Annotated in this window: 56 protein-coding genes and 2 pseudogenes (1 of these 58 only partly in view); 36 read left to right on the top strand and 22 right to left on the bottom strand. The window is 67.8% G+C overall.

Annotated features, from left to right (window positions below; translation table 11 throughout):
- Positions 1 to 136: the 5' end (the start) of an efflux RND transporter periplasmic adaptor subunit gene (locus tag JMO03_RS10550; protein ID WP_202843144.1), read on the bottom strand. Its footprint begins 1097 nt before the window's first position; 136 of the gene's 1233 nt are visible here — the first part of the coding sequence; the start codon lies at positions 134 to 136; its stop codon lies beyond the left edge, outside the window.
- A gap of 179 nt (positions 137 to 315) precedes the next feature.
- On the opposite strand from JMO03_RS10550, the gene JMO03_RS10545 reads away from it, so the two are divergent.
- From JMO03_RS10545 to JMO03_RS10520, 6 genes are all read left to right on the top strand, one after another.
- Positions 316 to 1245, top strand: a complete 930-nt coding sequence (locus JMO03_RS10545) for an ABC transporter ATP-binding protein (RefSeq protein WP_238346068.1) — start codon at positions 316 to 318, stop codon at positions 1243 to 1245.
- Entirely contained in the window at positions 1242 to 2009 is a 768-nt protein-coding gene (locus tag JMO03_RS10540; RefSeq protein ID WP_238346067.1) for an ABC transporter permease, read from the top strand. Before JMO03_RS10545 ends, JMO03_RS10540 begins: the two co-directional genes overlap by 4 nt.
- A gap of 33 nt (positions 2010 to 2042) precedes the next feature.
- Positions 2043 to 3878, top strand: a complete 1836-nt coding sequence (locus JMO03_RS10535) for a CIA30 family protein (RefSeq protein ID WP_202843142.1) — start codon at positions 2043 to 2045, stop codon at positions 3876 to 3878.
- Positions 3879 to 4050: 172 nt separating this feature from the next.
- Complete coding sequence (locus JMO03_RS21515; protein ID WP_425491830.1) at positions 4051 to 5226, top strand: sensor histidine kinase; 1176 nt, start codon at positions 4051 to 4053, stop codon at positions 5224 to 5226.
- Between the two features lie 280 nt (positions 5227 to 5506).
- Positions 5507 to 6109 (top strand): response regulator transcription factor, encoded by a 603-nt coding sequence (locus JMO03_RS10525; protein ID WP_149103588.1) that lies wholly within the window; start codon positions 5507 to 5509, stop codon positions 6107 to 6109.
- Positions 6110 to 6394: 285 nt separating this feature from the next.
- Positions 6395 to 6823, top strand: a complete 429-nt coding sequence (locus JMO03_RS10520) for a hypothetical protein (RefSeq protein WP_202843138.1) — start codon at positions 6395 to 6397, stop codon at positions 6821 to 6823.
- A gap of 457 nt (positions 6824 to 7280) precedes the next feature.
- On the opposite strand, the gene JMO03_RS10515 is transcribed toward JMO03_RS10520, so the two are convergent.
- The 8 genes and pseudogenes from JMO03_RS10515 to JMO03_RS10480 form a co-directional block, all read right to left on the bottom strand.
- Positions 7281 to 8672 carry a leucyl aminopeptidase family protein gene (locus JMO03_RS10515; RefSeq protein WP_202843136.1) on the bottom strand — a complete coding sequence of 464 codons (1392 nt, stop codon included), beginning with the start codon at positions 8670 to 8672 and terminating at the stop codon, positions 7281 to 7283.
- A gap of 46 nt (positions 8673 to 8718) precedes the next feature.
- Positions 8719 to 9141 carry a DUF1294 domain-containing protein gene (locus JMO03_RS10510; RefSeq protein ID WP_202843133.1) on the bottom strand — a complete coding sequence of 141 codons (423 nt, stop codon included), beginning with the start codon at positions 9139 to 9141 and terminating at the stop codon, positions 8719 to 8721.
- A gap of 4 nt (positions 9142 to 9145) precedes the next feature.
- On the bottom strand, positions 9146 to 9856 hold the full coding sequence (locus tag JMO03_RS10505) for an HAD-IA family hydrolase (RefSeq protein WP_202843132.1): 711 nt from the start codon (positions 9854 to 9856) through the stop codon (positions 9146 to 9148).
- A gap of 346 nt (positions 9857 to 10202) precedes the next feature.
- The gene (locus JMO03_RS10500; RefSeq protein ID WP_202843130.1) at positions 10203 to 11300 is read right to left on the bottom strand and encodes an AI-2E family transporter; all 1098 of its coding nucleotides are present in this window, start codon (positions 11298 to 11300) and stop codon (positions 10203 to 10205) included.
- A 149-nt stretch (positions 11301 to 11449) separates the two neighbouring features.
- Complete coding sequence (locus tag JMO03_RS10495) at positions 11450 to 11938, bottom strand: protein sip-5 (RefSeq protein ID WP_202843128.1); 489 nt, start codon at positions 11936 to 11938, stop codon at positions 11450 to 11452.
- Between the two features lie 134 nt (positions 11939 to 12072).
- Positions 12073 to 12528: pseudogene (locus JMO03_RS21130) on the bottom strand (phage holin family protein); the annotation flags it as partial.
- Positions 12529 to 12540: 12 nt separating this feature from the next.
- Positions 12541 to 12906, bottom strand: coding sequence for a hypothetical protein (locus JMO03_RS10485; RefSeq protein ID WP_202843124.1), 366 nt, complete (start codon positions 12904 to 12906; stop codon positions 12541 to 12543).
- Positions 12907 to 12976: 70 nt separating this feature from the next.
- Entirely contained in the window at positions 12977 to 14410 is a 1434-nt protein-coding gene (locus JMO03_RS10480) for a Do family serine endopeptidase (RefSeq protein WP_202843121.1), read from the bottom strand.
- A 525-nt stretch (positions 14411 to 14935) separates the two neighbouring features.
- Between JMO03_RS10480 and JMO03_RS10475 the strand changes: the two genes are divergently transcribed.
- The 7 genes from JMO03_RS10475 (at position 14936) to JMO03_RS10445 (ending at position 21792) form a co-directional block, all read left to right on the top strand.
- On the top strand, positions 14936 to 17086 hold the full coding sequence (locus JMO03_RS10475) for an adenosylcobalamin-dependent ribonucleoside-diphosphate reductase (protein ID WP_202843119.1): 2151 nt from the start codon (positions 14936 to 14938) through the stop codon (positions 17084 to 17086).
- Between the two features lie 205 nt (positions 17087 to 17291).
- The gene (locus JMO03_RS10470) at positions 17292 to 17801 is read left to right on the top strand and encodes a hypothetical protein (RefSeq protein ID WP_202843116.1); all 510 of its coding nucleotides are present in this window, start codon (positions 17292 to 17294) and stop codon (positions 17799 to 17801) included.
- A gap of 60 nt (positions 17802 to 17861) precedes the next feature.
- Positions 17862 to 18404: a hypothetical protein gene (locus JMO03_RS10465; RefSeq protein ID WP_202843114.1), complete on the top strand. Its 543-nt coding sequence runs from the start codon at positions 17862 to 17864 to the stop codon at positions 18402 to 18404.
- Positions 18405 to 18579: 175 nt separating this feature from the next.
- Positions 18580 to 19362: a TSCPD domain-containing protein gene (locus JMO03_RS10460; protein ID WP_202843112.1), complete on the top strand. Its 783-nt coding sequence runs from the start codon at positions 18580 to 18582 to the stop codon at positions 19360 to 19362.
- A gap of 16 nt (positions 19363 to 19378) precedes the next feature.
- Positions 19379 to 19870 (top strand): hypothetical protein, encoded by a 492-nt coding sequence (locus JMO03_RS10455; RefSeq protein WP_202843110.1) that lies wholly within the window; start codon positions 19379 to 19381, stop codon positions 19868 to 19870.
- A complete protein-coding gene (locus JMO03_RS10450; protein WP_202843108.1) occupies positions 19863 to 20216 on the top strand; it encodes a hypothetical protein in 354 nt (117 codons plus the stop codon). The genes JMO03_RS10455 and JMO03_RS10450 overlap by 8 nt, the downstream gene beginning before the upstream one ends.
- A gap of 745 nt (positions 20217 to 20961) precedes the next feature.
- Positions 20962 to 21792, top strand: a complete 831-nt coding sequence (locus JMO03_RS10445) for a hypothetical protein (protein ID WP_202843107.1) — start codon at positions 20962 to 20964, stop codon at positions 21790 to 21792.
- An 81-nt stretch (positions 21793 to 21873) separates the two neighbouring features.
- Here the strand turns inward: JMO03_RS10445 and JMO03_RS10440 are convergent, their stop codons facing one another.
- Entirely contained in the window at positions 21874 to 22302 is a 429-nt protein-coding gene (locus tag JMO03_RS10440) for a Dabb family protein (protein ID WP_202843106.1), read from the bottom strand.
- Positions 22303 to 22520: 218 nt separating this feature from the next.
- Between JMO03_RS10440 and JMO03_RS10435 the strand changes: the two genes are divergently transcribed.
- Positions 22521 to 22925, top strand: a complete 405-nt coding sequence (locus JMO03_RS10435; RefSeq protein WP_202843105.1) for an ACT domain-containing protein — start codon at positions 22521 to 22523, stop codon at positions 22923 to 22925.
- 69 nt (positions 22926 to 22994) lie between these two features.
- Here the strand turns inward: JMO03_RS10435 and JMO03_RS10430 are convergent, their stop codons facing one another.
- Positions 22995 to 23969, bottom strand: coding sequence for an alpha/beta fold hydrolase (locus JMO03_RS10430; protein ID WP_202843104.1), 975 nt, complete (start codon positions 23967 to 23969; stop codon positions 22995 to 22997).
- A 525-nt stretch (positions 23970 to 24494) separates the two neighbouring features.
- On the opposite strand from JMO03_RS10430, the gene JMO03_RS10425 reads away from it, so the two are divergent.
- Positions 24495 to 25238, top strand: coding sequence for an XAC0095 family protein (locus JMO03_RS10425; protein ID WP_202843103.1), 744 nt, complete (start codon positions 24495 to 24497; stop codon positions 25236 to 25238).
- A 239-nt stretch (positions 25239 to 25477) separates the two neighbouring features.
- Here JMO03_RS10425 and JMO03_RS10420 read toward each other — a convergent pair whose 3' ends face one another.
- The 3 genes from JMO03_RS10420 to JMO03_RS10410 form a co-directional block, all read right to left on the bottom strand.
- Complete coding sequence (locus JMO03_RS10420) at positions 25478 to 26056, bottom strand: hypothetical protein (RefSeq protein WP_202843102.1); 579 nt, start codon at positions 26054 to 26056, stop codon at positions 25478 to 25480.
- A 69-nt stretch (positions 26057 to 26125) separates the two neighbouring features.
- Positions 26126 to 26683 (bottom strand): papain-like cysteine protease family protein, encoded by a 558-nt coding sequence (locus JMO03_RS10415; RefSeq protein WP_202843100.1) that lies wholly within the window; start codon positions 26681 to 26683, stop codon positions 26126 to 26128.
- 219 nt (positions 26684 to 26902) lie between these two features.
- Positions 26903 to 27673: an SDR family oxidoreductase gene (locus JMO03_RS10410; RefSeq protein ID WP_202843098.1), complete on the bottom strand. Its 771-nt coding sequence runs from the start codon at positions 27671 to 27673 to the stop codon at positions 26903 to 26905.
- Between the two features lie 352 nt (positions 27674 to 28025).
- Here JMO03_RS10410 and JMO03_RS10405 point away from each other — a divergent pair, with 352 nt between their 5' ends.
- The 4 genes from JMO03_RS10405 to JMO03_RS10390 all read left to right on the top strand — a co-directional run bounded on the left by JMO03_RS10405 (position 28026) and on the right by JMO03_RS10390 (position 30747).
- On the top strand, positions 28026 to 29231 hold the full coding sequence (locus tag JMO03_RS10405; protein ID WP_202843096.1) for a serine hydrolase domain-containing protein: 1206 nt from the start codon (positions 28026 to 28028) through the stop codon (positions 29229 to 29231).
- A gap of 212 nt (positions 29232 to 29443) precedes the next feature.
- Entirely contained in the window at positions 29444 to 29875 is a 432-nt protein-coding gene (locus JMO03_RS10400) for a hypothetical protein (protein ID WP_202843094.1), read from the top strand.
- Positions 29876 to 29945: 70 nt separating this feature from the next.
- Positions 29946 to 30350, top strand: a complete 405-nt coding sequence (locus tag JMO03_RS10395; RefSeq protein WP_202843092.1) for a hypothetical protein — start codon at positions 29946 to 29948, stop codon at positions 30348 to 30350.
- A 19-nt stretch (positions 30351 to 30369) separates the two neighbouring features.
- Entirely contained in the window at positions 30370 to 30747 is a 378-nt protein-coding gene (locus JMO03_RS10390) for a hypothetical protein (protein ID WP_202843090.1), read from the top strand.
- Between the two features lie 61 nt (positions 30748 to 30808).
- On the opposite strand, the gene JMO03_RS10385 is transcribed toward JMO03_RS10390, so the two are convergent.
- The 5 genes from JMO03_RS10385 to lpxE all read right to left on the bottom strand — a co-directional run bounded on the left by JMO03_RS10385 (position 30809) and on the right by lpxE (position 37783).
- Positions 30809 to 32266 (bottom strand): ArnT family glycosyltransferase, encoded by a 1458-nt coding sequence (locus tag JMO03_RS10385; RefSeq protein ID WP_202843089.1) that lies wholly within the window; start codon positions 32264 to 32266, stop codon positions 30809 to 30811.
- Positions 32267 to 32411: 145 nt separating this feature from the next.
- Positions 32412 to 33500, bottom strand: a complete 1089-nt coding sequence (locus JMO03_RS10380) for a glycosyltransferase (RefSeq protein ID WP_202843088.1) — start codon at positions 33498 to 33500, stop codon at positions 32412 to 32414.
- A gap of 128 nt (positions 33501 to 33628) precedes the next feature.
- A complete protein-coding gene (locus JMO03_RS10375; protein ID WP_238346066.1) occupies positions 33629 to 34447 on the bottom strand; it encodes a phosphatase PAP2 family protein in 819 nt (272 codons plus the stop codon).
- A gap of 781 nt (positions 34448 to 35228) precedes the next feature.
- Positions 35229 to 36827 carry a phosphoethanolamine--lipid A transferase EptA gene (eptA, locus tag JMO03_RS10370; RefSeq protein WP_273544246.1) on the bottom strand — a complete coding sequence of 533 codons (1599 nt, stop codon included), beginning with the start codon at positions 36825 to 36827 and terminating at the stop codon, positions 35229 to 35231.
- Between the two features lie 83 nt (positions 36828 to 36910).
- Positions 36911 to 37783 (bottom strand): lipid A 1-phosphatase LpxE, encoded by an 873-nt coding sequence (lpxE, locus tag JMO03_RS21510; RefSeq protein WP_202843083.1) that lies wholly within the window; start codon positions 37781 to 37783, stop codon positions 36911 to 36913.
- Between the two features lie 367 nt (positions 37784 to 38150).
- Between lpxE and JMO03_RS10360 the strand changes: the two genes are divergently transcribed.
- From JMO03_RS10360 to JMO03_RS21120, 9 genes are all read left to right on the top strand, one after another.
- The gene (locus tag JMO03_RS10360; RefSeq protein ID WP_202843081.1) at positions 38151 to 38843 is read left to right on the top strand and encodes a response regulator transcription factor; all 693 of its coding nucleotides are present in this window, start codon (positions 38151 to 38153) and stop codon (positions 38841 to 38843) included.
- The gene (locus JMO03_RS10355) at positions 38806 to 40191 is read left to right on the top strand and encodes an ATP-binding protein (RefSeq protein ID WP_202843079.1); all 1386 of its coding nucleotides are present in this window, start codon (positions 38806 to 38808) and stop codon (positions 40189 to 40191) included. Before JMO03_RS10360 ends, JMO03_RS10355 begins: the two co-directional genes overlap by 38 nt.
- A gap of 553 nt (positions 40192 to 40744) precedes the next feature.
- On the top strand, positions 40745 to 41800 hold the full coding sequence (locus tag JMO03_RS10350) for a type 1 glutamine amidotransferase domain-containing protein (protein WP_202843077.1): 1056 nt from the start codon (positions 40745 to 40747) through the stop codon (positions 41798 to 41800).
- Between the two features lie 33 nt (positions 41801 to 41833).
- Entirely contained in the window at positions 41834 to 42544 is a 711-nt protein-coding gene (locus JMO03_RS10345) for a response regulator transcription factor (RefSeq protein WP_202843075.1), read from the top strand.
- Positions 42531 to 43772, top strand: a complete 1242-nt coding sequence (locus JMO03_RS10340; RefSeq protein ID WP_202843073.1) for a sensor histidine kinase — start codon at positions 42531 to 42533, stop codon at positions 43770 to 43772. The genes JMO03_RS10345 and JMO03_RS10340 overlap by 14 nt, the downstream gene beginning before the upstream one ends.
- 272 nt (positions 43773 to 44044) lie before the next feature.
- Positions 44045 to 44272 (top strand): hypothetical protein, encoded by a 228-nt coding sequence (locus JMO03_RS10335; protein WP_202843071.1) that lies wholly within the window; start codon positions 44045 to 44047, stop codon positions 44270 to 44272.
- Positions 44269 to 44694: a VOC family protein gene (locus JMO03_RS10330; protein ID WP_202843069.1), complete on the top strand. Its 426-nt coding sequence runs from the start codon at positions 44269 to 44271 to the stop codon at positions 44692 to 44694. Before JMO03_RS10335 ends, JMO03_RS10330 begins: the two co-directional genes overlap by 4 nt.
- A 72-nt stretch (positions 44695 to 44766) precedes the next feature.
- Positions 44767 to 45162, top strand: a complete 396-nt coding sequence (locus JMO03_RS10325) for a hypothetical protein (protein ID WP_202843067.1) — start codon at positions 44767 to 44769, stop codon at positions 45160 to 45162.
- 76 nt (positions 45163 to 45238) lie between these two features.
- A complete protein-coding gene (locus JMO03_RS21120) occupies positions 45239 to 45682 on the top strand; it encodes an HIT family protein (RefSeq protein ID WP_238346065.1) in 444 nt (147 codons plus the stop codon).
- A gap of 160 nt (positions 45683 to 45842) precedes the next feature.
- Here the strand turns inward: JMO03_RS21120 and JMO03_RS21640 are convergent.
- Positions 45843 to 46100, bottom strand: a pseudogene (locus tag JMO03_RS21640) (hypothetical protein); the annotation flags it as partial.
- Between JMO03_RS21640 and JMO03_RS10315 the strand changes: the two are divergent.
- The 6 genes from JMO03_RS10315 (at position 46093) to JMO03_RS10290 (ending at position 51722) form a co-directional block, all read left to right on the top strand.
- Positions 46093 to 47337, top strand: coding sequence for an alpha/beta hydrolase (locus JMO03_RS10315; protein ID WP_202843063.1), 1245 nt, complete (start codon positions 46093 to 46095; stop codon positions 47335 to 47337). The pseudogene JMO03_RS21640 and the gene JMO03_RS10315 sit on opposite strands and share 8 nt — an antisense overlap.
- A gap of 94 nt (positions 47338 to 47431) precedes the next feature.
- On the top strand, positions 47432 to 48760 hold the full coding sequence (locus tag JMO03_RS10310) for a serine hydrolase (protein WP_202843062.1): 1329 nt from the start codon (positions 47432 to 47434) through the stop codon (positions 48758 to 48760).
- Positions 48761 to 49575: 815 nt separating this feature from the next.
- Positions 49576 to 49959 carry a VOC family protein gene (locus tag JMO03_RS10305; protein WP_202843061.1) on the top strand — a complete coding sequence of 128 codons (384 nt, stop codon included), beginning with the start codon at positions 49576 to 49578 and terminating at the stop codon, positions 49957 to 49959.
- Positions 49960 to 50025: 66 nt separating this feature from the next.
- Positions 50026 to 50547 (top strand): nucleoside 2-deoxyribosyltransferase, encoded by a 522-nt coding sequence (locus tag JMO03_RS10300; RefSeq protein ID WP_202843060.1) that lies wholly within the window; start codon positions 50026 to 50028, stop codon positions 50545 to 50547.
- 289 nt (positions 50548 to 50836) lie between these two features.
- Positions 50837 to 51058, top strand: a complete 222-nt coding sequence (locus JMO03_RS10295; protein ID WP_202843059.1) for a hypothetical protein — start codon at positions 50837 to 50839, stop codon at positions 51056 to 51058.
- A 217-nt stretch (positions 51059 to 51275) separates the two neighbouring features.
- Positions 51276 to 51722 carry a BON domain-containing protein gene (locus tag JMO03_RS10290; protein ID WP_238346061.1) on the top strand — a complete coding sequence of 149 codons (447 nt, stop codon included), beginning with the start codon at positions 51276 to 51278 and terminating at the stop codon, positions 51720 to 51722.
- 473 nt (positions 51723 to 52195) lie between these two features.
- On the opposite strand, the gene JMO03_RS10285 is transcribed toward JMO03_RS10290, so the two are convergent.
- Complete coding sequence (locus JMO03_RS10285; RefSeq protein WP_202843057.1) at positions 52196 to 52798, bottom strand: CGNR zinc finger domain-containing protein; 603 nt, start codon at positions 52796 to 52798, stop codon at positions 52196 to 52198.
- Positions 52799 to 52924: 126 nt separating this feature from the next.
- Between JMO03_RS10285 and JMO03_RS10280 the strand changes: the two genes are divergently transcribed.
- Positions 52925 to 53845, top strand: a complete 921-nt coding sequence (locus JMO03_RS10280; RefSeq protein ID WP_202843056.1) for an alpha/beta fold hydrolase — start codon at positions 52925 to 52927, stop codon at positions 53843 to 53845.
- Positions 53846 to 53878: 33 nt separating this feature from the next.
- Here the strand turns inward: JMO03_RS10280 and JMO03_RS10275 are convergent, their stop codons facing one another.
- On the bottom strand, positions 53879 to 54448 hold the full coding sequence (locus JMO03_RS10275; protein ID WP_202843054.1) for a TetR family transcriptional regulator: 570 nt from the start codon (positions 54446 to 54448) through the stop codon (positions 53879 to 53881).
- A gap of 107 nt (positions 54449 to 54555) precedes the next feature.
- Here JMO03_RS10275 and JMO03_RS10270 point away from each other — a divergent pair, with 107 nt between their 5' ends.
- Positions 54556 to 55185, top strand: coding sequence for a hypothetical protein (locus tag JMO03_RS10270; RefSeq protein WP_202843052.1), 630 nt, complete (start codon positions 54556 to 54558; stop codon positions 55183 to 55185).
- The last annotated feature ends 384 nt before the right edge of the window (positions 55186 to 55569 follow it).

Raw genomic sequence — 55569 nt, 5'->3', positions numbered from 1 at the left:
GCCACCAGCCGGCCAGCGCCAGCAGCACGAGCAGGACGATCGCCGCGAGCGCGATCCACAGACCCTTGCGCGAGGGCGGCGGGCCGGCGGAGCGGTCGATCCGGAGTTGATTGAGCAGGTCGGCGTTGGTGTTCATCGAAGGACAGGACGTGGATTCGCAGCCATTGTGACACCGGTCGCGCGATGCGATGCCCGGCGCGCCGATGTGGGGCACAGGTTAGCCCTCGGCATCGCGGCCGGCCGCTGACAAGTGTCAGGTGCTTCGACTGACGGCGGCGAATGTCACGCCGGCCACGGCGGCGGCACGATGGCGCCATGTCCTCCCCGGAAGCACCGATGGCCACCACCATGCCGCCACTGGCGCGGCTCGAAAGCGTGCGCAAGCGCTACGGCGACACGCCCGCGCTGGACGGGATCGACCTGGCGCTGCACGCCGGCCAGGTGACCGCGCTGCTCGGCGCCAACGGCGCCGGCAAGAGCACCGCGGTCGGCCTGCTGCTGGGCCTGCTGTCGGCCGATGCCGGCGAAGTGTCGGTGTTCGGGCAGGTGCCGGGTTCGGCGGCCGTGCGCCGCCAGTGCGGGGCGATGCTGCAGTCGGCCGGCATTCCCGAACGGCTGCGCGTGCGCGAGCTGCTCGAACTGGTGGCCGCGGGCTACCCGCGACCGCGCAGCATCGCCGACTGCGTCGCGCTGGCCGGGCTCGACGGACTGCTCGAACGCCGCTACGGGCGACTGTCCGGTGGACAGCAGCGGCGCGTGCAGTTCGCGCTCGCGATCTGCGGGCGGCCACGGTTGCTGTTCCTCGATGAACCCACCACGGGTCTCGACATCGAGGCGCGCCAGGGGCTGTGGGCCGCGGTGCGCGAGCTGGTCGCCGAGGGCAGCGCGGTGCTCCTGACCACACATTACCTGGAGGAGGCCGAGGCGCTGTCGGATCGGGTCGCGGTGCTCGACGCCGGGCGGCTGATCGCCGAGGGCAGCGTGGGCGAGATCCGCGCGCGGGTGTCGCTGCGCCGCATCCGCTGCATCTCGAACCTGCCCGCCGGCGCCGTGGCGCAATGGCCTGGCGTGCGCGAGGCGTTGCGCGAGGGCGACGCACTGAGCATCGCCGCCGAGCCCGCCGAACCGGTGGTGCGCCGCCTGCTCGAGGCCGATCCCGCGCTGCGCGATCTCGAGATCCGCCGCGCCGGACTCGCCGACGCCTTCCTCGCCCTCACCCGGCCGGCGCTGCAGGAGGCCGCATGATGGACGCGATCGCGCCACCCGTCGCCCGCACGCCCTGGCGTGCCTATGGGCTAGAAGCGAAGTACGAACTGCTGCGCATGTTGCGCGAACCGGCGTTCTGCGCGCCGGTGGTCGCGTTCCCCGCGATGTTCTACCTGCTGTTCGGCGTGCTGCTCAATCGCGGCAATGCGGCGGCGGCCGAATACCTGCTGGCCAGCTACGGCGTGTTCGGCGTGGTCGGCGCGGCGCTGTTCGGCTTCGGCGTGACCATCGCCATGGACCGCGAGCGCGGCTACCTGCGGCTGCGACGTGCGCTGCCGACGCCGCCCGGTGCGCAGCTGCTGGCGAAGATGGCGATGGCGATGCTGTTCGCGGCGATCATCTCGGGGGTGCTCGCGCTGCTCGCGGCGACGCTTGGCGGCGTGTCGCTGGCGCCGTCGCAATGGTGCGGGCTGCTCGCGGTCAACGTCCTCGGGGTCCTACCGTTCGCCGCGATCGGGCTGTGGGTCGGCACCCTGGTCGGCGGCAACGCCGCGCCGGTGCTGCTCAACCTGATCTATCTGCCGATGGCCTTCCTGTCCGGGCTCTGGCTGCCGCTGTCGATGCTGCCCGACTGGCTCGCGCGGATCGCATCGGCCTGGCCGGCCTACCACCTGGGCCAGTTGGCGCTGAAGGTGGTCGGACACGACCGCGGCGGGGCGACCTGGCTGCACCTGCTGGTGCTGGTGGTGGTCACCATTGCATGCTTCGCGCTCGCGCAGCGGCGGCTCGCCGCCGCCGAGTGAATCCGCCCCGTCCGCGTCCACCGGAGACCTGTCATGAAATCCTGGCCTGAACTCGCCTGCGCCGGCGCGCTGGCCGCCGTGATCGGCCTCGCGGTCGCGATCCAGCCGACCGCGCAGTCCGCGACGTCCGCACCCACCGACGGCCGGGCAGGCAACAGTTTCGTCGTGCAGGGCGCACGCGTGTTCGATGGCGAGCGCGACCTGGGCGTGGCGACGGTGGTAGTGCGCGACGGCATGGTCGAGGCCGTCGTCGCCGATGCCGCAGTGCCGGAAGGCCTGACCGTGGTCGACGGCAGCGGCAAGACCCTGCTGCCCGGCCTGATCGATGCCCACGTGCATGCCTGGGGCGATGCGCAGCGCGACATGGCGCGCTTCGGCGTGACCTCCGCGCTCGACATGCACGGCGATGCCGCCCGCCTGCCCGGCCTGCGCGCACAGCGCGACGCGGCCACGCACGGCGACCGCGCCGACCTGTGGGCCGCCGGCTTCGCCATCACCGCACCCGGCGGCCACGGCACCCAGTACGGCTTCCCGGTGCCCACGGTGGACGCCGATACCGACATCGACGCCTTCATCGGCGAACGCGTCGACGAGGGCGCCGACTTCATCAAGCTGATCGTCGAGGACCTGAGCGCCTACGGCCTGCCGCAGCGGCTGCCGACGCTGTCGCCGGCGCAGGTCGCGCAGGTGGTGGCCGCAGCGCATGCGCGCGACCGGCGCGCGGTCGCGCACGTGGCCAAACTGGAGGATGCGCGCATGGCGATCGAGGCCGGCGCCGACGGCCTGGTGCACGTGTTCACCGACGCGGTCGCCGACGAGGCGTTCGTCGCCGCGATGCGCGAGCGCGGCGCCTTCGTGGTGCCGACGCTGTCCGTGGTCGCCTCGATGGCCGGCAGCGGCGAGGGCAAGGCGCTGGCCGAAGACGTGCGCCTGCGGACGCTGCTCGGCGCGCAGCAGACCGGCACCCTGGCGGCCGATTTCGGCCCGCCGAATCCGCAGCGGCTGCAGCGCGCGCTCGATAGCGTGCGCCTGCTGCACGCCGCCGGCGTCGACATCCTCACCGGCAGCGACGCACCCAATCCCGGCACCGCGCACGGCGCCAGCCTGCACCACGAGCTGTCGCTGCTGGTGCGCGCCGGGCTCACGCCGGCGCAGGCCCTGGCCGCTGCGACCTCGCTGCCGGCGAAACGCTTCGGGCTCGCGCAACGCGGACGCATCGCGCAGGGCATGCGCGCCGACCTGGTGCTGGTCGACGGCGATCCGCTGGACGACATCACGGCCACGCGCGCGATCGACGCGGTGTGGAAGAACGGCCATCGCGTCGCGCGCGAGCTCGACACCGTGGCCGCGCCGGCCGCCACCGCGCCACCCGACGACACCCTGGTCAGCGACTTCGACGGCGACGCGATCGAGGCGGCATTCGGCAGCTGGATGCCGACCACCGACCAGATGGCCGGCGGCGCATCGCAGGTCGGCCACGCCCTGGTCGAAGGCGGCGCCGAGGGTTCGCGCGGCGCGCTGCGCATCGGCGGCGAGATCAGGCCCGGTTTCGCCTATCCCTGGGCCGGGGTGATGTACTTCCCCGCCGCGCAGCCGATGCAACCGGTCGACCTGTCCGCGCGCAAGGAACTGGTGTTCCAGGTGCGCGGCGACGAGCGCACCTACAGCGCCATGCTGTTCTCCGGGGCGTCGATGCAGGGGATGCCGGCCGTGCAGACGTTCACCGCGGGACCGGAGTGGCGTGAAATCCGCCTGCCACTGTCCGCGTTCGCCGGCGGCGACCTGTCGCAGGTACGCGGCATCGCCTTCACCGCGGGCCAGCCGCAAGGCGCGTTCGAGTTCCGGATCGACCGGGTCGAACTGCGCTGACCCGGCGTGCCGGAAACCGGAGAAACCGGGATGAAAACCCGGGCTCAGAGTCGACTTTCCCCAATGATCATCGCTAGCCACGCGCACACGGGGAAAGTCGACTCTGACCTCGGTTTCCCCACCGTGCCATGATCCCGCATCGCATGCGCATCCTGCCGGAGGCCTCCCGGTGATCCGAAACGCACTGCAACGCTGGCTGGCGCCGCGACCGGGCTCGATCGCCGCGTTCGACCAGCGCATGGGGCGCTCGCCGTGGCTGTCCATGGTCCACGTGGTGTGGTCGGTCTGGGTGTTCCTGACGCCCGCGTTCTCCGGCGGCGCCTACGGCTACACCGCACTGTGGGCGTGGCTGACGGTGGTCTCGTTCCCGCTGTTCCTGTGGCTGTACGCGATGAGCGTGGTGCAGTCGCCACGCAAGGCCTACGCCTGCGCGCTGGCGATGGCGGCGCTGTGTTTCGCGCTGCTGCCCTGGTATCCCTCGGGGCTGAGCTACTTCGTGTTCGGCTGCGTGATGCTGCAGCCGCGGCGCGGGCACAACGTGCTCGGCTACCTGGCGCTGCTGGTGGTGCTCAACGCGCTGCTGCTGGGTTACGCACTGTCCATCGGCTATCCGTGGCAGGCGCTGGTGTGGATGCCGACGGTGACGGCGATCATCGGCGTGCTGGTGGTGTTCGAGCGGATCGGGCACGAGCGCGATGCCGCGCTGCGCCTGTCGCACGACGAGGTACGGCGCCTGGCCGCGCTCGCCGAACGCGAGCGCATCGGCCGCGACCTGCACGACCTGCTCGGGCACACGTTGTCGATGGTCGCACTCAAGTCCGACCTCGCCGGACGCCTGCTCGAGCGCGATCCCGACGCCGCGCGCGGCGAGATCGCCGAAGTCAGCCGGGTCGCGCGCGAGGCGCTTTCGCAGGTGCGGCGCGCGGTGAGCGGCATCCGCGCCGCGGGCATCGCCGCCGAACTCGCTTCGGCCAAGCTGCTGCTGGAAACCGACGGCATCGCCTTCGGCTACCGCTTCGAAGACGGCTTCGCCGACAGCGCGCTGCCGGCCGGGGTGGAGAGCGCGCTCGCGCTGACCGTGCGCGAGGCGGCGACCAACATCCAGCGCCACGCCCGCGCGCAGCGCGCGGAGGTCAGCTTCGGCACGGACGGGCCGGACGCGGTGCTGCGCATCGTCGACGATGGCCGCGGCGGCGCGATCGTGCCGGGCAACGGCCTGTCGGGCATGCGCGAACGCCTCGAAAGCGTGCGCGGGCGCCTGCGCGTCGGCGCCGGCGAGCGCGGCGGCACCCTGGTCGAGGCGCGCGTACCGCTGGCAGCCAACGACGAAACCCGACCACCCCCGTAGGAGCGCCTTCAGGCGCGATTGCCCTGCGTCGGAAACGAACCGGCGCCAGAAGACCGGGGTCAGAGTCGACTTTCCGCGTGCATGTGTCGGTAATGAAGATCTTCGAGGAAAGTCGACTCTGACCCCGGTTTTTGCCCAGCTTCATCGATCCCTGTTCGACCCGGCGCGACCCCGTGCCTGAGCACGACCTGCAAGTCGCGCCTGAAGGCGCTCCTACGGGGGGCCATCGGGGCGGGCGACCTGCTAACGTTCCGCGCATGCCGCCGGCCGCCACATCGCCATGATCCGCATCCTGCTCGCCGAGGACCAGGCGATGCTGCGCGGCGCGCTGTCGGCGCTGCTGGGGATGGAGGCCGACATCGAGGTGGTCGGCGCCGCCGCCGACGGCGAAAGCGCGTGGCGCGAACTGCAGCGGCTCGCGCCCGACATCCTGGTCACCGACATCGAGATGCCGGGGCTCACCGGGCTGGAGCTGGCGCAGCGCATCCAGCGCCATGAACTGCCGATCCGGGTGGTGATCGTCACCACGTTCGCGCGCGCCGGCTTCCTGCGCCGCGCGCTCGAGGCGGGCGTGTCCGGCTACCTGCTCAAGGACGCGCCGGCGGAACAACTGGCCGACGCGCTGCGCCAGGTGCACCGCGGCGGCCGCGCGATCGATCCGCAGCTGGCGCTGGAAGCCTGGGGCGAACCCGATCCGCTCAGCGACCGCGAGCGCCAGGCCCTGCGCCTGGCCGGCGAGGGCCTGTCCGCCGGCCAGATCGCGGCGCGGCTCAACCTCTCGCACGGCACCGTGCGCAACTACCTGTCCGAGGCGATCGGCAAGCTCGGTGTCGGCAACCGGATCGAGGCCTATCGTCTGGCCCGCGAGAAGGGGTGGCTGTAGCGCCAGGTTGCACTCTCGGCACCGGCCGATGCGAAGACTTGCAACGGACGGACCCGGGTGCGCTTCGCTTACCCGGGCTACGGATGCCTCGTGCGTAGCCCGGATAAGGCCGCAGGCCGCATCCGGGGATGCCGCGGACCCGGATTGCCGGTCCATGCGAAGGCGTCGATCGGAGGCGGACCCGGGTGCGCTTCGCTTACCCGGGCTACGGCCCGGCGACCGGCGGTTGGCACGATCGCGGCGGCCGCGCCTAGACTGCGGTCGTCCTTCCAAGCGGAAGCCGCCATGTCCACCCGCACCCGCCCGCCGCTGTTCTGGCTCGTCGCCATCCTCGCCGTGCTCTGGAACCTAGCCGGTGTCTACTCGTTCTACTACCACCTCGCCGCCACGCCCGCGACCGTGGCCACCTGGCCGGAGCAGCAGCAGACCATCTTCGCGGCGACGCCGCGCTGGCTGTTCGTGCCGTTCGCGATCGCGACCATCGGCGGCCTGGTCGGCTCGCTCGGCCTGCTGTGGCGCAGCCGATGGGCCGTGCCGGTGCTGGCGCTGTCGCTGCTGGCGATCGTCGTCCAGTTCGCCGGCAACTACCTGGCCACTCCGCTGTGGGAACTGACCGGCGTCCGCGGCGCGCTGTTTCCGATGTCGATTGCGCTGGTCGGGCTGTTCCTGTGGGGATACGCGCGGCACTGCGCGAAGCGCGGCTGGTTACGCTGACTGCGGCCGGCGCGATCGCGACCGCACCCTCCTGTCCAAGTGCGTAGCCCGGATAAGGCCAAAGGCCGCATCCGGTGAGACGACGCGAGCTCATGTCCACAGGAAAGCTTCGCCTGGCGTGGATTCCCGGGTGCGCTTCGCTTACCCGGGCTACGTGGTTGAGTCGGATTCGCATCAGGTGCGTAGCCCGGATAAGGCCAAAGGCCGCATCCGGGGAGCCGCGGATTCGAACGCCCGCTCACAAGAGGGCTTTGGCCCGGCGTGGATCCCGGGTGCGCTTCGCTTACCCGGGCTACGTGGTTGAATCGGGTTCGCGTCAGGGGCGTAGCCCGGATAAGGCCGCAGGCCGCATCCGGGGAGACGACGCGAGCCCATGTCCACAGGAAGGCTTCGCCTGGCGTGGATCCCGGGTGCGCTTCGCTTACCCGGGCTACGCGGCCGGTTGCGCTGAATCGCCTCAGGCGCTGCAGCGCGCCTTGAGCATCGCCCAGGCGGCGCGCAGCCCCAGGGCCTCGCCGCCTTTCGGGCGGCCGGCGCGGGCGCTGTCGTTCCAGGCGTACACGTCCAGGTGCGCCCAGGGCGTGCCCTCGGGCACGAAGCGCTCCAAGTACAGCGCGGCGGTCACCGCGCCGGCCATGCGCGAGCCGGCGTTGGCGATGTCGGCGATGTCGCTGGTCAGGTAGCGCAGGTAAGGCCGCCACAGCGGCATCCGCCACAGCGGGTCGCGCGCGCGTTCGCCGGCGGCGAGCCAGTCCCCGGCCAGCGCATCGTCGTTGGCGAACAGCGCCGGCAGGTCGGGGCCGAGCGCGATGCGCGCGGCGCCGGTCAGCGTGGCGAAATCCAGGATCAGGTCGGGCGCGAGTTCGCCGGCATGCGCCAGCGCGTCGCACAGCACCACGCGGCCTTCGGCATCGGTGTTGTCGATCTCCACGCTCACGCCCTTGCGCGTGGCCACCACCTCGCCCGGGCGGTAGGCATCGGGCCCGATCGCGTTCTCAACCGCCGGCACCAGCAGGGTCAGGCGCAGCGGCAGCGCGCGCGCCATCACCAGTTCGGCCAGGGCGATCGCGTGCGCGGCGCCGCCCATGTCCTTCTTCATGTGGCGCATGCCGTCGGCGGGCTTGATGTCGAGCCCGCCGGTGTCGAAGCACACGCCCTTGCCCACCAGCACCAGGTGCGGATGCGCGCCGCTGTCGCCGTCGAAGCCCCATTGCAGCTTCAACAGCCGCGGCGCGCGATGCGAGGCGCGGCCGACGGCATGGATCGCGGGGAAGTTCCGTTCCAGCAGCGCGTCGCCGACGATGCTTTCGAACGTGGCGCCGTGCCTGGTCGCGACCTCGCGCGCCACCGCTTCGAGCTGCTCCGGCCCCATGTCCTGGGTCGGGGTGTTCACCAGGTCGCGCACGCGGATGCAGGCGGCGAGCAGGTCGAGCGCTTCGGTATCCGGCCCCTCGAGCGCAAGCCGCGCGGGCGCGCGACCGCGCTCCTTGTAACGGGTGAACCGGTACGCGCCCAGCCCCCAGCCCAGTTGCAACGCCGCGGCTTCTGCCGCCGCGGGTGCCTGCGCCGGCGTCCAGTCGCCTTCCGGCAGCGCGCCCGGGGCATGCGCATACGAATACGGATCCAGCGGATCGCCGATGCCCAGGACCGCCGCGGCGATGCCGTCTTCGCCCGGCAGCAGCGCATGCGAGCCCGGCGCGGCGTCGAACTGCTGTGCCGCCAGCCAGGCGCGCGTCGCGCCGGGCTGCGACTCGAGCCACGCGCCGTATCCCGCCCTGTCGAGCACGTGCAGCGCACGCGCGCCGGTGGTGTCGGTCGAGAAGCCGGCGGGGAGCGGGGAAACGGTCATGGACAGGACTCCGGGATCGACGGGGCAGAAAAGGAGGTCGGACGCATCACGCCCATGGCGAGGCCTGCGCCAGGTGCGCGAGCACGCCTTCGCGCAGCAGCCAGGCGAACGCCGCGCAGTTCATCAGCACGGTGGTCCAGAACACGACCTGGAAGCTGCGCTTGCTCGACTTGTGGCGGAAGACCTGCTGCGCCAGCAGGCCGCCCGGCCAGCCGCCGGCCAGGTCGAGTGCGTGCAGCGTGCGTTCGGGCGTGCGCCTGCGCCCGCGTTCGGCGGCGAGCTTGTCGTGGCGGTAGGCCAGGAACGACACCAGCGCCAGCGCCGCATAGAACAGCGGTACCACGCCCGGCCAGGCGCCCAGCAACCAGCCGCCGGCGAGCACCGCCACGGCGGCCGCGGTGGCCAGCCGGCGCACGAAGCCGTAGCCGCGCGCATCGTTCCACTGTTCCAGGCGGCCGAGCTGCGGCATCCGATCAGTCCTGCGAGTCGAGCCAGTCGGCGAGGCCGGCCAGGCTGTCGAACACAAGGTCGGGACGCACGTCGTGGTGCGGCCACTCCGCCGGGGCGCCGGGATGGTCGTCGCGACGCAGCCAGCAGCTGCGCAGGCCCGCCAGCGCCGCGCCGCGCACGTCGGCATCGACGTGGTCGCCCACGTGCAGCACCAGACCGGGTTCGAGCCGCAGGCGTTCGCAGGCGGCGAGGAAGATGCTGGCTTCGGGCTTGGCCGCGCCGTGCTCGCGCGCATGCAGCTGGAACGCGAAGTGCCGATCGATGCCGCAGCGCGCGAGATCGGCATTGCCGTTGCTCAGCGCCACCACCGGCACCCGCGCGGCGATGCGTTCCAGCGCATCGAGCGCGTCGGGATAGAACTCCACGCGGTTGCGTTCGGCGTAGAAGGCTTCGTACGCGGCATCGAGCAGGGCAAGGTCGCCGCGGCTGTCGCGCAGCGCGATCTCGAGCGTGAGCCGCCGCAGCGCGCTCAGGTCGTGCGCCAGGTGCGGATGCTCGCGCCACACCCGCTCGCGCAACGCGCGCATCGCCTCGACCGGGAACATCGTCGCCGTCGCCGGGCTGTGTTCGCGCATCCAGTCATCGAGCACGCGCTCGATCCGCGCGCCGATCGGCGCGAACGGCCACAGGGTGTCGTCGAGGTCGAGGGTGATCGCGCGGACGGGGAAACTCACACCGCGTATTGTAGCCGCCGGCCCGCGGGGACGGGCCCACGAACGAAGCTGGAACCCATCGCCCCGGTGCTGGAAACCGGAACCTGCCATGCCGAGCGCATCGCGCCGGAAGCCGTCGTCCGGGCGCAGCAAACCGCGACCCTGTCATCCCGAGCACAGCGAGGGATCTGCCTTCCCGCGATCTTCGAGCAGATCCCTCGCTGCGCTCGGGATGACACTTTCGAACGAAGGGCAAATCCTCGCTGCGCTCGGGACGACACCTTCGAACGAAGGGCAACTCCTCGCTGTGCTCGGGACGACACCTTTTTTTGTAGACCGGGCGCCGCGCTCCGGGCCGCGGGCCGCCCTACTCCAGCAACCGCGCCCAGCCCTCCATGCCCTCGATCCGCGCCAGCACCAGCTTCACGCACACCAGCAGCGGCACCGCCAGCAGCAGGCCGACGATCCCCCACAGCCAGCCGAACAGCATCAGCGCCAGGATCAGCACCAGCGGCGACAGCGCCATCCGGCGGCCGAGCACGATCGGGGTGACGATCTGGCCCTCGATCGTGTGCAGCACCAGGTACGCCGCCGCCGGCATCAGCGACAGCCAGGACTCGTCGAAGGTGATGAACCCCACCAGCAGCATCGCCAGGATGCCGATCAGCGGGCCCACGTAGGGCGCGAAGTTGAGCAGCGCCACCATCGTGCCCCACAGCAGCGCCTCCGGCATCGGGATCTCCATCAGGTACAGCCCGGCCGCGAACAGCAGCCCGACCACGGTGTTGATCAGGCTGATGGTGAGCACGTAGCGCGAGACCTCGCGCTCGATCGACTGCAGGATCTCCACCGTGAACTTCTTCTGCTGCCGCCCCGGCAGCAGCGCGATCGCGTTGCGCTGCAGGTTTTCGCCGTAGACCATGAAGAAGAACGTGAGCAGCACCACCGCCAGCAGCGAAGCCAGCAGGCGCGGGGTCTCGGTGAGCTTGCGGTAGGGATCGTCGATCGCGGTGCGCACCAGCTGCGGTTGCCGGCCGGTCTCGCCGCCGGCGGCGCGCGCGAAGTTCTCGGCGGCCTTGTTGGCCTCGTGCACCGGCCGGGTCAGCTCGCGCAGCTTGGGCGCGAGCTGGCGCATCTCGCGCGGCGCCTGGCTGGCCCAGGCCATCGCCGAAGGCAGCATGTGGTAGGCCAGCGCCCCGGTCGCGGCGAGCCCGCCGCACAGCACCAGCAGCGCGGCGAGGATCCGCGGCAGCCACAGTCGCCGCAGCACCCGGATGATCGGGTTGCCCACCAGCGCGAAGAACATCGCCAGCAGCACCGGCAGCAGCAGTTGCTGCGCCGCCCACAGGGTGTAACCGACCGCGAGCGTGGCCAGCACCACCAGCGCGCTCGAGCCGCGCGGGCGCGCAGGCGTCGGCGCGGGCGCGTCGGGCGCGGGAAGCTCGGGCGTGGCGTCGTGGGCCATGGCGGACGGCGGCGGAACGGGACGCGATCATGCCATCGCGTCGGCGCACGACCCCGTGACGATGCCGGTGCGCCGGCGCACCGGCAGCGGCGCGGCGCCGCATCCGCCGCGACCCAGCGCCGGAGTGGCGCCGCCGAGCGCTGGGCGCGCTAGCGTTCGGACAGTTCGGTCGCAGCCTCGGCCGGCCGCGGCTCGCTCGACCACTGGGTGTCGGCGCGGCGGCGGCCGTCGGACACGGTTCGCGGCGACGCGTCGCCCGGCGTCGGCGCCGCGGCGCCCGCCACCGCCTCGACGTTGTCCGCGGCCTCGTCGGCCGCATCCGCGGCGTGTCCGGCATCCGCGGCCGCGACTTCCGCCGTCTCCGCCGCTTCCTTCGCCTTGAGCGTGGCCAGCAGGCCGGACACGGCGCTGGCCAGCTGGATCCAGCGCGTGGGCGAGACCGCGCCCATCTTCTTCAATGGCCGCGCCCGCCCGAACAGGAAGCCGCCGGCCAGGCCGATCGCGACGATCCGGCCCGGTGTCCAGCTTTCGCGCCAGATGGTCTTGAGCACGCGCCAGTTGGTCTGCGCGCGCAGATGCCGCGTCTCCAGGCGCCGCTCGGCCATCATTACTTCGTCGCGCAGGCGTTCGAACCGCATCAGGAAGCTCCCGGGGGGATGCCTGCGGGGCGGGCGCCACGGGCCGCAGCGGCTTCGGCCGCGGACTTCGCGGCACGCGCGGCGGCGGCTTCGGCCGAGGCCATGGCGTCGACGTCGGGCGGCGGATCGTCGTCATCGTCGTCCGCGCTGCCGTCCTCGTCGAACAGCCCCAGCCGGGTCAGCTGCCGGCGGGTGGCGTGCATGCCGGTGTAGTCGAAGTAGCGCGATACCCGCCATGCCGAGAACACCGCGGCCACGACGCTCACCAGCGCCGCCACCGACAGCGAGAGCAACCACGACATCCCGTTGCGCTGCATCAGCGCGATCAGGGTCGCGGTGAGCAGCAGCCAGGCCGAGGCGCCGAACACGGTGGCCGCGCCGGCCCAGGCCAGGCCGCGGCCGAAGGCGCTGCGCGCCAGCGCGAAGTCGGCCGCGATCAGCCGGCGCAGTGCGCGGCCGGTGCCGCGGGTGGCGTCGAAGGCCTCACGGCGCGCGCTGTTGAGCGCGCGCAGACTCTCGTCGATGCCCGGCGCCTGCGCGTGGTCCGCGTCGGGCCGTGCGCTGTCGCTGCTGGCTGGGTCCCCGGTCACGTCGTGGGGCGCTTACTTCTCTCCGCCGCTGCGGGCGAGCTTGGCGATGATCCAGCCGGCGGCGAAGGCGACGCCGAACGAGGCGATCGGGCGCTCGCGGATCAGGTCGGCGGCGCTGTCGATCAGGTCGCGGCCCTTGTCCATCAGCTGGTCGACCTGCTCGCGCGCCGCGCCGCCGCCCTCTTCCAGCGCGGCGATGCCGGCCAGCGCGGAGTCGGCCAGGTCGGCCTTGACCGCGGCGCGGCCCATGCGCAGTTCGTCGCCGGCGACGCCCGCGGCATTCTTGATCGCGCTGCCGGCGTCGGCGGCCGCGTTCTTGAGGTGGGCTCCGGCTTCGCCGAGGTTGGTCTTCATCGCATCAGTCGAGTTGGGGCTCATCGTCGTCTCCTGGGAAGGGCGCGGGGTGGCGGGTCTGGGGTGTGTGGCGCGGAACGTCCGGAGGTCCCGGTCACTCCATCATCAGGTTTCCGACGCGTCCACCGCGTGAAATCCGCAGCACCAGCTGGCGCGTGCCGTCGGACAAGGTATCGCGGAACCCCGCCAGGTCGCGGAATTCGCCGCTGTTGGCGGCGAAGATGTAGTCGCCCTCGCGCAGGCCGTTGCGGAACGCGCGGCTGCCTGGCTCGATCTTCTCCACCAACACGCCGCGCGCGTTCGGGTTCTGCCGGCGCACCGCCTCGGGCAGGTCGGCCAGGGTCGCGCCGGCCAGGCGTTCGTCGTAGCTGGCGCCGTCGCGCGGCTGCGCGCGCAGGCGCGCGGTCACCTTCACCGGCGCGCCGTCGCGCAGCACCTCCAGCACCACCGGCGTGTCCAGCGGCTGCAGGCCCTGGAAATTGCGCAGCGACACCGGATCGTCCATGCGCTGGCCGCCCGCCGACACGATCACGTCGCCGGTGCGCAGCCCCGCCGCGGCCGCCGCGGAGTCGCCGTGCACGCGCGTGACCACCACCCCGCGCGGCTCGTCCAGTCCCAGCGCAGCGGCCAGGCGCGCGTCCACCGCCTGGGTATCGATGCCCAGCGTGCCGCGGCGCACCGTGCCGGTGCTGGCCAGCTGCTGCATCACCCCGCGCGCCAGTTCCACCGGGATCGCGAAGCCCAGGCCGATGTTGCCGGCCATGCTGCCGCGCGGGTTGAAGCTGGCGGTGTTGATGCCCACCAGCTCGCCGCGCAGGTTGACCAGCGCGCCGCCGGAATTGCCCGGGTTGATCGAGGCATCGGTCTGGATGAAGTTCTGGAAGCCCACGCCCGGCACGTTGCTGCGGCCGACCGCCGAGACGATGCCCGAGGTGACCGTCTGGCCGACGCCGAAGGGATTGCCCACCGCCACCACGAAGTCGCCGACCTCCAGCCGCGCATCGGCCGCCAGCGGGATCGCGACCAGGTCGCGGGTCTCGATCCGCATCAGCGCCACGTCGGTATCCGGGTCGGAGCCGATGAACTCGGCCTCCAGCGTGCGCCCGTCGGCCAGGGTCACCGAGACCTCGTCGGCGTTCTCGATCACGTGGTGGTTGGTGAGCACGTAGCCGTTGCCGGCATCGACGATCACCCCCGAACCGAGCGAACGCGCGATCCGCTCCTGCGACAGCTCCGGGAACATGCGGCGGAAGAACGGATCGTTGCCGAACGGGCTCACCTGGCGGCGCTGCGCCGCCTGCACGCTCACCACCGAGGGCGTCACCCGCCTGAGCATCGGCGCCAGCGAAGGCAGCGCCTGGCCGTCGACCGTGGTCGGCAGCGCGGCGACCGTCGGCACCGGCAACGCCGGCGCGGCCGGTTCCGCGGCCTGGGCGGGCGACTGCATGGCATCGCGGATGGCGGTGGCGGCGAAACCGCCGAACGCGGCGGCGGCGGCAAGGACGAGCAGGGTCGGGGCTGGGCGCATGGTCGCGGGTCGCGGCGGTGGCAATGGCGGACAGAGGGGCAAGATGGGCGCGGCACGCGGTCGCGGCAACCCCCGGCCGCGCATTCGCCACGCCGCACTGCGTCAAGAACGGACCCGGAAGTGTCGGCCGCAGCGCCTCCATCCAGCCTGAACGGGCACTTTCGCGCGGCCGCGGCCACGGGTCGCGATTTTTGCCCCGGCAACGCCCGATAGCGGTTGACTTCGCAAAACGGCGGGCGTAGCGTTGCCCCGCCCGCCACAAGATGTTGGGGTCATGCCTTCAGACCAAGCCCAAGAGATAGGGTTTTGGCCTAAAATGGCAGGCCCGGCAGCCGAGGCGACAGGGGGACGCGCAGACCACACCACGGCGCTGGAGACCGGCACCTCGCACAGTTCCCAGCGGAAGCGCGCACGCGCGACCGCGATTTTCCCGTCGCCCGCTCCGGCACGCCCGGTGCGGACGACATCGACAAGAACAACAGGCCGGGGCACGCACCCTGGCCGGCACAAGGAGAAGACAGACGCATGAGCACGGTTCGTCTGGAAGCAGTCAAGACGCCCGCCCAACGGGAGATCCCGATGCAGCCCGCATCGCAGGACATCTGGGACAAGAAGTACCGGCTCAAGACCAAGCACGGTGCGCCGGTGGATGCCGACATCGACGGCACCTACCAGCGCGTGGCGAAGGCGCTGGCCGAGGCCGAGGCCACCCCGGAGAAGCAGAAGTACTGGAACGAGCGTTTCCTGTGGGCGCTGCGCCGCGGGGCGATCCCCGCCGGCCGCATCACCTCCAACGCCGGCGCGCTCGAGCACAAGCCCGCCACCAGCACCATCAACTGCACCGTCAGCGGCACCATCACCGACTCGATGGACGGCATCCTGGACAAGGTCCACGAGGCCGGCCTGACGCTCAAGGCCGGCTGCGGCATCGGCTACGAATTCAGCACGCTGCGCCCGCGCGGCGCGTTCGTCGCGGGCGCCGGCGCGTACACGTCGGGCCCGATGTCCTTCATGGATATCTACGACAAGATGTGTTTCACCGTCTCCTCCGCCGGCGGCCGCCGCGGCGCGCAGATGGGCACCTTCGACGTCTCCCACCCCGACGTGCGCGACTTCATCCGCGCCAAGCGCGAGGACGGGCGCCTGCGCCAGTTCAACCTGTCGCTGCTGATCACCGACGGCTTCATGGACGCGGTGGACACCGACGCCGACTGGCCGCTGGTGTTCCCGATCAGCGACAAGGAAGCCGGCGACATCGACCTGGCCGACGCCGACAAGGTGGTCTGGCGCGACTGGCCCCACAGCGACGGCTACATCGCCCGCGACGACGGCATGGTCGCCTGCAAGGTCTACGGCCACATCAAGGCCCGGCACCTGTGGGACATGATCATGGTGTCCACCTACGACTACGCCGAGCCGGGCTTCATCCTGATCGACAAAGTCAACGAGATGAACAACAACTGGTGGTGCGAGAACATCCGCGCCACCAACCCCTGCGGCGAACAGCCGCTGCCGGCCTACGGCGCCTGCCTGCTGGGCTCGGTCAACCTCACCAAGTTCGTGCGCGACCCGTTCACCGACCAGGCCAGCTTCGACTGGGAGGAATACAAGGAAGTCGTGCGCGTGTTCACCCGCATGCTCGACAACGTGGTCGAGGTCAACGGCCTGCCGCTGCCGCAGCAGCAGGCCGAGATCGTGCGCAAGCGCCGCCACGGCATGGGCTTCCTGGGCCTGGGCAGCACCGTGACCATGCTCAAGATGAAGTACGGCTCGGCGCCCAGCTGCGAGTTCACCGCCCGGATCGCCCGCGAGATGGCGGTCGCCGGCTGGGAAACCGGCCTCACCCTGGCCCAGGAAAAGGGCCCGGCGCCGATCATGGACGAGCAGTTCGAGGTCACCGCCGCGATGCTGCGCAAGCGCCCGGAGATGGCCGCCGACGGCTGGCGCGTGGGCCAGAAGATCGAGGGCAAGGTGCTGCACGCGCGCTACAGCCGCTACATGCAGAAGATCGCCACGGTCGCCCCGGAACTGGTCGAACAGCTGGCCGAGACCGGCGCGCGCTTCACCCACCACAGCTCGATCGCGCCCACCGGCACCATCTCGCTGAGTCTGGCCAACAACGCCTCCAACGGCATCGAGCCCTCGTTCGCGCACCACTACAGCCGCAACGTGATCCGCGAAGGCCGCAAGACCAAGGAGAAGGTGGACGTCTGGTCGTACGAGTTGCTGGCCTACAGAGAACTGGTGAACCCCAAGGCGATGCCGTTCTCGGAAGCGCCCGACGCGCAGCTGCCCGACTACTTCATCTCCGCCGACGACATCAGCCCGAAGGAACACGTCGACGTCCAGGCCGCGGCCCAGGCGTGGGTGGACTCGTCCATCTCCAAGACCGCCAACGTCCCGACCGACTACCCCTACGAAGACTTCAAGGACATCTACCGCTACGCCTACCAGCAGGGCCTGAAGGGGTGCACCACGTTCCGCTTCAACCCGGCCGCCTTCCAGGGCGTGCTGGTCAAGGAGACGGACCTGGCCAACACCACCTATCGCTTCGAGCTGGAGGACGGCAGCGTCATCGAGGTCCAGGGCAACGAACAGATCGAATACGACGGCGAGACCCACTCCGCCGCCAACCTGTTCGACGCGCTGAAAGAAGGCTATTACGGAAAATTCTAGGCGCGTGCCGTCCCGGCATCCGTCCCCCGGAACCGATGCGACGCGCCCCTTCCGTTCCCCCTCTCCCGCTTGCGGGTGAGGGTCGGGGCGAGGGCAGCCCTCGCGGTATTGCTTGCGTGGCGCGCACTTCGCGCTACATTTCGCCCACGGGCCCTTTGCCCGTAACCCGATCACCGTAAAAAAAGCAAACTGACGAGGACACACCATGAGCAACGGCAACGGGGTCGCGGAGACCCTGACCCACGCCGCCGAAACCGTCGCCGAGACGGCCAAGGACATCGGCAAGAAGGTCGCGAAGAAAGCCAGCAGTGCAGTGAAGACGGCGAAGAAGACCGCGGCCAAGGCCGAGAAGGCCGTCGCCAAGACCGCCGGCAAGGCGAGGAAGGCGGTCTCCAGCCGCGTCGCCGCGGCGAAGAAGTCGCTGGCCAGCGCCAGCAGTTCCGGCAAGGCGGAAGTCGCCGCGCTGAAGGCCAAGGGCAAGAAGACCGCCAAGAAGGCCGCGCCGAAGAAGAAGGCCGCCGCGAAGAAGGCCCCGGCCAGGAAGGCTGCGGCGAAGAAGGCCCCGGCCCGCAAGTCCCCGGCAAAGAAGGCGCCGGCGAAGAAGGCCGCGAAGAAGGCTCCGGCCAAGGCCGCGGTGAAGAAGGCGGCGAAGAAGACCGCACGCAAGGCGCCCGCCAAGAAGGCGCCCGCCCGGAAAGCCGCGAAGAAGAAGTAAGGCAGTACCCGTCGCCGCGCCCCCGGGCGCGGCGGCGTCACCCGCAGGGAGGAGGTTCCCATGGCATCGTTGAAGAAGGCAGTCGCCCGCGTGAAGAAGGCCGTCGCCAAGGCGGTCCGCAAGGCCACCCCGAAGAAGGCCGCGCGCAAATCCACCGCCAAGAAGGCCGCAACGAAGAAGAGGGCCACCACGAAGAAGACCGCACGCAAGACGCCCGCCCGCAAGGCCGCGAAGAAGTCCACGGCGAAGAAGGCCACCCGCAAGGCGCCGGCCCGGAAGACCGCGAAGAAGGGCGCCAAGAAGGTCGCCCGCAAGGCCTCGGTGAAAAAGGCCGCGAAGAAGCTCGCCCGCAAGGCACCGGCGAAGAAGGCGGCGAAGAAGGCCACCCGCAAGGCGCCCGCGAAGAAGGCGACCCGCAAGGCCCCCGCCAGGAAGACCGCGAAGAAGGCCGCCAAGAAGTCCCGCCGCACCGTGATGCGCTCCTCGACCGGCAAGAAGCTCTACGCCGTGCGTGCCGCCGACGGCAGCTTCAAGGACATCCAGACCTACCAGCGCGCCCACGCCGCCGACCTGCGCAAGACCGGCACCAAGTCGGACAAGTAACCCACCCGCCCTACCCCCTCGCCGCTCCGCGAGAGGGCCGTCTTCCCCCCTCTCCGCTCCGCGCGAGAGGGCCATCCTTTCCCCCTCACCCGCTCGCGGGAGAGGGCCGGGGTGAGGGCCAGCCCCTCCCCGCACCTCCCCGACACCAGCACCACGCACCACCAGGACCCACGCAATGGCCGTCAAGATCGACAAGAAAATCACCGGATACGCCGTCGTCACCCCCGAGGACAAGGAGAAGGCCGTCGCCGGCGCCTCCGTCCCGCGCGAGCAGGTGGAGGCCGAGCTGCCCAAGACCGCCGACGTGATCCACATGCACGAGCGCATCGAGCGCCCCGAGGTGCTGATCGGCAGCACCTACAAGATCAAGTCGCCGCTGGTGGAACACGCCATGTACGTGACCATCAACGACATCGTGCTCAACGCCGGCAACGAGCACGAGCACCGCCGCCCGTTCGAGATCTTCATCAACTCCAAGTCGATGGAGCACTTCCAGTGGATCGTCGCGCTCACGCGCATCATGAGCGCCGTGTTCCGCAAGGGCGGCGACGTGACCTTCCTGGTGGAAGAGATGAAGGCCGTGTTCGACCCCAAGGGCGGCTACTTCAAGGCCGGCGGCGTGTACATGCCCAGCCTGGTGGCCGAACTGGGCAGCATCGTCGAGGACCACCTCAAGTCGATCGGCATGCTGCACGACCCCGAGATGAGCGCCGCGCAGAAGGCCCTGATCGCCGAGAAGCGCCGCGCGTACGAACAGCAGTCAAAAAAAAACTCTGACGTAGACGCCACCCCCGAAGACCCCGGCTACCCCGAGCCCGTCGGCGACATCGAAGTCACCGGCGATGGCGCCTCGTTCCCGCCCTCCGCCAGCATGTGCCACAAATGCAGCACCAAGGCGCTGGTGCTGATGGACGGGTGTGCGACTTGTTTGAATTGTGGGTATAGCAAGTGCGGGTGATTCTACGAGGCCGCTGATGTCGCTGATGGATGCAATAAGTATTGCAAGTGCAGTTCTCACTCTAATTGGCGTAGTGATTGCCATTGTCGAGGCAAGGCGCGCGCGAATTGCATCCGTTGGAGCGAAACAAGCTGCAGAGGCGGCGAGAGAAGCAAGCCTACGATCAGCGGCAGTACTGGACCTCAACAGCACAATAAAGGCACTTAGTGAAATCAAGAGCCTACACCGCGCAGGGGTTCTCGACGTTCTGCCCGCACGCTACGAGGCTCTACGGCACAGTGTCACGTCTCTTCGGCAAATGAAACTCTTGGCAGAACCCCATATTCAAAAGTCAATGCAATCATTGGTCAGTCGGCTTGCGGGCATCGAGCGGTTAATTGATCAAGGTGTCTCCGTAGACATTTTTCTCGCGCAGGTGCCCAAACTAAACTCGCAAATCACTAGATCAATGGATGATATGCATGCTGTTCTAGTGAACATTGCACATAGCGAGGTGAAAAATGACTGACAAGAGGCTAGAAAAGCTGGTTCTGCTACTTGCTGAGAAGACAGACGCCGGTGAACTTCCCTGGGAAGAATCGGAAGTCAGCAACGCATTCCACGTCTCATTCACACACGGCACCGCACGCATAGAAGTGCGTGATAGTAGACAGTTTGCCGGCGATCAAGAGTTTATTCTAAAAATAATCAACTCGAGCGGGGCAGAAGTCGAAAGAATTAGTGATGAGTCATCTGATGTTGAGGGTGCCTATGCACTGATGAAGAAAACTTACGAGGGGGCGCGACGCAAGGCTATGCAAGTCGACATAGCAATCGATTCAATGATTGATGATCTCGAATCTGGAATTTTTTGATCGAACCTCATTGAAAACGTCACACCCGCTACTCGAAGAACGGGTTAGATTCACTTTTTTGACGCATGAGCATTAGCTAGAGCGCACAGATGGCACCTCGATTCGGAAAGTGCCACATCTGCGGACAGTATGGCCCCTTGTCTTTCGAGCACATCCCGCCCGAGTCCGCGTTCAATTCGAACCGCCTCTTCGTAGCTAGACTCGACCACCACATTCAATCTGGTCTAGCGGTTGATGAGTTTGGGAAGGGTAGGAAGAAGCAGAGAAATGGAGCAGAGAAATGGTGTCAGAGAAATGGTGTCAGGGACATTTCCGAAACCGAGACGAGCACTCGCGGTCGCATCGCCACCTCTCCGAGCTGTGGTCCGTCTGCGCCGCCTAAGATCTTTGTTCACTAGACGACGGGGAGCGCCCGCGATATCCGGGAGAAAGGGGCCAGGTGTACTTATCGAGGAGCGGGGGAGAACGGGCGAGGCAAGAACGGCGCCACTCCAACCTGTCCCACGTCGTTTCCGAAAATGGCGAAAATGGTGTCAGGGACATTTTCTCCGGCACGTCGCTTGATCTTTTAGCACCCCCGGCCAGACATTGTCCCTGGTACTTTTCTCACGGAGCATGGTTTCAGACGTTTCCCTTGACGGAAGAAGGGTGACACTCCCGCCAGAGCGCTGGAGTAGATGATGTCGACGTACGAAAAGAGCGTGCCGATCGTTAAGCCATCGGCCTAGACGAAGGAATACTGGGCATGCGCACGGAGTCTGACCTCGTAAAACTTGTGAATGCCTCCGGTTTTCCTCTCCAACTCGCCGTAGAGCGAGAGGTCGGGCGTGCGCCAGGCTGGAGAATCCAGCATAGGGAGCATGCTTGGACCAAGGGAACGACTTCCGGATTTGCAGACCTGATCGCTGAGAACGACCACAACACAGTCGCCATTTTCGAATGCAAAAGAGTCCGCGAAAGCGACTGGGTGTTCATCGTTCCAGAGAACAGCTCACAAGTCCTCGATAGCCGCATCTACGTCATCTACACCGAGAGCCCGATGCGATCTTTCACGGGCTTCTTTGACGCCAGGACTGGCCCGGAAGGTTACGAGGCAGATTACTGCGTGATGGTCGGCGACGACGCGAAATCGCGACCACTTCTCGAACGCACTGCCGCCGAGGTGACCATCGCATCGGAAGCCATCGCATTGGAGGAATTCAAGCACCGCCTGCAGCCGACCGGATACGGGTATAGGTCTTACATCCCCGTGATCGTCACCACCGCCCGCCTGAGCGTGTGCGCCGTCGACGAGGAGGCGATAGATCTCTCGGCCGGCGAAATAGGCCCAAGCCACGCATCTATCAAGGAAGTTCCATGGGTGCGTTTCCGAAAGCAGTTCACCGACGATATTGCCGTAACGACTAAGGACATCGCTTGGGATGCTCGCGCCATTTCAAAGGCAAAAGAGAAGGTGGTCTACGTGGTCAACTCGATCCACTTGAAAACCTTCCTATGCGACTGGAAGGTGTATGGCGCAGACGTGCGAAGGGTCACTTCCATGCTTCCCCGGAACAAAGGGGACGGAGTTAATTGACCTGCTCTAGCTTCACGAACCAGAAATGGTGTCAGGGACAATTTGTTGCGGTAGAACTCCCCTACGGCGCGCGCGAATGGGTTACGGCGCGACGGCCTTGGCGTCATACACCACCACGCGCTCCCACAGGTGCTCGCAGTCGGCGACGAACTGCTTGTGGATGGGATGCACCTGGTACGCGTTCTGCCCTGCCACATCGTCGAAGAACAGGATTTCCGAGGCGCTGTAGCTGCCGTCGACGACGCCGCGCTGCTCGGTATCCGCCGGCACGCCGATGTGGATGCCTCGCACGGTGTCGATGCCCGCCAACGTGCGCAATCCGGCGAGCAGTCTGGCGAGATCCTCGCTGGACTCCGGATTCTTCAGCCAGAAGAACACGTGGTGCACGACCGGCGGGAACGATGCCTTACTGGCGGGTGCGGACGCGGCCGCGAGGGAGCCGGTGGCGGTCGCGCCGACCGCGAGGGCGGTGGCGGCGAGGAGGATGTCTCGGCGGCTGCGATCGGTCATGATCCGGGTCCTTCGGTGGATGGCCTGCGGGCCCTCGAGTATAGGGCGGTATCGTCGATGCCCCGGCGCTTGTGCGCCGAGGAAAGCAGGGTCGACATGCTCCGGACACAGGCGAACAGAGGGAACGGAGGGAATCATTCCAACCCTGATCGCCTCGGCGTCCCTCCGCTGTTCCAGGCCCACTTTCCCGCCACCCCATCATCAGCTGAGGCAAAGCCATGCAGCCGATCGCCGACCTCAAGCAGTTGATGCTCCACATACAGCCAGAACTGCATCCAGGCCGCTACACGTTCGTCACCCTGCCCGCCGGATTCGTGCCCGACCCGGCCCATGTCGTCGCGTCCATCCGCGAACCCGAAGGCCTCTCGGTCGTCATCCCGGAGCAGGTTGCCGTGGTGCTGGGCCTGCCGGTCGCGTTCACCGCCGCATGGATCACCCTGACCGTCCACTCGGACCTGTCGGCCGTCGGCCTGACCGCTGCGTTCTCGCAGGCGCTCGCGCAGGCGGGCATCAGCTGCAACGTCGTGGCAGGCGTCTGTCACGACCATCTGTTCGTGCCGGCCGGGCAGGCGCAGGAAGCCATGGATGTCCTGCGCGCATTGGCGCGATCCGAAAGCGCATAGCCGTGATGGGGCCAGATTGGAAGCAGGGTTAGAGTTGTCTGCTTGAGATGGCTCGGCCTGAGGGCCACCCTACTCCACATGCCTCGCCATGAAATCGAGGATCAGGGGCGCGATCTCGTCGGTCTTCTCGTCGAGCGCGAAGTGGCCCGCGTCGAGCAGGTGGATTTCCGCGTCGGGGACGTCCTGCTTGAACGCCGCGCCCCCGGCGGCGATGAAAGACGGGTCATTGGCTCCCCACACGACGAGGGTCGGCGGCTGATGTTCGCGAAGCCAGGCCTGCCACTGCGGGTAGGCCGCGACGTTGGTCCGGTAGTCGTAGAGCAACGCCGACTGGATGGCGCGCTGGCCGGGCTTTGAAAGGTGGTCGAACTCGCTGATCCAGGCCTCCGGGTTGTAGCGCTCCGGATGCGATGTGCCAGCGGTATGACGCTGCATCGTGGTGTCGAACGACAGGAAGGCGTCGAGGACCTCCGGATGGCCTTCCGGGTCCGCCCAGTATTCGGAAATGCCGGGCCACTTCTTGCCCAGTCCTTCCCGGTACGCATTGCCGTTCTGCGTGATGAGCGCGTCCAGCCGCGCCGGATGCGCCAGCATCATCCGGAAACCGACCGGCGCGCCGTAATCGTGGATGTACAGGCTGTAGCGCTCGATCCGGAGGCGCACAAGCAGGTCATTCATGACCTTGGCGAGATGGTCGAAGGTATAGGGGAAGGCGGATGGGGCGGGGGCGTCGCTCTGTCCGAAACCCGGGTAGTCCGGCGCGATGATGTGGTATCGGGCGGCCAGCAGCGGGATGAGCGCTTCGTACTGGCGGGACGACGTTGGAAAGCCATGCAGCAGGACGATGGTCGGCGCATCTTTCGGTCCGGCTTCGCGGTAGAAGATCCCGACGCCGTCGATCTCTACCCTGTGATAGGTCGTCGTCGAGTTGGAAGACACCAGCGGAGCAGCCCACGCCGTCGGCGCGCAGGCGGCCAACAAGGCAGCAGCTGCCGCCACTGTGAATAACCGGTTCTTCAGGTGAATGTGCAGGCGGCCAGCCATGAATGAATCCTCGTTCTAGCCAATGTCGATCTTGTGGGGAACGCAGTACCTGTAAGGGTCAGCAGCGTGGTCATGGCTCTGTATTCGCGCGGGGAGGCTTCCCGGTTACATCAATGCGCAGGCAATGGTGTCCGCCTGACCGACACAGCAGTCTGTCTGGAAGCCTTAATTCCCTCCGTCCTTTTTTTTGACCACGGAGTCCGATGTTGTTGTTCGAAAGCAGTATTCGATTCGCAGGAAATGGTGCCTCCCCGGGTGCTTGACACCACCCTGATCGAGTAGCAGACTCGATTCCAAGGAGCGTAGAAACTCCTCGAACAGCGGTCCCCACCTCCGACAAACCGGTGGGTTTTTTGTGCCCGTATCTCTTGCGGGGACAGACCGACGCGATGCCTGCGTCGGGAGGGCGGCTAATACAACACCCGCAAGGGGAATACGCCCGCCGTCTGTTCGCGGTTTCTAACCTCCCGACTTCCCGTCGCCGCATCGCGGTGGGCGGGTACTTCATGGAACGAGGAGGCGACGATGTCCGAGCATGCATTGGATCAGGGAAAGACGAGGGGCTATCTGCTGTCGGAGGACGGGCAGTTCCGGCTCAGGAAGCTGCATGGGCACATGGTGTTCCTGTCGCAGCTGGCGCAGCCGCGCACCCGCGACGAGGAAGACGACGATGCGCCCGAGGTGAGCATGGGCGAGCTGGCGGTGTGCCTGGAGTTGCTGGCCGAACAGGCGGCGCAGGTGCTGGAGCAGGCAACGTGGCCGGCCCGGCACGAACGCGTGCACGACAAGACGACCACGGCCCCGGAGGCCGGCGGGATCGCGGATGAGGCGCCGTCTGCGGCGGCGGCGGAACACGACGAGGCGGACGAGGACGCAGTGGACGCCGAGGCCGGCACGGGCGCACGCTACGTCTTCGGCCTGACCATGGACCAGGCGGACGCGCTCGACCGCCTGCTCGCGCGGATCACGGCCCTGGGCGACGTGGTGTTCAACACCGACGAGGAGGGCCTGGCCGACGGCAGCCTGCAGACGCTGGCGCATGCGATCTTCGACGATGCGCAGGCGATGGAGGCGATCCTGGACCAGGTGGGCGCGCAGCCGCTGCGCACGGCGCGCAAGCCGTCTGGCGGCGTGCGCGAAACGCCGGCGGCGTATCACGCAGGGCCGGCGGCGCAGGCCGCGCGCGATGTGCGGGAGACGGCGCAGCCGCTGGCGATCGCCGGGCAGCGGCGGGGCCATGCGCCGGTTCCGGCACTGCGGCTGCACTGATCCTGCCATCGACGGAGTCAGGCTCGCTGCTGGGCGGAATGGAACCTGATCCCGTTCGACGGAGTCGAGCCGCGAACAGAATCGCGGGAACACTGAAACAGGGGGCAGAGTCGCATGAGGACTTCGGTCGATTCGACCTGCGACCTCTGCTTGCTCGGCGCGATCAAACGCGGTCGATCCCGCCAGGCGAAAGCCGCGCATCCATGCGTGGCTCGCGCCTGGCGGGCGGAACGCTACGCTCAGAGCGGCAGGCCGTTGTACCGAACCGCGGCCGGGCGTAGCGCGAGCAACGCCTGGGTGGCGGGAACGGCGGCGCCGGCGCGGAACTCGAACTCCGGTTCGTCCCGGATCGGCGTGAACATCAGGTTGCCGTCGCCATCCCGGAAGCCGATGAAGTAGGTGCGCAGCGCGGCGACGTGCACCGCGATCGGGTCGGCTGCGCCCGAGGCACGTATGCCATCGGCCAGCGCGCGAGTCAGTGCGGGGCTGCCGAATCCGGTCGCCTGCCATCCCTTGCCGGTGTTTTCGACCGTGACGCCCGAGCGCGTCGCGCCGCCGACGTTCACCGGGAAGACGAACTGCTGCAGCGGCCGGAGCAGCGCGGCGGGATCTCCGCCCGCGTAAGCGCGCAGTTCGTCGAGCTGCACCAGGTACACCGGGATCGGCGCACCCAGGGTGGCGTCGGCGGCTTCCCTGGCGGATTCGAAGCCCATTGCGCGGTAGTTCTGTTCCGTGACCAGCTGGGACAGCGTGGACAGCGACTTGCCGGCGGCCTCCGTGGCGGGCCGGGCGTCTGCAACGGGTGGCTGCTGACTCATGGTTTGCGCTCCGGCGTGGCCGATCACGGCGCACGCCAAAAGCAGGATAAGCAGTTTCATGGCGCGCTCCTAGAGTCTGGTGACGTTGTAGTAATCGTTCCAGTGCGTGTATCCCGATCCGCTGACGTAGGCGTCGTAGGTGATCACGCGCTGGTCTCCGACACCGGGGGCCCATGGGTCGTTGATGGTCACGTAGTTCACTCCATCGATCGTGACATAGCCGATCACGACCATCATGTGGCCGCCGCCCCCGCTCCAGTGCCAGCTGTAGGCGAACGGCTTCTTCCGGCAGTGGATCTCCTTGCGCACGTCGGCCCAGCTCAGTGGCGCGTCGGACGTGGTCTCGAAGCTGAAGCCGTACTTGTCGAACTCGGGCCAGCCGCCATTGACGCAAGCGTTGGGTACCGGGCTGTCGCAGCAGTCGCTGCGGCCGAACCGGTTGTTGGCCTGCGTGCACTGGCTGACGTTGGTGCCCAGGTGTTGCATCACCATCTGTGCGCTGGCGGCCCAGCACCACATTCCCGTTTCCTGCGCCCGCAGCGTGACCGGTTGTGAGCCGATGACCGGTGGCCGGCAACACCCGGCGAGCAGCAGCGGCAGGAACAACAGCAGCAGGATCCTTTTCATATCGCCTCCGGCATCAGCGCGGGCGCGGCGTGAGCGACGCGTCCCGCATGCATCCCCTGCACTGGAGCGAACGCGTGCATGGCCGGGTGGCGGACACCGTCCATCGGCGACGCTCCAGGGGCGGACGCGAACCGCAGCAGCGCGCCGCGGGTAGACCCGCAGGCACGCCGCGCAGGCCGATTTCATGCGGGGAGCAAGCCGGTGTCAGGGGCATTTTCCTCATGTCCGGTTGATCGACACCCCGCCATCCACCCGCATCGCGCTGCCGGTGACGAAGCTGGAGGCATCCGAGGCGAGGAAAAGCGCGGCCGCGGCGATCTCGTCCGGGTCGGCGATGCGTTTGAGTGCGTGCATCTGTTCGACGAATACGCGTGACGCCGGGTCCTGGATGAAATCGCGTGCGCCGGGCGTGTCCGTGCCGCCGGGCAGCAGCGCGTTGACGCGTACTCCGTGCTGCCCTCCCTCGACGGCAAGCACCTGGACCAGGCCGATGACGCCGGCCTTGGCGGCCGCGTAGGCGGCGGTTCCGGGCATGCCGGCGGTGTGCCCGACGAAACTCGAGGTGAGGATGATCGAGCCGCGGCCAGCCTCCAGCATGGTCCTCATCTGCCGCCGCGCGCCGAGGAACGCCGAGGTCAGGTTGGTGTCGATGGTGTCGCGCCAATCGGCCAGCGACATCGCGCTGGCCGGCCCCATGGCGCCGGTGCCTCCGGCATTGTTGAAACCGATGTCGACACGCCCGAAGCGCGCGAGCGCGGTGTCGACCAGGGTGTCGTTGTGCGACTCGTCGCGAACGTCGCCCGCGCAGGCGATCGCCTCGCCGCCGGCGCGTTCGATTTCGTCGACCAGTTGGGCCAGGGCATCCGCGCGGCGGCCGCTCACCACCAGCCGCGCACCTTCGCGCGCGAACCGCAATGCCGCTGCGCGCCCGATGCCCGAACTCGCGCCAGTGACGATCGCCGTCCTGCCGGCCAGTGCCTGTGCTGCCATGTCTGCGTCTCCTGTGTGGGAGCCCGCAGTCTGTGCGACGGCCACGCGCGGTACTCGCCGCATTCGGCCGTTGCATGGGCGTCCGGCGATCGGGCGCGCAGCCGCTGCGCACGACGCGCAAGCCGTCCGGCGGCGTGCGCGAAACCCGGCGGCCTATCACGCAGGGCGGGTGCCGCAGGCCGCGGCCGAGGCTTGCCGCCCGGGGTTCCCGGCAGCCCGGACGTTGTACCAATCGAAATCGGCAGCGCCCGCTTCCCGGACGGCCCTCCTGCCAGCGGCGAACGTCGACATCGGCAGGCCAGCCGGCGCATGATCCCGCCGGGCCGTCGTGGCTCCCCGTCCGGAATTCCCGATGCCGAACCGCTGTGCTTCCCGGTCACTGATTCTTGCGTGCCTCCTGGCGTTCGCGCCGCCTGGCGTCTTCGCGCAGGCGGCGCCGCCCGACGCCCCCGCGCCTGCCGACGCCTCGATCGACGCGCGTCTCCGCCAGCAGATGGCGCAGGGCGGGATCGTCGGCATGGCGGCGGCCATCATCGTGGACGGCAAGGTGGCCTGGCGCGCCGGCTACGGCCACGCCAATCGCGAAGCGGGCACGCCGTTCACGCCGGAGACGGTGATGAACATCGCCTCGATCAGCAAGACCATCACCGGCGCCGCGATGATGCGCGCGGTCGAGCAGGGTCGGCTGTCGCTGGATGCCGACATCGGGCAGGCGGTGCCGTTCCCGGTGCGCAACCCGCACCGGCCCGGCCAGCCCATCACCCTGCGCCACCTGGCCACGCACACGTCCGGCATCGCCGACCGCTGGGACGTGTATTCGCGCGGCTACCACTTCGGCCGCGATGCGCCGCAGCCGCTGGGCGAATTCCTGGCCGGCTACTTCACGCCGGGCGGCGAGGACTACGCGGACGGCAACTTCCTCGACGTGGCGCCCGGCACGCATCGCGAGTACTCCAATATCGGCGCGGCGCTGGCCGGGCATGCGGTGGAGCGCGCGACCGGGCAGTCGCTCGATGCCTACACGCGCGAGCACTTCTTCGCGCCACTGGGCATGATCCGCACCCGCTGGTTCATGGCCGATGCGCCGATGGACGACCACGCCACGCTCTACGTCTCGCAGGACGGGATGCAGCTGCCGATCCAGCCCTATGGCCTGGTGACATGGCCCGATGGCGGGGTGCGCACCTCGGTCGACGACCTGTCGAAGTTCTTCATCGCCCTGCTGCAGGGCGGCGAGTACGCCGGCACGCGCGTGCTGTCGCCCGAATCCGTGCGCGAGATGACGCGGCTGCAGTTCACCGACGCCCGCAAGCCCGGCAACGTGGACGTGGCCGAGAAGAACTCCGGCCTGTTCTGGCAGACCAAGTTCAATACCCGCTTCGTCGGCCACGGCGGCAGCGATCCCGGCCTGCGCACCGAAATGCTGGCCACGCCGGCGCTGGACACCGGCGTGATCCTGTTCACCAACACCTCCGGCGAGGACACCACCGAGGCCTACGTGGCGATCTTCAAGGCGCTGTGGGAGCACGCGGAGTCGCTGCGCTCGGGCGCGCGTTGAGGGGGAGCGAAATCCGGGGGCGGCGTCGAGGTTCTTTGGGCGGGGTAGAAACGCTACCCTTCGGGATCGGAGGGTGTGCAGGGAATCGGATCCGACACCGCGCGCCCTTCGCGGATGGGGACCGGGCTGGCCGGGAGGCCGGGACAGCCGGGGGACGAGGCCGGGGAGAGAAACACCATGACGATTGCCGCCGGGCAGCGGAGGTTGCGTGCATGCGGATCCTGATGATCCTGGTGCTGGCCGGCGGGCTGTATGGCGCCTGGCAGTGGTGGCAGGACCGCGAGGCTGCGAGCGAGGTCATCCCGAGCCCCAATGGTTTCGTGCCGGTCGAGATGCCCGCTGGTGTCGCGCCCGGCGCGGTGCTGGTGCTGGCCCCGCGCAACTGCCCGTCCGAGCAGGCGCGGCGCACCGAGGCGCTGGTGCAGCAACTCGACCGCGCGGGCATCCCGGTGGTCAGGGGAGACGGATTCTCCTTCGACGTGGCGGACCCGACCCGGGAACAGATGGCCGGGATCGACCGCGCCGTGGAGGTCTTCAAGCGCGGCGCCCCGGCCGTCTTCGTGCACGGCATGGCGATGTCCAACCCGACGGCCGCGCAGACCATCGCGGAGTACAGGGCGGGAAGAAGCAGGAGTGCTCGCTAGCCGGGGTGGCGAAGAACAGGGTCAAGTTACTTCTGCGCCGCATAAGCACTCGTTGGGTGGGGAGGATGGAATGTCGCTGAGCATCGTTGTAGCTGCACTGCTGTTCGCCACCGCCGGCAGCCCGGCTTGTGACGTCACCTTGGTCAATTCCTCCGCTGTGGACCTGTCGCTATCAACGGACGGCCGCGAGATTCTGCTCGGCCCGGGCGAGAGGGCGCGGGTCGCGGTGACTTCACTTTCTGCGATCGACTTTGGTGCTGTTGGCCACCAGTTCGCCGTCACGTCAGTGTTGCCTGTGCTCTGTCCGACTGGACGCCTGGTAGAGATAGAGGCTCGCTCGGACGGACAGCTCTGGCTTCGGGGCGTGGACCAGCAGCCTGGGGGCATGCCGCTCAGGTCGTTTCACTCGCAAGACCTCACCGGTTCCCCACCTGACAGTTCGTTCAAGCCGAACCCGCTTCGCGGGTGGGCCTGATTCAGGCGTTGGGCCTCACATGAAGATGCGCAACGCGCTGCTCGGACTGGGGCTTTCGGCGATCGCCGCGTGCTCGAATCCGTTGTCCTTCGGGCCTGGACGTGTAGAGCTCAAGCTCGATCAGGCGGAAGTTCGTGCAGTCCCGCACGAAGTCCTGTTCCCGGGCTCCGCAAGGCGCGCAGGAGTTCCACCACGGCGCGATGCGCTTGTGCTGTTCGTTTCGAGTGAGATCGAGCTGCTGAGCTACTTCGAAGAGCGGCACCGGGATCTTCAGGTTCGCTGCCGCGTCGAAGGCAACCAGGGCCACCCGCATCGCGCTGCCGGTGACGAAGCCGGAGGCGTCCGAGGCGAGGAACAGCGCGGCAGCGGCGATCGTCCGGGTCGGCGATGCGCTTGAGTGCGTGCGTCTGTTCGACGAAAGGGCGCGGCAACAAAGGCAACAAAGGGGGCGGAGGGAATCAGATCCGCGAATCTACGTGGCCTGGGCACAGATCCGGCGACCTGATCCCGGATACCGGCGTTAGGAGATATCGCATCAGTGTGACTCCGTCCTGCGTTCGAACGGCTGCATGGGCGGCTTCGACCGTTTCAAAGAGGCTTGAGGCTGTCCCGGAGGTCGTTTGCGACGGGCTTGCCCGCTCGATCAGGAGGCCGGGGGCCGTGCACAGTTCGGCAGGGAAGGCGCCACGGAAGCCGTAGCGCTGCAGTTGCGTCACGGACCAGACGCGCACTTGCGGAAAACGAAGCGCGAGCGATCCGGTTCGCGCGTAGTCGGTCGTGGCGATCCAGGTTGCGCCCGTTTCCTCGAGTAGTTCGGCGATGGCCTCCTGGGTCGCTGGCCATCCGCGCGTCTGGTTTGGTGGATTGTCGGCCGTGCCGATCGGGGTGACCGGGTTGAAGGCGGTCGCGACCAAGCCGACGCTCATCGCCAATGCGATGGCGGGGGTGGCCTTGGTCCAGAGCCGCGGCGCCTGCGCTCGAGCGAGGCCAAAGGCCGCGAGCAGGGCGAAGGGCGCCTGCAGCGGCACGATCCAGTTGGCTTGAACTGGCGCATGGGTCGCGTGATAGGCGAAGTAGAGCAGGAGCGGAACGGAGCTCCACACCAGCAGCGCTGCGTCCTTCGGCGGGGCCCTGAGAGCCCGGAAGGCGAACCAGGAGACCAATGGCGTCGGCGCCAGGAGCACGAGCGCGGCATATTCCCCCAGATATCGGGTCGAGAAGCCGGAGGCGGCGAGGCGCGCGCCCTGGCGTTCCAGGCCGAGCCAATCGCTCTGAAGGTTCCAGAAAAGATAGGGCAGAAGCGGCAGAATCGCTGCCGCCACGGCCGTATAGGGCAGATGCGTGAGCAGGGACGCGCGGCCCTTTGGCGTGGCAATCAGGTAGGTCAGCAATCCGAAGGCCAGGAAAGCATTGGTGAACTTCGACAGGCCGCCGAACCCGAGAAGCAGACCCGCGCAGACCCACCACCGCATCGCGGAGCGTGTGTCCGGGGGCGCGTCGATCGCGCGCATCGCGGCCCAGAGTGCGGCGACCCAGAACAAGGTCGAGGGCGCGTCGGGGGTGGCGAAACTGCCCAGAGCGAAGACAAGCAGACCAAGGTTGTAGAGCGTTGTCGCCAGCGCTGGCAGACCCGCTGCGCCACCGGACATGCGCCGCGCCATATCGCCCACGAGGTATCCCGAGGCGGCAAAACCGATCACCGGGAACAGGCGGATGCCGAGCGCGGTTTCACCGAAGAGGCTGGTTCCCATCCGGATCATGTAGGCGATCATGGGCGGGTGGTCGTAGTAACCGAGCGCCAGGTCGCGGGCCCACAGTGCGTAATAGGCCTCATCATCGAAGAGGGGGACCAACGCGGCGATGGCGAGGTGTACGACAAGAAACGAAAGCGATATGGCGAAGACGGAAGGCCGCATCAGAGAGTCGCCTTTACGCAAGAACGTTGTGCCGCCAGACCCCCGAAGCCACGGTGCGCCGAAACCTCCACCTTTCCGTCGTGGCTGCGTTCGCACTGTTTCCGTTCACAGCGACCAGTCGCCAACCCAGATGCCCTCGCGTGCGTCAACGGGTGCGCCAGGTGAACAGCGAAGAGGCGATGAAGTTCCAGAGCGCGCCGGCAATCGCACCGACGACGCTTGCCAGGGCCCAGAACGGCAGGGCCGCAAAGAAGACATTGGCCACGCCCACGTTCATGACCGCACCAAGCGCACAGACTGCATAGAAGCTCAGCAATCCTCGCCAGATCGCGCGCCCGCGCAGAGTGCGGTCCCGATACGTGATCAGGTTGTTCCATAGGAAGTTCGAGTTGATGGCTGCGAACACCCCGAGGACCTGCGCCACGGCGAACTGGTCCGTCAGAAAGACCAGCGCGGCCTTGACGGCAAGAAGCTGCACGAAGATGCCCGTGAAGCCGACGGCACAGAAGAGTACGAACCGCGTCGACACCAGCCCGCCAGTCTTCCGGACCACCAGCAGCGACACGAACTCGAGGGCGACAGCGGAATCCATCTTGGATTCTCCGGCGTGGCGCGACCGGAACGTGTACGGGATCTCATGCGTCTTCCATCGCCCTGCGGACGCGGCCAGCATGTCGGCGAGGATCTTGAATCCTTCGCCCTGCAGGGATGTGACCACCTCGTTGAAGGACAGGCGGCGCACCATGAAGAACCCGCTGACCGGATCGGAGGCGGTGATGTTCAGCAGGCGCCGTGCCAGCGCAGTCGCACGATCGCTGCCCCATCGCCGGAGACGGGACAGACCATGCCCGCTCGACCCGCCTTCCATGTTGCGACTGCAGATCACGATGTCCAGTTCGTCATCGCCCTGCAATGCATCGAGCATTGGTGCGAGCCGGGTTTCGTCGTGCTGCAGATCCGCATCGATCACGGCGCAGAACGGGGACGTGGACGACAGAATGCCCTCGATACACGCTCCGGCGAGGCCTCGCCGCCCGATCCGTTGGATGACACGGACATTGTCGAACTCCAGCGCCAGCGAACGCACTTGCTCGGCCGTGCCATCGGGGCTGTCGTCGTCCACATAGATCGCCTCCCAGGACCGCCCCGCGAGTGCGGCGCGCAACAGATCGAACAGCGGCCGAACATTGTCCTTCTCGTTGAACGTGGGGATCACGACGCTCAGGTCATACATGCGTCGGCCTCGCTTTCGGCCGTTGGCCCGGGATTGTCTTCACGTATCGAAAGGCCTATGCCTGACAGCACCTCGCCTTCGGGAGGATGCCAGGGCCATTGAAAAGGACGGTAAGGCTGGCCGAGAAACTATCGGGGCCGCGACAGGTTGAACCGCTGTGAAAGTTTGTAGATAAGGAAGCCCACCAAAGCCCCGATGACCGCGCCGGTCAGAGAGTCCAACGGATAGTGCACCCCCACGTAAATACGGCTGAAGCTCACGATCGACGCCCAGAAAAGCAGAAGAAGCAGCAGGTGTTTGTAGGTGTTTCTGAGCACTAAACCCACGAAAACCGCCAGCGCCATCGAGTTCGCCGCATGCGCCGAGAAGTAGCCGTAACGCCCGCAGCGCGGCGCGATATAACGGATGATCTCCTTCAGATGCTCTTCCCGGCAGGGCCTGGGGCGCTCGAAGCCGTGTTTGAAGAGATTGGCCAACTGATCCGTTACGGTGATCATCAACGCGACCAGCGCCAGAATGACCAGCAGATTCTTCAATCCGTAATGTCGATAGAGCAGATAAAGCAACGCCACGGATACTGGGATCGACGAGAATCTGCTGGTGACGAACAGCCAGAATCCGTCCCAGCGCTCCGACCCCAGCGAGTTCAGAAACACGAACAGTCGCTCATCCAGCAGTTGCACGGCACCGAAGAAGCCGATGGCCGAAACCTGCGACGGATACTCCTGCACCGCTTCGCCCAGGAGCAGCACGTCGGTCGCGAACCACAGTCCGAGCAGTCCGCCGCCGGCAGCCGCCGCGACGCCGACAACGGCGGCCCAGCGCAGACGCTTGATCGAGAGGGAGGCGAGGCCTTCGATCGCCTGTCGCAACGGGCCCGAGGTGCTCCACTTCGAGCGACCGCCCGTACGCAGGTCGCGGCCGTACCCGATCACCCGGGTCTCCATGCCGACCCAGGCAACAGCCACTTCATGTGGCTGATGCGTTTGGCCAAGGATCCGCCGGCGCGGGTGCGGTCCGGCATCAGCTCCACGTCGGCGCCCTCGCGCCACGCAGACACCACCCGCGGCATGAACTCGAGCGAGTCTTTGAGGTCGGCATCCAGGATGACGACAACGCTGATCGCGACTTCAATGCGTTCGCGAAGGGGGCGCGTGCCCGTGCCGTCCCGAGCGGAATGATGCGGGCGTGCGGACGCATGCGATGCCTCGTGCTTTGAGGAGGCGCAACTGTCAGGCGATGCGTCTTACCGGATACTTACCGGACAGTAAGTTCCCGCCTGTCAGGGAAAGCTCGGACAGGTAAGCGACGCGGCATGGGCCACGATCCGGGGCACGCCTTGCCAGGCGCTGGCGATCGATCGCGGCTGCCAGAGGCGATGGGAGATTCGCCTACGCAGGTCGCCGACGGCCGATACCCGGCGTCGGCGAAGGCGGCGAGCGTTGCGGCATGCCACCTGCATGCCGATCCGGCCCTGTCGTCGCCAACGCGGACCCGTCGCCCGCACGCCCCGGGTGTCATGGAGCGCTGCCGAGATCCGGGCCTACCGTCGTCGCCGTGCCGAGCGCACGCTGCCCTATCGGACGGCGCAAGGATGGCCTGCCGAAACCGGGCTGGAGCTCGAGTTCCCGCCCGCCACGTTCGATTGCGCCATGGCGGGCAGGATGCGGGCTGAAGTGCGGGGTCGGGTTGTACTCGCGCAGGCCATCCCTGCCAGCGCGTTCGATGTCATTGGTGATTCTCTGGTGAGAAGAGATTCAGTTCGGGCTCGAAGATGTCGCTACGCATGCCGAACGCGCCCATTACGCTGTGAAATACATTCGCGTGGGAAAATTCGCCTTCGACAATCGATGTCGCATTTGCGTTTGAGTGAGCTGCGCTGGAATCCCATAGGATCAACGGGATATCCTTCTGAACGTCGGGTGCAATCGACAAGGGCGTCCCGTGCAGATATAGGTTGAATTCCCCCAATGATTCGCCATGATCAGAAACGTAGATCAGCGAGGTCGAGTAGCCTTGTAGACGTTTCAGCATGTCGATGGCCTGTCCCACGACAAAGTCCGTGTAGACGATGGTGTTGTCGTAAGCATTGATCAGTTCGTCGATCGAGCATTGGTGCAACTGGACCGATGCACACACAGGCGTGAATACGTTGAAACGCGACGGATAGCGCACGTTGTATGCCGGCCCGTGACTCCCCTCGAGATGGAATACCACCAGGATACGTTGCTGGTTCGATGCAGCAATGCGCGCTTCGATGCCACGCAACAGACCTTCGTCATGATCACACGCCTCTTCCGTGCAATCGGCCTTCACATCGCCGAGGCGCTCGAAGTGCCGTACGTCCATTGCAGGCTCGCCGGCGTTGTTCGTACGCCATGTGACTTCGACGCCATGACGCTGCAGATAACTGGTCAATGGCTCCCACATCGCGCGCGCCCCGGGCTCCTGGTGGGCCAGGATGCATTCGAGCGAGGCAGTGGTGTACGTGGCGCACGACCGGGCCTTTTTGAAGACCGTGGCGCCAGCTTTGGAGAGTGCCGGATTGGTCTGCCTTCCATACCCATACAGGGAGAAGTTCCGCGCGCGGGCAGACTCCCCGATCACCAGGAAGACGACCTTCTTCTCATTCGACACGAAATGGGCGGCAGGCAACAGCCTGCGTTCGTACGGGGCGGCGTTGCCTGCCAGATAGCGCCCACCATTGACCACATACGACCAAGGCAGGACCATGCCGCCAAGATGCTTGGCATGCTTGTCGATCCACAACCAGCTTTGGGATGCGCCATACGCCCAGCAAAGCGTGAAGACACTTACCGCGATGGGCATTGCCAGACGTTTGAGAAAAGGCGTGTGCGTCACCTTGATCTGCAAGAGAACCCAGCACGGCACGATGCCCAGGCAGAAGACGTACACAAGCATCCATGGATGGAACAGACCGGCGACTTCCGCCGGATCGGTATTGAAGGTGTTGCCCATCATGGTCTCGTCCAGCACAACGCCGTACGTGACCACGAAATAGAGTGCGATGGCATTGGCTACCGCCATCGCCATGCACAAAGGCTTGACCAGTCGCGGCACAATCGAGGCGATGACGCCGGTGAACAATGCGGTCAGTGCCACCACCAGGATGAACAGCGTGAGCAATGTCACGCCCGCTCCCAATGACGCGACATCCAGATGATCGATGCCGAACAGATAGAGCGGCACGTGGTATGCCACAGCATTGAATAGCGCCCAGGCGAGAACGAACATTGGCGTCCGGAGACGCCAGCGCACCCTGGGAATGAAGGCACCGGACAACAGCCTGAGCGCTAGGGCGTGCATGCGAATCGTCCCATGCGACCCTCCTTGATTATTCGTTGTGAATGATGGCTGGCATCCACCAGCGGGCGCCGATGCCAGCCGGCTTACGACCTGTACTTTCCGGTGAACAGCGCAGCGGAGAAAATGCCGATCAGTGCGCCTGCAATCACGGCAGATCCGGTATGTGCATCAAGCTCGACACGCGCGAACATTGTCAGCAACAGCACCGGCACCAGGTAAAGCAGGTGCCACCATCCGTAACGACGCCCCAGGAAGTACACTGCTGAAGACGCCAGTGAGGCATGTCCTGAGGGCATGTTGTGCCGCCCGCCATAGGGGCGCTCACCCAGGCGCACACCCAGAACAGTGACTGGATCCAACGCCCGCTTCAAGCCATGCGTCATGAAGGTGCCGGCGACACCGATATAGAGATTCTGCACCATCCCTATCGGGTCGCGCTTGACAATGGGCAGTGCCACCTGTGCGATCGTGTTGATGAACCGCCCGTACCGCTCCGTACCCGTGACCAGTGCGTGCTCGCTGCGCGGCGTATCGCGGTAACTCGGCAGATCGGATGGATAGAAGGCGGACAAGGCAGTACCGATCAGGCACATCGCCATCAGCTGCCGAGGCCGTTGTACTTGCGCGTATGCCGTCTTTGCCAGCGCTATCAACCTCATTGGTGCCGCCCTGGCGGGAAGCGATTCCAAGTGGAAGTCGCCGATCCGGGTCAGCGCCTGGTGGAACGAGTGGGCGCTGACGCGTTCGCGCAGGAATTCGCTGGCGCGGGCGCCGCGCCGCGTCACCTCCACGTCGGTGCGCTCGCGCCGCACCGACACCACCCGCGGTATCGGCTCGTGCGGGACTTGGAGGTCCGCATCCAGGATGGCGACAGCGTCCCCGGCGCCAGCCCCGTCGTCATGGCGGCTTCCTTGTCGGAATTGGGGGTCAGGTACACCCGCCGGATCGGCGGTCACGGCTTGCCTCGCCATGCGTTCGGCGCCACCGTCGCGGCCTCCGTCCCGGACGAACAGGAACGCGCGAACCTCGGTTCGTTCACGACGCGGATGTGTGCTTGGGGCTGCCCGATCAGAATGATTCCGCGGTGCGGACGCATGCGATGCCTCGTGCTATAACGAGGCGCTACTGTCGGGGGATGCGTCTTTCCGGATACTTACATTCGGGAAGTTTCCCCGGACCAGGCATAGGTTCGGCCTGGTAAGTGTCCAGTAAGGAAGACGCTCGACAATGCCGCTCATTCGCGGCTCGTCGAACGCATGCAGGAGTAGAGCTTTCTGTGCGAGCGCGTTGCCTCCATCATTCACCAGAGAACAAAACGACGCGATGAGCCGCATTCTCCTGATCGAGGATCACGAGCGGCTTGCGCGACTGGTATGCAAGGGACTCGCGGCAGCCGGAATCGCCGCGGATGTCGTCGACAGCGTCGACGCCGCGTGGGCGGCGATCCGGCACATGCCTTACCAGGCGCTGGTGATCGATCGCGGGTTGCCGGATGGCGATGGGCTCGTCCTGCTGCGGCGCATGCGCCGCGCTGGAATCGACGTGCCCTGCCTGGTGCTGACGGCGCGTGATGCGTTGCGCGACCGTGTGGAGGGTCTGGATGCCGGCGCCGATGACTACCTTCCTAAACCGTTCGCCATGGATGAGATGGTGGCGCGCGTGCGGGCGCTGCTGCGCCGCCCGGCGGAGGTTCGCCCGCTCGATCCCAGCCATGGCGGTCTGACGCTGCGGCTTGCCTCCGGCACCATATGTCACGGCGAGGAGAGCGCGAGGCTCCCCCCGGCCGAAATGCAGATCATGCTGTTGCTGCTGCGCAAGCACGGCGAAGTCGTGCGCCGCGGCGCACTAGAGTCGGTCGGGTGGGGATTGGGCGAGGCCGTCACCCCGGGCGCGCTGGATGTCGCCCTGCATCGCCTCCGCCGCAAGCTGCGCGTCATCGGTTCGCGCCAACGGATCATCAATGTCAGAGGTCTCGGCTATGCCCTTCGTGAAGCCGACAGTGCCGAACAGCCTTAGCCTGCGGGTCCTGCTCGCGTACGTGGTCGGGGTGATCCTGAGCGTTCTGCTCATGATCCTGGCGACCCTCGTGCTGACGACTTACCGCAGCGACCTGTTGCTGAAGGCAGACATGGCCGAGTACACGCGGGAGCTGGTCGGGGCGGTCCGGTTCGACGGCAAGGGCGTCCCGGTCGGCTTCGCGGCCAGCGAGGATGACGACGAGTGGATCTACGAGAGCCTCAAGGGGGAAGTTGCCTACCGCATGCTGGACGACTCCGGGCGGACGGTGCTCGTTTCCGCTGCCGGAGAAGACTTCTGGTCTCCCGCGGAATCGCGGCGACTTGTGCCTGGAAGCTTCAACTTCGAACGCGGGGGCGTCCGGATGCACAGCGCCATCGAGCGCTTCGAGCATGGCGGAAGGACCTGGTACCTGCAGTTCGCCGTCAGCACGCGGATGCTGGGCTTCATCTACGAGGAATTCACCATGCCCTTCATGGGTGCGGGCGTGGTCGTCTTCAGCGCGGTGCTGCTCGTCGTCTTCGGCATCTGCGCCTATGTCACGCTCGGATACACGCTCCGGCCCTTGCGCAAGCTGTCGGAGTCCGCAACCTCGATCTCGCCGCGCGCACTCCACGCGCGCTTGCGGACCGAGGCGGTGCCGTCCGAGATCGCGCCCCTGGTGCACAGCTTCAACCGCGCACTCGACAGACTGGAACACGGATACCGCGTGCAGCGGGAGTTCCTTGCGACGGCTGCGCACGAGTTGAAGACGCCGCTGGCATTGATCCACGCGCAGGTCGAGTTGAGAGAGGGGGGCGAAGACCGCGACGCGCTGCTCGGCGATGTCGAGCACATGACGCGTCAGGTGCAGCAGCTTTTGCTGCTGGCGGAAGCCAGCGAGGTGCAGAACTACGACTTCGCCATCACCGATGTGCAGGAGGTTGCGCAGGACGTGGTTGCCTACCTGCAGCGCGTGGCCGAGGCGGCCCAGGTGCATGTGACCCTGTCCGGCGCGTCCGTTGCGCGATGGCAAGCCGATCGCGGCGCGCTGTTCACGCTGCTGAAGAACCTGCTGGAGAACGCCATCCAGCATGCGCCGGGCGGCACCGAGGTGCGGGTGGAGGTGGACGCCGAAACGGTGACGGTGCGCGATTCCGGCCCCGGCGTGGATCCGCGAGATCTGTCGCAGATGTTCTCCCGCTTCTGGCGCGGCGCCCATCGGCGCGACCAGGGCGCCGGCCTCGGCCTGGCCATCTGCCGGGAGATCGCGCTGGCGCATGGATGGGAGCTGTCCGCGCACAGGGCGGACCCGGGATTGCTGCTTCGGTTGTCCGTGGGGATGGGGTCTTCGGGCCTGGCCAGGTAGCGTCCGAAGAACCATCGCACCCGACCTGTCCCACGCGCTGCTGACGCACCTGCCGCTGCCGGTCTGGCTCAACGAGGGCATCGCGCTCTCATCGATCAGGCCCTGCTGCCCAGCATGCCGACGCGCGGCTTCGGCTGTACGGCCCCGCCGAGATGCACGCCCGCCACCTCGCCTGGTGGAATGCCGGGCGCATCCGGGCATCGTGGTCCGCGGAGGCGTTCCACGTCGGCGATGGCGAGCAACTCGCCGAAGCTCTCGCCGTCACCTTCAACCTGGTGAGGCGACGCAGGATGCCGTCGCCGACGGTACTTCCAAACCTGAGAGCAGCGCGCAGGAACGGAACCTGTTTTCAGTTCCACACCGCGCAATCACTGAGCAAATGCGGTTCGACCTCGCAAGGAGCAGCGCCATGCGGCGATCGCGGTACGCCGAGCTTCGGTGTCCTACGCCTGGGGCCTTCGCCGCCATCCGGGGGCCTGGACTGATCTTCGTTCTACATTGCCGGCGCAACGTGGCCGCATCTTGAACGTGGGCACGAGCCCGGGGGCGGAGCATGAGGCGTTGGATCAAGCGGCTGGTGCTGGGCGCGCTGGCTGCAGTCGTGACGCTGGCTGCGGGCGCTGGTCTGTACGTGCTCAGCCTGGACCTGGGCAGCCAGCCACCGGCCGACCCACGCAGCAGCGTGGCCGACCTGGCGTTCATGCGCGATGCGCCACCGCCGACGCGCGGCCGCATCCTCGCGGTGGTCAGCAGCGCCGAGTACTTCCCCGGCACCGACAAGCGCGCCGGCTTCGAACTGACCGAACTGTCGCGCGCCTACTACACCTTCATCGCCAACGGCTATGCGGTGGATATCGCCAGCCCGCAGGGCGGTTCGCCGCCGATGCGCGTGGACGACGAGGACATGGGCGAGGCCGACCATGCCTTCCTCAACGACGCGTCGGCGCGGGCGAAGCTCGCCGCCAGCCTGCCGCTGGAGGCGGTGGACGCATCCCGGTACGCGGCGGTGTACTTCGTCGGCGGCAAGGGCGCGATGTTCGACTTCCCCGGCAATGCCGCCATCGCGCGGATCGTGCGCCACGTCCATGGCGCCGGTGGCGTGGTCGGTGCCGTCTGCCACGGCCCGGCGGCGCTGCTCGACGCGACCCTCGACGACGGCACGCGCCTGCTGCAGGGGCGTCGCGTCACCGGCTTCACCAATGCCGAGGAACTGTTCCTGATGAAGGACGCGCGGCAGCGCTTCGATGAACTGCTGCAGGATGCGCTCGTGCAGCGCGGCGCGCGATTCGTCGAAGGGAGCCTGTACCTGGACAACACCGTGGTCGATGGCCGGCTGGTGACCGGGCAGAACCCGTGGTCGACCTGGTCGGTGGCCGAAGCGATGGTGAAGGCGCTGGGCCATCCGCCCGTCGCGCGCGAAGCGACGCGCGAGGAGCAGGCGGTGCGGGTGATGGAGGCCTATCGTCGCGGCGGCATCGACGCCGCCTTGGAAACCAGGCAGTCGGCGCCCGGGGCAGGCAAGCACCTGCTGCTGATGCATGCACTGGTGGCCGCGATGCAGGGGCGCTGGGGCGACGCCTGGCACTTGCAACGGCTCGCGCATGGATGAGTACACTCGCACGGACCCCAACGGGAACGGCCGATGAAGCTGTGCGCACCGCCCTTGCGGCTGCTGCTGGTGGAGGACGATGTCGATGTCGCCGCCGGCATCGGCGATTACCTGGGCAGCCATGGCGTGGCGGTCGACTTCGCCTACAACGCGGCACAGGCGCGCGCGCGGCTGCAGGCGCAGCCGTTCGACCTGGCGGTCCTGGACGTGAACCTGCCCGACCAGAACGGCATGGCCTTGTGCCGGTCGCTCAAGCGCGAGGGCGGGATGCGCGCGCCGGTGCTGTTCCTCACCGCGCGGGGCTCGCTGGACGACAAGCTCGCTGCGTTCGCCGCCGGCGCGGTGGACTACATGGTCAAGCCGTTCGCCCCGGCGGAGCTGCTGGCACGCGCACGCGCCATCACCGCGCACGTGGCGCATGCCGGCGGCCTGCAGCTGCGCGTGGGCGCCTACGTACTGGACATCCAGCGCCACCTGTTGCAGCGCGACGACGAATCCCTGCCATTGCATGGCACCGGACTCGTGCTGATGCGCGAGTTGATGGAGGCGAGCCCGGGCGCGGTCTCACGGCAGCTCCTGTGCGAGCGACTGTGGCAGGGTGAGCCGCCGGACAGCGATCCGCTGCGCATGCACGTCTACCAGCTGCGGCGGCACTGCCTGCGCGCCTTCGGCGTGCCGTTGATCGCCAACGTGCGTGGCGTGGGCTACCGCTTCAGCGCGGAGGCCACGGATGCGCCGGCATAGCCTGCGGGAGGCGCTGGTCCGGCGCTGGATGCTCTTCGCTGCGCTGTTGTCGCTGCTGTTCGCAGGGATCGCCCTGCTGCTGTTGTTCGTGCTGGAAGACAGCTTCATCGACCGGCGCCTGCAGACGGTCGCGGCGACCTTGCCGGCCGATACGCGCATGGCGTCCCTGCCCGAGCATTTCGCGCTGGTTCCGTTCACGCAGCTCTCGCCACGGGAGCAGAAGCGTTTCGGTGACCGACGCGCCGGCGCGATGGCGGAGTTCCGACGCGACGATGGTCGCTACGTGCACGCGCGGCTGGTGCCGGCCGCCGACGGTAGCCGCGCCGTGCTGCTGTACGACGTGACCGGCGAGCTGACCGTCACACCGCGGCTTCCGGCCGGACTGGGCTATGCCGTGGCGGTCTTCGTATCGACCATGCTGTGCGCGTGGCTGCTGGCCAGCGCCTTCGTCGGTCGTGCCGAACGGCGGGCGCGCACACTCGTGGCGCAGGTGCGGGCGACGCCGGATCCTGCGAGCCTGGAGGCGCTGGCGCGGGCCGAGCCGGTCGGCGAGTTCGCCGAGATCCTGCAGCTGCACGCCGAGGTCTGGCGCAGCCGGCACGAGGCCGTCGAACGCGAACGCGAAACCCTGACCTTCCTGGCACACGAACTGCGCACGCCGCTGCAGTCGGCCCGCACCAGCCTGGCCCTGCTGCAGGAGGCGGAAGCCGCATCTCCGGCCTTGCAGCGGCTGCAACGTGCGTTGTCGCGGCTGGAGCGCGCGGGCAACGCGATCCTCTGGTTATCCAGCGAAGCGACGTTGGCGGGCGCGCAGCATACGCATGCGGCCTCGGCGCTGGGGGAGCTGATCGATGAACTGCAGCCGCTGGCCGCCACGCGCCAGCAGTCGTTCCGCGTCCATATCGCGCCGGGGCTGCAGTGGGATGCGCCGTGGGAAGCCGTCGAGACGCTGCTGGCCAACCTGCTGCTCAACGCCATCCAGCACGGCGGCGCGGGCGCGATCGAGGTGGAAGCCGATGCCACGCAGCTGGCGATACGCAACCCGCCGACGGCGGCCGATGCGCCGGGTTTCGGGATCGGCCTGGACATCGCGCGACGGCTGGCCGCGCGTATTGGCTGGGAGCTGGAGCTGCGGGCCTGTGCCGAATGGGTCTGCTGCGAATTGCGTTGGCCGGGCCCGCGCCCGTTCGAGCTGGGCCCCTCTCCCCGGAGTCCTGAGCCAGCCTGAGGAACCGGGGCCCGCGGATGCCGTGGGAGCAGGTCGTTGCCTGGACGGTCATGCGTCGCCTCCCCTGCGGCCCCTTCGACAGGGCGCCGATCCCGCCCCTCGGCGAGGCTTGTCGCAATCCCGGGGTGCCTATAGCGTCCTGACGGGAAGCCGGGCAGGCCTCCCTTTTCTGTGCAGCCCCGCGGTAGAGCGGGAGCCTTTGTTCCGGGCGTGGGCCCGATCCGATGAGGCGTCGTGGCGCGGCGCGTCCGAACTTCGGAGAGATACGCCGGATGCACCATGTGCTCTTCGTCTGCGGCTGGAACCTCTTGCGCAGTCCCGCCGCCGAACACCTGTTCGCGCAATGGCCCGGCATCGAGACGGCCGCTGCCGGGACATCCCACGACGCGGACTGCGTTGTCCCGGCCGAGCTGGTCGACCGGGCCGATACGATACTGGTGATGGAGCCGCGCAGCTCGCGTCCCGGCCGCCCCGACCAACCCCAGGTGCAGGCACGATGAAACGGCAATCGCTCGGTCTGGTCTCCCTCGTCGTTCGCGACTACGACGAGGCGCTGGCGTTCTTCGTCGGAACGCTCGGTTTCCGACTGGTCGAGGACACCCCGGTTCCGGAGCAGTCGAAGCGGTGGGTGGTGGTCTGCCCACCCGGCGCGACCGAATCCCGGCTGCTGCTCGCGCGCGCCTCGACGCCGGAGCAGGCCTCGCGCATCGGCGCCCAGACCGGCGGGCGCGTGTTCCTGTTCCTCTACACCGATGACGTCTGGCGCGACTACGCGTCCTACCAGGGCAAGGGCGTGGTGTTCGTCCGCGCGCCGAAGGAGGAGCCGTATGGCACGGTGGCGGTGTTCCGGGACCTCTACGGCAACCTGTGGGATCTGCTGCAGCCCGCGGAGCCGCACCTCCGGCTGCGTGGCGGTGGCTGAGCGTGTGCCCCGGCGCAGGCTGGTACGTGGCGCGGTCCGATCCGGGGGCGGGCGCCGATGGGAGCGATGCCGATGCTTGCACTGAAAACGGTCGCGGTCTGGTCCGCCATCCTCGTGTGCGCGGTGGCGAACGGCGCCCTGCGCGAGGCGGTCCTCATTCCGCACCTGGGCAAGGCGGCCGGGCTGGTGCTGAGCGGCCTGCTCCTGTCCGGGTTGATCCTGGTCGTGGCGTACGCCGCCCTCCCCTGGCTGCGCGCCCGTCGGCGCCAGCTGCCTGGCATCGGGCTGGCCTGGCTGGCGCTCACGCTCGGGTTCGAGCTGTCCTTCGATCTCCTGCGAGGCACGCCGTGGCCGGCCATCCTCGAGAGTTACACCTTCAAGGATGGAAACATCTGGCCTGTGGTGTTGCTCGTCACGGCAACAGCGCCTTACATTGCCGGTCGACTCAGGGGCACACCGCAGGGCTGAGGCATGGGACGTCGGTGAGGCGGTCGCTTCGCATCCAGTCGCCATTGTTCATGCAACGACCGACACAGAACCTTCGATGAGCCTGCACACGCCGTACGATCCCCAGAACATCTTCGCCAGGATCATTCGCGGCGAAGCCCCCTGCTACAAGGTCTACGAGGACGAGGACGTACTCGCCTTCCTCGACCTGTATCCGCAATCGCCTGGCCATACGCTGGTGATTCCCAGGCGCTCGGCGGCCGTCAACCTGCTCGACCTCGAGACCGGGGCCCTGTGCCGGCTCATGACGGTGGCGCAGCGGCTGACCCGCGCGCTCGTCGAGGAACTGCAGCCCGAGGGTGTGCAGCTGGCCCAGTTCAACGGCGCTGCAGCGGGGCAGACCGTCTTCCACATCCACGTGCACCTCGTCCCACGCTATGCCGGCCAGGGCCTGGGCATCCATGCCGCGCAGGAAGCCGACCCGGACGCGTTGCAGGCGCTGCAGGCCAGGCTGGTGCGGCGGATCGCCGCTTCGTCGTAGCCGTTGCGGGCCGGGCGGCGACGCGCGTCCTGCCGGCGCGACGGCGCACGGCGGAAATCGATCCGGGGCCGTTCGCGCTTGTCCCGTTGTGCTCGCTGCGCCACCGGCGGAAGCGGCGGTTGAGTTCGGACAGGTCGTCGGACCCGCACGCCAGCGAGATGCGATGGATCGGCGCACCGTCCTGCAGCAGGGCGCGAGCGGCCGCATCGAGGCGCCGGCGCTGCACATGCTGGCAGGGCCTGATTGCGGTCGCCCGGTTGAAGGCGCGCGGCAGGCGAAACCCGTCCGGTGCGTGGATCGCCCGCAAGTGGTCATGTGACGTGCCGACTGGGACGCGACGATCGGAACATCCCGCGGTCACATGCCGCTTCGCGCGACGTCCTTTGTTGACGCACGCAGCAGGAGTCGAGATGAGCATCGCACGCAACCGCCACACCATTGCGCCCGTTGCCGCGCAACGCCCGCCGCCCTTCCCGCCCTCAGTGCGGGACGCCGGGGATGCCGCGCGTCCATCGGAAACGGGGCGTCATGCTCGCTGGTCGCGTGGCGCAGCCTTCGCTCTGGCGGTCCTGATGTTGTCCGCCCCGCTGCGCGCATGGGCCAGCGCGCCGGTCCCGCCGGCGAGCCGGGCGGAGGCGGTCGAGGTCATCCGCGAGCTCAGGAAGATCGTGACGCCGCTCGGCGTCGAACGCTACGAGATGGTGCCGGTCGGCGGCATCCCGCAGTTCGTGAGCATCCGCGGCGCCGACCGCCGCAATCCGGTCCTGCTGATCGTCCACGGCGGGCCCGGGTTCCCCACGTCCCCCATCGCCTGGTGGGGCACCCACGGGCTCGAGGAGTACTTCACCGTGGTCCACTGGGACCAGCGCGGGGCCGGGAAGACCTACCTGGCCAGCGATCCGGAGAAGGTTGCGCCAACGATGACGCCGGATCGCTTCGTCGACGACACCGAGGAACTGGTGGCGTGGCTGCGCGGGGAATTCGACAAGGACAAGGTCTTCCTGCTGGGGACTTCGTGGGGCAGCTATGTCGGTCTCCAGTTCGCGCTTCGCCGCCCGGAATGGCTGCACGCCTACATCGGCATGGGCCAGGCCATCGACAGCCCGGAAAGCGAGCGGCGGGGCTATGCGCATGCGCTCGCGGCCGCGCGGGCGGCCGGGAACCTGCAGGCCATCGCCGACCTGGAGTCCATCGCACCGTACGCCCGCTCGGGCGGCGCGATTCCCTTGCAGGACATCGCCCTGGAGCGGCGCTGGTCCGATCACTTCGGCGGGGTGATGGCGTACCGGACGCGTCAGATCGACGGCATCGCGGTGCGCCTCTCGCCCGAATACTCGGACGAGGAAGCGAGGCGCGCGTACGAGGGCAACGGCTACTCGCAGGAGTTTCTGTTCAGCGAAGTCGTCGGCGTCGACATGAGCCACGTCACCGCGCTGCGGTGTCCCCTGATCGTGCTGGCCGGCCGTCACGACCGCAGCGTCAACTCGTCCGTGGCGCGGGAATGGTTCGAGTCCGTCGACGCGCCCTCCAAGCACTTCGAATGGTTCGAGCACTCCGCCCATGAAATCATCGCCGAAGAGCCGGGGAAGCTGCTGATGACCCTGGTGCAGTACGCCAGGCCGATCGCGGTACGCAGCGGCGACGTGGGGCAATAAGGCGGCGGCAATCGGCCCGTCTCGACCCTGCCCCATTTCGCCCGCTACTGCAGAGCCTGTTGCGACCGGCCCTGCGCCGGTCTAGCCTGCCGGCGTGCGCGCCTGTCTCGCCTTGCTGACCGCCGTCCTGTGGGCCGCGCCTGGGGCGGCCGCCTGCGCGGATGGCGAACGCGGGGCCGGAGAGCCCGCGGAGCTGCACGACGCGCTGACGCGGCTGGAGGCGGCGGGCGAATTCAGCGGCGCGGTTGTGATCCAGGATGCGTCGGGGACGCGTTTTGCGCGCGGCTACGGGTGGGCGGACCCTTTCGAAGGCCGACCGTTCGCCCCGGACACGCCCGTCGACAGCGCGTCGCTGGCGAAACCGGTGACCGCGGCGATCGTGCTCTCGCTCGCTGCGGAGGGGCGGCTGGACCTGGACGCGCCGGTGGTGCGTTACCTGCCGCGCTATCCGCACGCCGACACGCGCGTGCGCGAGTTGCTGGCGCATTCGGCAGGGCTGCCGGGCGACGGTGCGTTCGACACCCTGGCCGGCAAGGACAACCGGGCCCTGCTGGACGAGGTGGTCCTGCGCGGCGTGCCTCCAGCGTTTACGCCGGGGAGCGGGTTCGCCTACTGCAACCTGTGCTACTCCACGCTGGCGCTGCTGGCGGAGCAGGTCACCTCGGCACCGTACCTGCAGCTGGCACGGCAGCGCGCGGCCCTGCCGCCCGGCGTGACCCTGCGGCCGGCGCGACTGGCGGACTGGCAACCACGCGCGATCGGCTATCGGCGCACGGCGGACGGCGCCTACGCACGTGCCGACAGCGATGAGGACGAACGCTTCTACGGCTCGGCCAACCTCAGCGTGTCCGCGTCGCAGCTCGCCGCGTGGGGTGCGTCATGGTGGACTCCGGCCCTGGCATACGTCCGCGATCGCGCCAGCACCGCCGCCACGATTTCCGGCAGCGCGTCCGGCTTGAGCTGGGGCAACTGGTACTGCACGGCCGACGGCGTGCGCTGCCATTACGGCGGGCACCATGCAGGCTTCCGGCACCTGCTGTCGTGGGATGGCCGACGCAAGCTCTCGGTGGCGATGGTGAGCAACAACACGCTCTCGCCCCGGCTGCAGGCGCGCCTGCAGCGCGCGTTGCTCGCATTCGCCGCCGACGACGCGTCCACCGGGCATCGCGAGCTGGCGCTGCCGCTGGGCGAGACGGCACCGCTGCCGGGAAGCTACCGCTTCCCCGACGGCGAGGCCATCACCCTCGACGCCGGCGCGCCGCTGCAGGCAGTGGTCCGCGGCGGCTTGCGCTACACGGCCTACCCGGTGGGGGCCGGGTTGCGCTACGTGCCGGGCCTGGACGTCTATCTCTCCGGCGCCGACGACGGCAGCCTGCATTGGCTGGGGCTGCACGAGGACCTGCACGGCATGCGCATGGAGTGACGAAAACCCTGGGTGTTCGGCCTTCGACGAAGGCCTGGCGTCCGGTTTGAAGTCCGGAAAGTCGTCGGGGTAGTAGAACCACAGCGGCTGGCCATCGAAGGTGTGGCTCACGCCCACTGCCGACAGCCCCAGTTCGTTCTCCACCGCCCAGAGGATGCCGGTGGTCAGCATGTGCAGCCGATCCTGCAGGGCGGCGGAGAAATGGGTGAGACCTGCCGACAGGTAGGCCCGGGACAACTCCACCACGACCTGGCCGGATGCCTTGTCGATGCGCACGCCACGCAGCAGCGACGTAGCCGGCGGTTCGCCCGGACGCGCCTTCTCCCGCCGCAGGATGGTCTCGACTTCGCTTCGTAGCAGCGATTCGAGATTCGCCGTATCCCTCGCATCGAGGGTATCGAACCGGACCGGCTCCCTGGCCGTGCCGACCTGGGTCATCAGCAGTACGACAACGGCAATGAACCCGGCAAAGCTCAGCGATGCGCGTGGCTTGGACATGGCCGACCTCCTTTCGTCCCGGAATGGAGTGCGCAGCGAACGGATCGCCCGGCGGCGTTGCGGCCACGCGGGGATGGAATACGTGCCAGAATCTTCCCATCGCGCGGACGCTGCAAGCGTATTCATGCGGTTTGCGTGACCCGGATCCCATGGCGCGGCAAGACCGGTCGGGGTGACTGCTCCAGCAACGGCGCCTGTGCGGACGGGCTCGCGTCCAGTTTCCTGGAGACCCGAAACCCGGGATCGAGTTCACTGCTTTGCAGCGCGAGTTCACTCCTTTGCAGCGTAAGCCCTGGTTGGATGGTCTGGAGAGCACTATGGCGGCCCATACCCGCTCGCTCGTTGCCTTCGCGCACGTCGCCAGCGTCGAACGCAGCATCGGCTTCTACGCAGACCTCGGCTTCAAGGTCGCGAACACGGTCGTTCCCGAAGGCCAGTCGACGCCAGTCTGGGCCTGGCTGGAGAGCGAGAAGGCCAATCTGATGGTCGGTCAGGCCTCCGGGCCCATCGACGCGTCCCGGCAGGCCATCCTGTTCTATCTGTACCTCGACGACATCAGGCAAGCGCATGCCGCCTTGGAGAGGCTGGGACACTCGCCAGGTGAGATCAGGCATCCGTTCTACATGCCGGGCGGCGAGTGCAGGCTCGAGGATCCGGATGGATATGTGCTCATGCTGGCGCAGATCGAGCCGGACAGCTGACGGGCGGTGAGGCGTGAGCTGGGCGCTGCCGATGTCCCTTACCTTCGTTCCTGATTTCATTTGCCCGTGATCCGCACGCTCTACCTCGCCGGCCCCGACGTCTTTCGCCCCGATGCCCGCGAACGCGGCCACGAACTGAAGGCGCTGTGCGCTGAGGCCGGCTTCGAGGGACTGTTCCCGCTCGACCAGGAGGTGCCCGCGCACGTGACCGAACCGGCCGCGCAGGCGGCCTGGATCTACCATGCCAACATCGCCCTGCTCGACCGCGCCGACGCGGTGCTGGCCAACCTCGACTTCTTCCGCGGCCCCGAGCCGGACAGCGGCACCTGCTTCGAGGTGGGCTACGCGGTGGCGAAGGGCAAGCCGGTGTTCGGCTACATCCCCGAGCAGGGCAGCTTCGCCCAGCGCATCCGTCGGCGCCATCCACAGGCGATCGGCGCCGATGGCGTGCTCGATACCCACGGCTGGAACATCGAGGAGTTCGGCCTGCCGCTGAACCTGATGCTCTCGGTGCCGGCGCCCCTGGTCGTGGGCGATGCGCGGGCGGCGCTCATACAGCTGGCACGTTACCGGGTTCCCCAGACCTGATGCGGGAAGGAGGTCGCGACCCCCTTTGCGGTCAAACGGGTTTCCAATGCTCGGTCCGACGGCTAACGTTTCGACGACGCAGGGCGAACGCGTCGAACGCATAGTCCGCCTCCACCATCGCGGGCGCGAGGTGCACGATGACGGCAGAGGGCGACATCATGGCCCTGGAACGCAAGTTCTGGCAGTCCATGCTCGAGATCTCGACACCGCCATCTCTCTCCTGGACGGGCAGTCCACTGTCGCTGGCCCCCGGGGCATCCATCACTTCGACCCTGCCGGTTACAGGGCGATGGCGCTCTCCGGCGATGCCCGGATCACGTCCTTCGAGTTCTCCGACGAGAGCGTCGTTTTTCCGAAGCCCGACGTCGCGATCGCCTCGTACAAGGCGAAGCAGTCGTTCACGACGGATAGCCAGCGCCACGAGATGGTGGTGTACGACACCACCACCTGGGTCAGGAAGCGCGCGCATACGGAAACGCCCGCGCAGGCGGAGGCGATCGACGCCGGATGACACCGTCACGTGCAGGCACGAAATAACGCGGGGCCCGCCTGAGGACCGTGCCGGGGGACCGCACATCGCTGCGCGACCGACGGTCAGTCGCCGTTGTCCTTGGTGAACCGGATGGTGCCTTCATTTAACGCGGCGACGGGATCCAGTCACGCTTTGTGGACAGCGCAGCCACCACACTCTGCCCGTCCCCAATTCCCAGGAGCCCCCGCCCGTGAACATGAATACTTCCCTGACCCGTATCCCGCTCGCGATCGCCCTGTCTTCGGCCCTGGCCTTCGCCGTGGGCTGCAACAACCGCAATGCCGACGATCGCGCCGCCATGGAACCGGCCGACGAGCCCGCCGCGCAGACCGCGCCTCCTACGGGGCCGACGGACCCGGTGGCCACGGGTGATGCCGCCTACGGAGATGCCACCGACGATGGCCGCGATTCCAGCCAGCCGGTCGACGACACCTGGATCACCACGAAGGTCAAGTCCTCGCTGCTCGCCGACACCGATGTGTCCGGCCTGGCCATCGACGTCGAGACCGTCAATGGCGTCGTCACGCTGTCGGGCCAGGTGGAACAGCAGGCGCAGATCGATCGCGCGACCCAGATCGCACGCGACATCGAAGGCGTGTCCAGCGTCGACACGAGCGGCCTCACCGTCGGCGCCAATCGCTGATCGCCGACTGCTGAAGCGGTCCGGGGCGACGTCGTCGGCCCCGGCCAATCGGTCGCCCGTTTCGCCCATCTATGCCGCGCATCCCAGGGTGCGCGGCATCTTTTTGCAACGGCTGCGTCCACTGCCTGGCATGCACGCGCGCACGAAGTGCGTCAGACCTGCGAGGAGCGGCGCAAGCTGAAACTCCCGCTGGCGCGAAGCCGCGTGTTCGACGCACGCGAACCGGCCGCGCTGGGCTGGGCTGGGCTGGGTCGAGTCGGCGACCGGGATCGAGGCCACCGGCGCCGCCGATGCCGATCACGCGCCGCTGCTCGAGCACTTCGACGAGACCGGCATCGCCGAACTGACGTTCCTGGTTGTCGAGATCAACGGCTGGAACCGGCTAGCGGTGGGCATGCGCACGCCGCTGCCCTGAGGCCGACCGTCGCGCCGCGGCCTCCCCCCCCCGTGCGACGGTATTCCGGGAGTGCGGATCAGTCGGCCGCGCCTTCCCGCCTGCTCGCGCGGAACCGCGCCGCCTTGTGGCGGTTGCCGCACACCGCCATGCTGCACCAGCGCCGCTTGTGCGACTTGGTACGGTCGTAGAACCACAGCACGCAATCGGGGTGCTCGCACTGGCGGACCAGGCTGAAGTCCGCCTCCGCCAGCAGGTCGGCCACTGCCTCCGCCACCGGACCAAGCAGGGTGGCGACCGCATCGCCACGCGCCACCCTGACCAGTGCGAAACCACCCGCGCCATCACGCCGCAGGCTGGGCGTGCCCAGGTATGCATGCAGGTGCGCATTGAGGCCGGCGGGATTGCCGGCCTTGCCCTGCAGACGCGCCACGATCAGCTTGCGCGCCTGCTCGCGCAGGTCGCGCGCCCGCGCGAGCAGCTCCGCTTCGTCCACCCGGCCGGCGCCTGCGGCGGGAGCGATGCCGAGCCGCGTCAGCCACCGGATGACATCCGTGCCTGTCTCCCACGTGTCGGTGGGCACCCCGTCCTCGCGCGCCCGGGTGTTGAGCAGATCCATCGCCGGGTGGTCGCCGACGAAGGGCGTGTCGCCGGGGGAGGCAGTTAGCGCTGCGGTTGCCATGAATAACCTCGAAATCGACTATTGACAGGTTACTCCAGATGAGCGACCCTGCGCCATTGGTAACCGTTAATCTGTTGTTATAAAGGTTACTTCTGCGCATGACCTTCCTGCCCCTGGAGCCCCCCCATGAAAGCAATCGCTGCGTTCCTCCTCCTCGGTGCCGCCTTCGGCACTCACGCCGCGGACCGGGCGTCGCCGGTCCACCACCGCACGTTCGAGGTCCGGGGCGTCGAGGTGTTCTACCGCGAGGCCGGCTCGCCGCAAGCGCCCACCGTGCTGCTGCTGCACGGGTTCGCCGCCTCGTCGTACATGTTCCGCGACCTGATACCGCAGCTGGCGCAGCGCTACCACGTGGTCGCGCCGGATCTGCCCGGATTCGGCCAGACCCGCGTGCAGCCCGGTGTGGAATTCCACTACACCTTCGACCAGCTGACCGCGGTGGTGGACGCGTTCACCGTCGCCATGGGCCTGGATCGATACGCGCTGTACGTGTTCGACTACGGCGCGCCGGTCGGCTGGCGCCTGGCGGTGCGGCATCCGGAGCGGATCACCGCGATCGTGAGCCAGAACGGTAACGCTTACGAAGAGGGCCTGAGCGACGGTTGGGCCGACATGCGCAAGGCCTGGGACGCGCCGACCGCGGAGAACCGCGAGGCGCTGCGCCGCTTCAACACCCCCGACATGATCCGCTGGCAGTACACCGAGGGCGTCCCGGATGCGTCGCTGATCGCGCCCGAGCCCTGGCAACTGGCGGCCGACGCGATCGAGCGCATCGGCGTGGAGCCGCAGGTCGACCTGCTGGCCGACTACGGAAGCAACGTGAAGCAGTACGCGCAGCTGCACGCCTACTTCCGCGCGCATCGCCCGCCGACGCTGGCGATCTGGGGACGCAACGATCCGTTTTTCCTGCCGGCCGGCGCGGAGGCGTTCAGGCGCGACAACCCCGATGCCGAGGTTCGCTTCCTGGACACCGGCCACCTCGCGCTGGAAACGCACGGCGACGAGATCGCGAAGCAGATGCTGTCGTTCCTCGACCGCCACCTGTAGGGGTGGACTTCATGTGCGGCGAAGGGGGCCACATCACTTTGCCGCCACTTCTCCCAGGTAGCCCGTGGCGAGCGCGGTGAGGTGCAGTTTCAGCCGGTCGAAGTCGGCACGATCGCCGCCCGCTTCGATGACCGCCCGGGTCGGCGCCACGATGGCGCCGACCAGCATCATGCTGACGATCTGCGGCTGGGCGAAACGCACATCGCGCGCGGTGCGCAGCATCTGCTGCACCGCCTGCGCGCAGCGGGTCGATTCCTCCTTGACGATGGCGTCGGCATTGACGGCCGCGGAAGGCAGGTAGAGCGCCCGCGACACCTCCGGCCGACGTGTCTTGGCGTCGACGAAGGCGGCGATCATCGCCGCGCACATCTCCCGGATGGCGGTGCCGTGCGCCGAGCGGCAGGCCTCGATGGTGGCGTCGACCACTTCGCCCACGTGCCGCCGGACCACGGCGGCCAGCAGGGCGTTCTTGTTCGGGAAGTACTGGTAGAGCGAGCCGACGGACACGCCCGCCCGCTCGGCGATCTGGGAGGTGGTGATGGCCTGCAGCCCGCTGGCGAGCAGAACCTGAATCGTCGCCTCGAAAATCGCGTCGATGGTCACGCGCGAGCGCCGCTGCTGGGGCTTTTTCCGGGGGCTGAGCGAGTCGGTGCGTGTCCGCTTCATAATGCGAATGGTCCTGGTGCGCCGGCCTGCCTAAGATATCGTTCATGCGTAGACCCCGATATCCCGGACTTGTCGCCTTCGCGCTCGCGGTATTGGCGCTCGCCACGACTGGCTCGGCCTGCGAGCCGCCCCCCGGTTTCGTCGATCCTCCACGACCCGACATCGCGCCGCTCGAGACACTGCCGGCGATCACGGAAGAAAAGCTCATCGGGCAGTCGCTCGCGGATGTCATGCGGGCCGCCAACCGGCCGCTTCGCATCGACGCGACCAGGAACCTCGCCGGCGTCAGCGGCACGTACCGGCTTTCGCAGGGACCCTACGGCACCGTCGGCGCGCGCAGGCTGGTCTGCAAGACCGACGGCTCGCATGTCGTCGAGGAAGTCCTGCTCAACGAGTCGGGCGATACCGGTTCGCGCTTCCGCTACCTGGTCTGGAATTACACCGGCCCGAAGTTCCGCGACGTGGCCTATGCCGTGGGCGAGTTCGTGCGCACCCAACCCACGCCCGACACGACTCTCGTCAGCTGGACGTATCGCTTCGCGCTCAGGGAAGGGGTCGGCGAGGAGGCGCGGGCGCGTTTCCACGACACGTTCCTGGCGCACGAGTTCCCGGAATGGATGCGGACCCAGTTGGACCGCAAGCCCGACGATGCCGACACGCCGGTCGCCCGATGAGCGGTGACCGCGAGATCCTGGCTTCGCGGCCGGTCGCGCTACGCGACGCAGGCGACGAACGCCCCAAACAAGAAGGTTCTTCTCCCATGTGAGGGAGAGGCGATCCTCGATAGAGAAGTCCCTGTCCAGACTTCGGATGCACGCCACGCCCTGGCGCCCGGGAATCGCTTTCCGCTCGGTCAGGGCATCGTGCCCTGACTCGCGCGCAAGACATCCATGTCTTGCTTGTCGCGATCCCCGGGCGCCAGGGCGCGGCTCATCGTTGCCTGCCCGCGATGGCCGGGTGGCCAGCTTCTTCGAAGCCAGGCCAATGATGCTCCGACGGGCGTTCCGGGCCGGGGATTGCGGCGAGCAGCGCATGGATGCGCTGCGGCGGCGAGTCAG

Source organism: Luteimonas saliphila, assembly GCF_016774335.1.
GTDB lineage: Bacteria > Pseudomonadota > Gammaproteobacteria > Xanthomonadales > Xanthomonadaceae > Luteimonas > Luteimonas saliphila.
The sequence above is the reverse complement of the archived record's forward strand: the minus strand, read 5'-3'. Positions and strand labels throughout refer to the sequence as shown.

Excerpts from the sequence above, each read along its gene's own strand:
- JMO03_RS10360 (WP_202843081.1), top strand. The coding sequence starts at position 38,151 with ATGAGCCGCATTCTCCTGATCGAGGATCACGAGCGGCTTGCGCGACTG.
- JMO03_RS10345 (WP_202843075.1), top strand. The coding sequence starts at position 41,834 with ATGAAGCTGTGCGCACCGCCCTTGCGGCTGCTGCTGGTGGAGGACGAT.
- JMO03_RS10435 (WP_202843105.1), top strand. The coding sequence starts at position 22,521 with ATGCAGCCGATCGCCGACCTCAAGCAGTTGATGCTCCACATACAGCCA.
- JMO03_RS10410 (WP_202843098.1), bottom strand. The coding sequence starts at position 27,673 with ATGGCAGCACAGGCACTGGCCGGCAGGACGGCGATCGTCACTGGCGCG.
- JMO03_RS10500 (WP_202843130.1), bottom strand. The coding sequence starts at position 11,300 with ATGGCCCACGACGCCACGCCCGAGCTTCCCGCGCCCGACGCGCCCGCG.
- JMO03_RS10440 (WP_202843106.1), bottom strand. The coding sequence starts at position 22,302 with ATGACCGATCGCAGCCGCCGAGACATCCTCCTCGCCGCCACCGCCCTC.
- JMO03_RS10340 (WP_202843073.1), top strand. The coding sequence starts at position 42,531 with ATGCGCCGGCATAGCCTGCGGGAGGCGCTGGTCCGGCGCTGGATGCTC.
- JMO03_RS10290 (WP_238346061.1), top strand. The coding sequence starts at position 51,276 with ATGAATACTTCCCTGACCCGTATCCCGCTCGCGATCGCCCTGTCTTCG.
- JMO03_RS10270 (WP_202843052.1), top strand. The coding sequence starts at position 54,556 with ATGCGTAGACCCCGATATCCCGGACTTGTCGCCTTCGCGCTCGCGGTA.
- JMO03_RS10335 (WP_202843071.1), top strand. The coding sequence starts at position 44,045 with ATGCACCATGTGCTCTTCGTCTGCGGCTGGAACCTCTTGCGCAGTCCC.
- JMO03_RS10495 (WP_202843128.1), bottom strand. The coding sequence starts at position 11,938 with ATGCGGTTCGAACGCCTGCGCGACGAAGTAATGATGGCCGAGCGGCGC.
- JMO03_RS10480 (WP_202843121.1), bottom strand. The coding sequence starts at position 14,410 with ATGCGCCCAGCCCCGACCCTGCTCGTCCTTGCCGCCGCCGCCGCGTTC.
- JMO03_RS10285 (WP_202843057.1), bottom strand. The coding sequence starts at position 52,798 with ATGGCAACCGCAGCGCTAACTGCCTCCCCCGGCGACACGCCCTTCGTC.
- JMO03_RS10540 (WP_238346067.1), top strand. The coding sequence starts at position 1,242 with ATGATGGACGCGATCGCGCCACCCGTCGCCCGCACGCCCTGGCGTGCC.
- JMO03_RS10535 (WP_202843142.1), top strand. The coding sequence starts at position 2,043 with ATGAAATCCTGGCCTGAACTCGCCTGCGCCGGCGCGCTGGCCGCCGTG.
- JMO03_RS10475 (WP_202843119.1), top strand. The coding sequence starts at position 14,936 with ATGAGCACGGTTCGTCTGGAAGCAGTCAAGACGCCCGCCCAACGGGAG.
- JMO03_RS10380 (WP_202843088.1), bottom strand. The coding sequence starts at position 33,500 with ATGTATGACCTGAGCGTCGTGATCCCCACGTTCAACGAGAAGGACAAT.
- JMO03_RS10425 (WP_202843103.1), top strand. The coding sequence starts at position 24,495 with ATGTCCGAGCATGCATTGGATCAGGGAAAGACGAGGGGCTATCTGCTG.
- JMO03_RS10545 (WP_238346068.1), top strand. The coding sequence starts at position 316 with ATGTCCTCCCCGGAAGCACCGATGGCCACCACCATGCCGCCACTGGCG.
- JMO03_RS10430 (WP_202843104.1), bottom strand. The coding sequence starts at position 23,969 with ATGGCTGGCCGCCTGCACATTCACCTGAAGAACCGGTTATTCACAGTG.
- JMO03_RS10280 (WP_202843056.1), top strand. The coding sequence starts at position 52,925 with ATGAAAGCAATCGCTGCGTTCCTCCTCCTCGGTGCCGCCTTCGGCACT.
- JMO03_RS10315 (WP_202843063.1), top strand. The coding sequence starts at position 46,093 with ATGAGCATCGCACGCAACCGCCACACCATTGCGCCCGTTGCCGCGCAA.
- JMO03_RS10400 (WP_202843094.1), top strand. The coding sequence starts at position 29,444 with ATGCGGATCCTGATGATCCTGGTGCTGGCCGGCGGGCTGTATGGCGCC.
- eptA (WP_273544246.1), bottom strand. The coding sequence starts at position 36,827 with ATGCACGCCCTAGCGCTCAGGCTGTTGTCCGGTGCCTTCATTCCCAGG.
- JMO03_RS10325 (WP_202843067.1), top strand. The coding sequence starts at position 44,767 with ATGCTTGCACTGAAAACGGTCGCGGTCTGGTCCGCCATCCTCGTGTGC.
- JMO03_RS10390 (WP_202843090.1), top strand. The coding sequence starts at position 30,370 with ATGAAGATGCGCAACGCGCTGCTCGGACTGGGGCTTTCGGCGATCGCC.
- JMO03_RS10515 (WP_202843136.1), bottom strand. The coding sequence starts at position 8,672 with ATGACCGTTTCCCCGCTCCCCGCCGGCTTCTCGACCGACACCACCGGC.
- JMO03_RS10510 (WP_202843133.1), bottom strand. The coding sequence starts at position 9,141 with ATGCCGCAGCTCGGCCGCCTGGAACAGTGGAACGATGCGCGCGGCTAC.
- JMO03_RS10375 (WP_238346066.1), bottom strand. The coding sequence starts at position 34,447 with ATGGAGACCCGGGTGATCGGGTACGGCCGCGACCTGCGTACGGGCGGT.
- JMO03_RS10485 (WP_202843124.1), bottom strand. The coding sequence starts at position 12,906 with ATGAGCCCCAACTCGACTGATGCGATGAAGACCAACCTCGGCGAAGCC.
- JMO03_RS10295 (WP_202843059.1), top strand. The coding sequence starts at position 50,837 with ATGGCGCTCTCCGGCGATGCCCGGATCACGTCCTTCGAGTTCTCCGAC.
- JMO03_RS10460 (WP_202843112.1), top strand. The coding sequence starts at position 18,580 with ATGGCCGTCAAGATCGACAAGAAAATCACCGGATACGCCGTCGTCACC.
- JMO03_RS21120 (WP_238346065.1), top strand. The coding sequence starts at position 45,239 with ATGAGCCTGCACACGCCGTACGATCCCCAGAACATCTTCGCCAGGATC.
- JMO03_RS10395 (WP_202843092.1), top strand. The coding sequence starts at position 29,946 with ATGTCGCTGAGCATCGTTGTAGCTGCACTGCTGTTCGCCACCGCCGGC.
- JMO03_RS10405 (WP_202843096.1), top strand. The coding sequence starts at position 28,026 with ATGCCGAACCGCTGTGCTTCCCGGTCACTGATTCTTGCGTGCCTCCTG.
- JMO03_RS10330 (WP_202843069.1), top strand. The coding sequence starts at position 44,269 with ATGAAACGGCAATCGCTCGGTCTGGTCTCCCTCGTCGTTCGCGACTAC.
- JMO03_RS10355 (WP_202843079.1), top strand. The coding sequence starts at position 38,806 with ATGCCCTTCGTGAAGCCGACAGTGCCGAACAGCCTTAGCCTGCGGGTC.
- JMO03_RS10445 (WP_202843107.1), top strand. The coding sequence starts at position 20,962 with ATGCGCACGGAGTCTGACCTCGTAAAACTTGTGAATGCCTCCGGTTTT.
- JMO03_RS10420 (WP_202843102.1), bottom strand. The coding sequence starts at position 26,056 with ATGAGTCAGCAGCCACCCGTTGCAGACGCCCGGCCCGCCACGGAGGCC.
- JMO03_RS10455 (WP_202843110.1), top strand. The coding sequence starts at position 19,379 with ATGTCGCTGATGGATGCAATAAGTATTGCAAGTGCAGTTCTCACTCTA.
- JMO03_RS10450 (WP_202843108.1), top strand. The coding sequence starts at position 19,863 with ATGACTGACAAGAGGCTAGAAAAGCTGGTTCTGCTACTTGCTGAGAAG.
- JMO03_RS10520 (WP_202843138.1), top strand. The coding sequence starts at position 6,395 with ATGTCCACCCGCACCCGCCCGCCGCTGTTCTGGCTCGTCGCCATCCTC.
- JMO03_RS10525 (WP_149103588.1), top strand. The coding sequence starts at position 5,507 with ATGATCCGCATCCTGCTCGCCGAGGACCAGGCGATGCTGCGCGGCGCG.
- JMO03_RS10415 (WP_202843100.1), bottom strand. The coding sequence starts at position 26,683 with ATGAAAAGGATCCTGCTGCTGTTGTTCCTGCCGCTGCTGCTCGCCGGG.
- JMO03_RS10470 (WP_202843116.1), top strand. The coding sequence starts at position 17,292 with ATGAGCAACGGCAACGGGGTCGCGGAGACCCTGACCCACGCCGCCGAA.
- JMO03_RS10465 (WP_202843114.1), top strand. The coding sequence starts at position 17,862 with ATGGCATCGTTGAAGAAGGCAGTCGCCCGCGTGAAGAAGGCCGTCGCC.
- JMO03_RS10350 (WP_202843077.1), top strand. The coding sequence starts at position 40,745 with ATGAGGCGTTGGATCAAGCGGCTGGTGCTGGGCGCGCTGGCTGCAGTC.
- JMO03_RS10305 (WP_202843061.1), top strand. The coding sequence starts at position 49,576 with ATGGCGGCCCATACCCGCTCGCTCGTTGCCTTCGCGCACGTCGCCAGC.
- JMO03_RS10385 (WP_202843089.1), bottom strand. The coding sequence starts at position 32,266 with ATGCGGCCTTCCGTCTTCGCCATATCGCTTTCGTTTCTTGTCGTACAC.